We start from the raw sequence: 56,848 nt of genomic DNA, 5'->3' as shown, positions 1-56,848 counted from the left end.
CAGCTACTCGTCGTCTGATGCGAAGTCGTAGTTCATTGACTGGGTCGGCCCTTGTAGATAGTAGCCTTGAATGTAATTGACGCCGGCTTGCCAGAGGGTCGAGAGCATGGTGGCCGACTCCACAAAGGGGACGATGGTCAGCCTGGCTTGTGAGTGCAAGCTGTCCAGCAGGGTTTTCAATGCCTCCTGGTTCTCTGGGCGATTGAGATCCTGGCTGAACGAACCGTCGATCTTGACGAAGTCGATATGCAGGTGCTTGAGCGAATTGAATGGATTGAGCGCGCAGCCAAATTGACTGAGCGCCACTTTACAGTGCAGTTCGTTAAGGCCCTGGGTCAGGGCTTTGGCCTGCTTGAGGTAGGTCACTGCATCGGTTTCGCTAAGCTGGAAGGCCAGTGCGTCCGAAGGCAGACGCGCGGCCTTGAGGGCAACGCTAAGCCATGGCAGCAGTGTCTGGTCTTGCAGGCTGGCGCTCGATAAATGCACAAACAAGCGCGTGTTGTGGCCGTTGCTACGATGCTCAGTGAGTTGCTTGATCGCATTGAGAATCACCCAGCGATCAAGCTTCTCGCCCAGTCCAGCCGAAACCGCATCGGCGAGGAAGTCGGTCGGCTGGATTTCCTCACCTTTGGAGTTGAGCATGCGCAGTAGCACTTCATAGTGCTCCTGGTTATCTCCGCGCAGGCTGATAATGGGTTGGAACAATAAGCGCAGGCCGTTGTTGTCCAGGGCCTGTTTAATCATGGCCACCACATCGCCACGATTGGCTGCCGCGGCTATGACATCGGCGGGGTTGAACAGCTTGAGGTTGTTGCCCTGTTCTTGTTCATCGGCGCAGCGGTGAGCACGATCAACAACGATTTGCGCTTTGGGCGTGGTCTCATTGAGCCCGGCAACACCAATGGACAAGGTGGTCTGTGCGGTACGGCCGTTAACGTCGAACAGGTGGCCTTCAACTTTTTTCAACAGAACCTTGAGGCCGGGCTCTGCTTGTTCGGGGGTTAAGCCCAGTTGCAAGGCTGCAAATACATCGTCGCCAAAGCGTGCCAGTTGCGCTTCACCGGCAAAATGGGTGCGTAGCAGGCTGGCAAGGTCGGCCAGCAGCATATCGATACCAGCAATGCCGATATCGGCCAGCAGTGTCGCGTACTGATCAAGCCGGATATAGGCCAGGCTGGAGGGTTGCCCTGCATTCACCGCACGATCAGCGGCGGCATCAATCAGTTCCAGGAAGTGGGTGCGGTTAAACAGGCCGGTGACCAGGTCCTGGCTGCTGATTTCACGCAGCTTTTCTTCCAGTTCGCTGTTGTCGGCATCCGAGCGAATGACCACCTGGGTGCAAGGTTCGCCATCATAGGTGGCAGGCAGAAAGCTCATGCGCGCCTTGAACCGCTTGCCGCCGGCTTTTACCCCTGAGAACCTGAGTTCGGTCGTGCTTTCGCTATCTGCGTAGTTCTTCAGGAAATTCTTGAATTCACCCTGGTCGCCGCTGTCGATCAAGTCGATCATGGGCATGCCTTCAAGTTCATCGGCATCTTCGTAGTCGAAGAGCTCCAGGTAAGCGCGGTTGGCGTAGATATGCATGCCGTCGTGGACGTAGGTAATGGCGTCGACGGAGCTTTCGAGTAGCAGTTGGCAGCGCTTTTCGGCTTCACGCAGGGCAACTTCCGCGCGTCTGCGGGCCCGGCGCTCTTCAAGGTTGTGCAGCTCCCGTTTGGCAACCAGGATCAGGCGTTCGTCATCACTTTGCGGCAAGGCATCCTGCGCGCCCATGGCCAGGGCCTCGGTGATGCTGTCCGAATCATTATCGGCGAGTAACTGTATGGCCGGGACATCCTTGGCAAGTCGCCGAATGGTACTGATGGCCTCGGTTGGCGACAGCTGTTCGCTGCTGGGGGCGCAAATCAACAGGTCCCAGGTTTGTTGCAGCACTTCATTGAGATCATCGCTGGAGGTCAGACGGTGGACGCGTGTGGCGCTGCCGGAGTTGCGAAACAGGCTGACCAGGCGTTCGGCCTCATTTTGCGAGTCTTCGAGTATCAGTAGGCGGATTGTCTTTTTTTCGATGGCCATTGTTTAGTTCGATCTGCGCCAAGGTATTCGAGCTCTCGGCCAAGGGTTAATCGTCAGTGGGGTTGTTGCTGCCTGCCGCTTTGGCTCTTGTGCTGTGCGCACTCGGGGTGCGTTGGGCCAAGGGATGCAAAACAAAGCTGCCACACTGGATTAGTTACGCTGGCGGCTCACTGAATGAGTGAAGATGCACGGAATCTACAGCGACTTCCAGAGTGAGTCAAAGTCTTCCTCCGAACCGGCGCGTTGGCTTCCCGCGGGTGTGACGGGCTTCCCGGGATCTTCAGTTGCAAGGCTGCTGAGGCGGTATTCAAACTGATTGAAACTGCCAGTCGAGGCGTGTTTCTGACCCAGCACGGCGCGGTGTTCCACGCCCGCTATATTGACCATCACTTTATTGCCTTCCTGGAACGGAAGACGTGGCACCAGGACCGATGCCGGGCGCGATATCGCACTGATTTCCGGTAGCAATAATCCGCGTAGATAGCTGCTGTTTTGCTCGCTTTTACGGATCAGCTGCAAGCCGCAAGGCTGTGCGTGAGGGGCCATCAGTTCAATCCCCATCTGGGTGCCGCCACCGCGCGCCTGGCGTATCCAGCGAACCACCGCCACGCTCCAGGCCTGGCCCGGGGTGTCCTGGATGCCGAGCAGTTCCCCTGCTTGCAACTGGCTGGGGACGTCCTTTGGCCAGGTCAGGCAATAACCGCCGGGGCTGAGATTGATAATGGGCAGCTCGAACGTCGGGAAAACTTGCGAGCTGTCGGCGTCTTGCCGGGCAGGCTCATTTGGCGCGCTGGCATGGGCTGGCGCTTGCGGTTTTTCGTATTCGATCTCTTCTAAAGGCAGGCCATGGTCCCAGGATGGATTTTTCTGGGCGTCGAAGGCGTTTGACCAGATGTCCGGCCTGCCCGTTGATTCTTTGAACTCAACTTTGCTGACCTCAACGGGTAGCTTGAGGATGTCGGCAAATGTGCGCTTGTTGGCGATGAAATAGTGCAGTGCACTCATGCCAATGCACAGGTTTAGCGAGCCCTGGCCTGTGCTGCGCTGGAAAGTGCGCTCGGAAATATCGCCCCAGGCGGCGCTCAGGTGCTGCAAAAGGTCGATGCTCAAGCCTTCCGGCACCACCAAGCGTGACTTGCCTGCCGCCTCGGGTGCAAGGAGCAGGTGTTCCTTGAGTGCATCGACAAGCGGATGGGTGTCGATACCGATCGCAATCTGCAGGTCTTTGCTCTGAAACAACGAGGTGTAGCGTGGCGGGCCATCGAGCTGGGTGGCAATTGCGAACAAGCTTTCGGGGTCGTTACCGTCCTCGATATTGACCAGCGTGCTCCATTGCTCAAGCGCTTCGGCGACACGGGCAATCGAACTCTGGCGCATCTGGTTACAGCGCGAGCAGCCGATCAATGCCGCGACGATATAGTTTTGCTCGACGCTCAGGCCTTGGCTGTGCCGGGCCAATGGATCGCGCACCACGATGTTTTTCAAGCCGCGCTGCTTGGCTATCAAATACAGCTGATGCAACTCAAACCACAACCCTTCTGGAACGGGGCAGTACAGTTGGCTGGCTCGCACCAGTGGACCGCAAAGACTGTGGATCGCACGTTGCAGGGCGATTGTCAGCAGTTGCTTCGACTCTTTGGTGGTTTTGATGACGTTACGCGAGATAACCAGCTTGTAGCCGTTTGCCAGATGGTTCTGCAGGGCCTGGCAAAGGTTGGCAACCTTGCGCGGGCGCTCGTCAAGGACGATGGCCTGATTGAGAAAGTGTTTTTCCAGATGCTGACAGACATAGTGCACTTCCGGGCGCAACAACTCCAAAAGCTGCAAGCGATTGTCGGAAGGGGTCAGCAGTTGGTTGATCTCAACCAGAGCCTGGTAAAGCTGGCGAGCTGTCTCGCCAATATTGGCTTTGGGCAGGTGGGCTATCCAGCGTTTGAGGTCACGCGGCGTAGAGTCACAGAACGACAGGCTCTGGTTTTTCGGCGTCGAAACGCGAAGCAAGAGGTGAGGTGCTTGTGTCTCAGTCAAACCTGAATACTCCATGCCGGCAAAGGGCCAACATTCTAGTGGTCATACTAGAAACTCTAGCATCATCCCTGTGTGACACTGGATAAAAAGCTCGCCGTAGGTAGCTGAGTCACAAAGCTATTGCTCCAGTTCATTATGACTCAGTCCTGCCCGGAATCCCTGATCGAGCGATTTTGCAACTCTACACTATTGGGTGTCGTGCGGTGTCTATGCGTCAGCCTTCAGCGCTTTGGAACCCATGAGTTGACCCATCTGGACGCTGCTGCCTGCGGTCAGGGCCTCGCTCCATTTAACCTGCTCGGGGCCAAACAATACAACGGCGGTCGAACCTAGTTTGAAGCGGCCCATTTCGGCGCCTTTTTCAAGATGGATTGGCGCGCGTGCAGCTTCATCGTAGGCAAAGGTTTTCAGCTCGCGCTTAGGCGGTGTGACCAGGCCAGCCCAGACGGTTTCGACCGAGGCAACTATCATTGCACCAACCAGCACCACGGCCATCGGGCCACGCTCGGTGTCGAACAGGCAAACCACGCGTTCGTTACGGGCGAATAACTCAGGCACGTTCTCAGCTGTGGCCTGGTTGACCGAGAACAGGCGACCCGGCACATAGACCATCTGTTTGAGTGTGCCGGACAGCGGCATGTGCACGCGATGATAGTCTTTGGGCGAGAGATAAACCGTTGCAAACTCACCGCCCATGAACGGGCTAGCCAGCTGGGTATCGCCGCCCAGCAATTCGACCACGCTGAAACTGTGCCCCTTGGCCTGGAATATCCGGCCGTGCTCGATTTTGCCAAGTTGGCTGATGGCGCCGTCTGCCGGGCAGAGCACTGCGTCATCGCTGAGGTCGAGTGGGCGTGCGTCGTTTTTGAGGGCACGGGTGAAGAATGCATTGAAATGCTCGAAAGCTGTTGGGTCTTCGACCTGCGCCTGGCTCATGTCGACGTTGTAGCGCTTGATGAACCAGTTGATCAGGCGATTTTTGAACCAGGCCGTGCGGCACTCAGCAGCGTAGCCGATCAGCCGCGACAACAAATGATGTGGCAGCAAATATTGGCTGATGATGAATAGGCGTTGTTTCATTGCAATTCCTTAGAGGCTTTCTTGATTGTGCAGTGCGGCGATGTTGCAGGCACTGCACGGGCTAATGCGTGTGCAAGCGATTGCTCAGCATTCTACCGGGGTATCGGGGTGGTTGCCCCATTCGCCCCAGGAACCGGCGTAGGCTTTGACATTGGGATAGCCCAGGGCTTTTGCCGCCAGGTAGGTAAACCCCGAACGATGGTGCGTCTGGCAATGGGTAATCACTTCTTTGTCGGGCGTGATACCGAGATTGTGCAGCACCTCGGCCATATCCTGGCGCATGCGCAGCGAGCGGGCCGGGTCCATGCCTGCGGTCCACTCAAAGTTAATGGCCCCAGGAATATGGCCGCCTTTGGCTGCCAGCACTTTCTCGCCACTGTATTCACTCGGTCCGCGCGCATCCCAAATTGCCAGGTCGCTGGCGCCGAGCCGGCTTTGCAGGTATTCGCGGCTGGCGACCGGGCTGTCATCGAGCTGCAGTTCGACCTTGGCGCTGTGCAGGGCTGGCTGGGCGACGCTGACTTCGCGGTGTTCCGCGAGCCAGGCGAGCAAGCCGCCATCAAGGTAGTGATAGTTTTTGTGTCCAATGATGTCGAGTAACCAGATGAAGCGTCCGGCCCAGCCACCGCCCTCGTCGTCATACACCACATAAACGGCATTGGGATTATGCCCAAGCTCGGTAAACATCTGCTCCAGGTTTTCATGGGTGGGCAGTAGGCCGGGCGCTGGTGGCAGGCCTAGTTGTGTACGCTTCGGATCGACAAAGTAGGCGCCTGGAATGTGCCCGGATGCGTAGCGCGCGGCACTGGTGAGATCGACCAGTATCAGTTCGGGGGCATCAAGGCGGCTGGCCAGCTCGGCAGGCTCAATAACCAGTGGGAGTTCAGCGAAGGCGGACATGCCGGACCTCAGTAAATAGGTTGCTGATGGGTTGATGGGCGCCATTGTAGCGGAAAGGCTGGATAAGCTTCGAACAACTGCTGTACGAGAGACGGCCTGTCGCGGTACGAGCATGATCCCAAGGGCTTGTCAGGTTGTGTCCTCGGCATTTTGCTGTTTGCTCAGCGTCCGCGATTGGCAAAGTTGCTGATTGCACGCTCAATGCATTGGCTGGTTTTGGCGAAGAGCTGCAGGCGGCTTTCATCAAAGGCTGCGCCGCCGCAATCAGTGATCGCAATCATCACCACGCGGCCATTGGCGCCCAGTGACCTGAGCAACCAATGTTCGCCAGTAAACAGCTCCTTGAGCGCACCGGGCAGGCGGGCAGAGAATTGCGCCATGTTTTCAGGCGTCAGGCGAAGCTGTCCGGGTTTGCTCAGCAGGGTACGAATCACCTGGCTGTGTTGCGGGTCAAGACTCAGCCCGTTGGCTGCTTGATTGAGGCCGATGGGGTGTTGCGCGACCAGCTTGCTTTGCGTGCGATCCGCCAGGAGCAACAAGACGCGCTGCATGCCGCAGGCATGCAAGGCGCGGCTGGCGCAGGAAGTGAGTTGCAACACATTGTTAAACGCGCTTGGCTCGCTCAGCAGTTGCTGGCAAAGCTGGCGCCAGTCGTCCTTGTCGATGATCCCGGCTGGTGGCGGCTTGGCTGGCTGCAGGTGGCTGACATGCCAAGGCCAGAGCATTGCTTGCGCGGGATGCCAAAGGCCGTTGGTCACCAGTTTGCGCGCACTGATTGCGGCTTGTTGGTGGACCCACTGTTGCAGGTCTGCAACCGGAACTTGCAGGTACAAACCGGTAAGTTGCTGCCAGCGCAGGCTGTGCGGGCCATCCCAGGCGTGGTGCGCTGAAAGTGCCAGGCCGTTGGCCAGGAGAATGCAGTTGGCAGGCTGGCCAAGCCAGCGCTGCAGGTCGGGGTCGGCATCCAGGCATTGCTGTTGGTGCAACGGGTGCTCATTGTCACGAGCAATCAGCAGGGCTTTGGCCAGAAAGCGACGGTCATTGAGCAGCAGCCGGTAGCTGTAGCAGATCCATTCGGGCAGCTTCCAGCGTTCGGCCAGGGCCAGGCAAAGCTGGAGCAGGGGCACGCCGAGCATGTCGATTTCGACCTTTTGCGCGGGTTCGGCCTTGACCAGCACGCGTTGCTCCCAGGTATCGAGCAAGTCGGGGTAGGCCGATACCAGTGCCCAGGCTGGGGCAAGAAACAACAGGCTGCCCCAGTGAATCTCCTGCCACAGCCGGGCCAGGCGGCTGGAGAACAGGCCATTTGCCTGCTGCGATGCATGTTGGCTAATCAATTGAATCTGGCGCAATGCGAGCGGTATTTCTTCGCTACTCAGGGCCGGTAGGCGTTCAAGCAGGGTTTGCGTGCGCTGCAGTCCAAGCCTGTTGAGTGCGTTTTCGAGGCTTTCAGCCGGTTCGCCCAGGCTGTTTTCCGAGGCATTGGCTTCGCGCAGTACGCTGATTGCCAAGGCGGGGCTGCTTTGAATTAATTCTGCTATCTCGCGCAAGGAGCGGCGACTGTCAGTCAGCGCTGCCAGGACTTTTTGTCGGCTTTCGATCTGTACGGGCAGTGGCTGTTTATCCAACAGCTCCAGCCATGCTTTCAATGTGCGCGGTCTAGCAATTTGATTGGGCATCGGGTGGGCCAAACTGGCTTTTATTATTAACTGACTATAGTCTCGCGCAAATCTTCCGATATAGAGAAGGGCTGTTTTAATTATTCCGGGTAACAGGCTGAAAAAACCAGGCGCGCCAAGGGTTGCGTTATCGGTTGAGCCTGGCACCGTGTTTGCTCGTGGCAGGTTGGCTCTTTCGGTCGTTCCCTTACTTCAAGGTCAGATAAGTTTTTAAATTATGGCAAAAATCATCGGCATCATAGTGGTGTTCGCCAGCGTCCTGGGTGGTTTCATCATGTCTGGCGGCCATGTCATGGCATTGGTGCATCCTTTCGAGGTGCTGATTATCGGGGGCGCGGCTTTGGGGGCATTCCTCCAGGCGAACCCTGGCAGCACCTTTATGCATGTGTTCAAGAAATCGTTGAAGATGTTCAGCTCGCGCTTCACTCACGCCTACTACCTGGATGTGCTGAAGCTGATCTACGAAATTCTTAACAAGAGCCGGCGTGAAGGCATGATGGCCATTGAGGCCGATCTTGAAGACCCGGCGGCGAGTCCCATCTTCAGCAAGTACCCGGCGATCCTCAAGGACGAACGGATGACTTCGTACATCTGTGACTACCTGCGCATCATGTCGTCGGGCAACATGGCGCCCCATGAGCTTGAAGGCCTGTTCGACATGGAAATCGCCAGTCTCAAGGAAGAGCTTGAGCATCCCAGCCATGCTGTTGCGAAGATTGCCGATGGCTTGCCGGCAATGGGTATCGTCGCCGCCGTATTGGGGATCGTGATTACCATGTCGGTTCTGGCCGAAGCCAATAATGCCGAGATTGGTGAAAAGGTCGGTACCGCACTGGCAGGTACCTTCATGGGGATCTTGGCCTCCTATGGTTTTTTTGGCCCCTTGGCCAGTTCCCTTGAGCATGACGCCAAGGAAGAGGTCAATGTCTACGAGGCGATCAAGGCGGGTTTGGTCGCATCTGCCTCGGGGATGCCACCGTCACTGGCTGTCGAGTTCGCACGTAAAGTCTTGTATCCGGCGCACCGCCCAAGCTTTATCGAGCTTGAACAGGCAATGCGCGGGAACTAAAGGCTGAGTCATGGAGAATAATCAGCCAATCATTGTAAAACGCGTCAAGAAAGTCGTTGGCGGCGGGCATGGTGGTGCCTGGAAAATTGCCTTTGCCGACTTCGCAATCGCGATGATGGCGTTCTTTATGGTCATGTGGCTGATGTCGTCGGCCACGCCTGAACAGAAAAAATTGATTTCCGGCTACTTTCAGGACCCTATCGGCTTTACTGAAAGCGCCAGCCCTTATGTGATTGATCTGGGCGGTTCGCCAACCCCTTCACCCGACCGAACATTGAATCCCGAGATTCAGCCCCAGGAGTCGGAAAGTGCCACCGATGTGCAGCCGGGGGATGCCGACTCCAGCTCGGTTGATCCGCAAAAGGCCGAAAGCATTGCCGAGCAAATGGAGCGCGAGCGCCTGGAGCTTTTGCTGCAGGAACTGCAGAACAAGGTCAACGAAGATCCGCAATTGCGTAATTTCAAGGATCAGATTCTCTTCGAAATCACCCAGGATGGCTTGCGTATCCAGATCATGGATGCTGAAAATCGGCCCATGTTCGCCATCGGTAGTGCACGCCTGCAGCCTTATTTCGAGGATATCCTGCTGGCGCTGACCGACACCATCAACGCTGTGCCGAACAAAATCAGCATCAGCGGCCATACCGATGCCAAGCCCTTTGCTGGCACTGGCGGTTTTGGCAACTGGGAGTTGTCGGCCAATCGCGCCAACGCGGCGCGTCGGGTGTTGGTCGAGGGTGGTTATGACGCCGATAAAGTGGCGCGGGTGGTGGGTTATGCGTCTTCGGCGTTGTTCGACCGGGAGGACCCCTTTAATCCGGTCAACCGGCGTATCGACATAGTCGTATTGACCAAGCGGGCGCAGCGCGCCATCGATGGCGCCCAGGGTTCGGGGGAAGCGGCTGAGCCTGGGGCTTCAGCCAAGCCGGACGCCCCGGCCCCGGCGGCGCCAGATATCTTGCCATCTGAAGAGATCAAGCAGCGCTTGAATATCTTTGAAGACGGAACGCTCAAGGTCGATAAGCCCGAGCTCTAGGCGCAGGCATCAGCGCTGCCGGCCCTTTTCCTTAATACTCGTCTTCAGGCAGGCTGGCCAGGATATGCCGGTAGCTGGCCATGCGTTGTGGCTGGATACGGCCTTCTTCAAGGGCCTTGAGTAGTGCGCAGCCTGGCTCGCGATCATGCTTGCAGTCGCGAAAGCGGCAGTGGCCGAGCAGTTCGTGGAACTCGATAAACCCGGCTTCAACGTCATCACGGCTGACATGGACCAGGCCAAATTCGCGAATTCCGGGCGAGTCGATCAATTCGCCGCCACCCGGGAAGTGGAACAGGCGCGCCGTGGTTGTGGTGTGAGTGCCTTTTCCGGTCAGCTCGGACAAAGGGCCGACGCGGGTTTCCACCTCGGGCAGCAAGCTGTTGACCAGCGATGACTTGCCAACCCCTGATTGGCCAACGAACACACTGACATGGCCGTTAAGCTGCTGCATGAGCTGCTCCATGCCGTCGCCCTGATGGGCCGAGACCTCAAGCAGTGGATAACCTAGCTGGCGATAGACCGCGAGCATGGCATTGAGTGCGACAGCGTTTTGCTCATCGATCAGGTCTGCCTTGTTGAGCAATAGCAAGGGGCGGATGCCTGCATGCTCGGCGGCGACCAGGTAGCGGTCGATCAGGTTGGCATGGGGTTCCGGCAGCGGCGCAAAGACAATGACGATCAGGTCAACGTTTGCTGCCACCGGTTTAAGTTGGCCACGGGGGTCAGGACGGCACAGCTCTGTGTTGCGCGGCAGTTGCGCAACAATTACGCCAATCCCCTGATTGCCTGGGCGCCAGACTACACGATCACCGGTAACCATGGTTGGCAGGTTGGCGCGCAGGTGGCAGCGGAAGACCTGCCCAGCCATTTCCCCTTCGAGCGCTTCGACCTCGACTTGAACGCCAAAGTGGGCGATGACCAGCCCGGTTTGCTCTGGGCCAAGGTCGCCGCCTTCCAGCGTTTGCAGTGCTTGTGATTCGCGCTTGGCGGCGCGGGCAGCACGCTCGCCCTGGATTTTTTCGATGCGCCAGTTTTGCCGGCGATTGAGTTGGCGTTTGGCCATGGAGGTTCCGAAGGTGTGGTACTTAAGGGTGGCAGAGCTACAGCCGTTTATTTTGCTTGCGATTCTAGCACGCGCGGCGCCAAAGACTGCGGCTGCGACTAAACTGCGAAGCGCATCGGCCTGGACAGACAGGCAAAGAAATCCTGATGCTGCACTATTGAGGGGGCGTTTGATGGGGTGGGTTGAGGGGCTGCGCGGATTGGCTCAGCGTTATCCGGCATTGGTGGCGCTGCTTGCACAGTTGACGGCGACCGCATTGCTGACGGTCATTGTGCTGTTTGCCAATTACATTGCGCACTGGCGCTTTGCCTTGCTGACTGCGGGCCTGCTGCAAGGTTTGATGGCGGCAAGCATTGGCCGCTGGCTGGGCTTGTCGCGTTGGTGGTGGTGGCTGAACCTGGCGTTCGTTCCTGCGTTGTTGGCCTTTGGCGGCGCGCCGTTGCCGTCCTGGGTGTTCCTGCTGGTGTTTTTTATTTTGCTGTTGCTCAACTGGAACAGTTTCAGTGAGCGGGTGCCGCTGTACCTCACGGGTGCGCAGGGCACGCAGTTGCTGGCCGATATCCTCGCCCGGCAACCTGCGCCGCTGCGTTTTGTCGATTTGGGTTGCGGTCCCGCAGGGCCACTGCTGGCGCTTGCCCGGCAGTTTCCTGAAGGGCGCTTTGTGGGGGTCGAAACCGCGCCATTATCCTATTTGCTGGCCTGGCTTCGGTCATTGTTTCAGCGCAATTGCAGCATTCGCTACCAGAGCCTTTGGCGCACAGATTTGACTGAGTTCAATGTGGTGTACTGTTTCTTATCACCAGCGCCCATGCCGCAGCTCTGGCAAAAGGTATGTGCCGAGATGCAGCCCGGTGCATTGTTTGTGAGCAATACCTTCGCCGTGCCTGGCGTGCCGGCGGACCGAGAGCTGGATTTACATGACTGGCGCGACTCGAGCCTGCTGCTTTGGCGTATCCCCGGCTGATTTATTGGTTAAACTTGCGGCGCCAGGGTTTATTGATGTTTCGTCGCGAGCATCCTTAGCCATAGGGCCGGCAGCGTCAACAGACCCGCAAAGGAGCGATACATGCAAAACGCAAACAACTTGATTTGGATCGACCTGGAAATGACCGGGCTTGATCCTGAGCGTGATGTCATCATCGAGATGGCCACAATTGTCACCGACAGCGACCTGAAGATCCTGGCCGAGGGGCCGGTCATCGCTGTGCACCAGAGCGATGAAGCGTTGGCAGGCATGGATGAATGGAACACCCGCACCCATGGTGACAGCGGGCTGACTCAGCGGGTGCGCGAGAGCAAGATCAGCCAGGCTGAGGCCGAAGCACAAACCATCGCCTTCCTTGAGCAATGGGTACCGAAAGGCAAGTCACCGATTTGCGGCAACAGCATTGGCCAGGATCGTCGTTTCCTGTATCGCTACATGCCTGCGCTGGAGGCGTACTTCCACTACCGTTACCTGGATGTCTCGACCCTGAAGATCCTGGCGGACCGTTGGGCGCCGCAAATCAAGGAAGGCTTTGTCAAGAAAGGCACCCATCAGGCGCTGGATGATATTCGCGAGTCCATCGCTGAGCTGCAGTACTACCGCGAGCACTTCCTCAAGGTCTGATCAGGCTTGATTGTGGCGCTTGAGCGCCCATTCGACATGCTCGCGTACCAATGCCGAGGAATGTTCGCGGCGTGCCTTGAGCGCCTCGATCACCGGGATGCTCGAGGGGGCGTTGCCCAGGCCCACGGCCAGGTTGCGTAGCCAGCGTTCGTAACCGGCCCTGCGCAGTGGCGACCCTTCGGTGCGGCTCAGGAATTGTTCCTCGCTCCAGCCAAACAACTCGGCAAGCTCGGCATTGTCGAGTTGGTGGCGCGGCTTGAAATCTGTTTGCTCTGTGGGGCTGGCAAAACGGTTCCAGGGGCAGACCATCTGGCAGTCATCACAACCGAATACGCGGTTGCCGATGGGCGCGCGCAGCTCTTCGGGGATTGCGCCCTTGAGTTCAATCGTCAGGTAGGAAATGCAGCGCCTTGCGTCCAGCTCATAGGGGCCGACAAAGGCCTGGGTCGGGCAGATATCCATGCAAGCGGTGCAGCGTCCGCAGTGCTCGCTGCCGTGCGGGGGATCCACTGGCAGTTCGATATCGACAAAGAGTTCGCCCAAAAAGAAATAGCTGCCAGCCTTGCGGTTGAGCACCAGGGTGTTTTTGCCAATCCAGCCCAGGCCTGATTTTTCGGCGATTGCCTTTTCGAGCACTGGCGCGCTGTCGACAAAGGCGCGAAAGCCAAAGGGTCCGATTTTTTCCTGGATGCGTTCTGCCAGATGCTGCAGGCGCTTGCGAATCAGCTTGTGATAGTCGCGCCCCAGTGCATAGCGGGAGACATAGGCTTTTTCCGGCTGGGCCAGGCGCTTGGCCATTTGTGTGTCGCCGGGCAGGTAGTCCATGCGCAGCGAAATCACCCGCAGCGTACCGGGAACCAACTGTTCGGGGTGCGAGCGCTTGCTGCCGTGCGCGGCCATGTAATCCATCTCGCCGTGGTATCCGGCATCCAGCCAGCGTTGCAGGTGGGTTTCGTGTTCGCCCAGGTCGAGCCCGCTGATTCCAACCTGCTGGAAGCCCAGCTCTCGGCCCCAGTCCTTTATCGACTGTGCGAGTTGGTTGAGGTCAAGGAGTTCGATAGACATGTTCAGCGGCAAACCATGAGGTGAGGTGCGTATAATTGTGCCAGACAACGGAGGACGCACATGCCGGATTCTACAGGCTATTTTCCTTTAGCCCTCTATAGCGCTGCCCAGGTGCGGCAGCTTGACGCCAGCTTGATTGCCGCGGGAACTCCAGGCTTCGAGCTTATGGGGCGGGCCGCGCATGCAATCTGGCGCGCCTTGCGCCGGCGCTGGGATGCTGTCGGTGAGCTAAGTGTCTTGGCCGGCTGCGGCAACAATGCCGGTGATGGTTATTTGATTGCCGAGTTGGCATTGCGCGCAGGCTGGCAGGTCAAGGTGCTTGCCGTTGGCGATCCGGCAAAGCTGGCTGGCGATGCAGCACTGGCGTTCAGGCAGGCGCAGGCGGCAGGCGTGTCGATTGAGCCTTGGTCCGACCAGGCGTCGCTGCGGGGCGTGCTGGTTGATGCAATGCTCGGTACCGGTCTCAAGGGGGCAGTGCGGTCGCCGTACAGCGCGGCCATTGCCCAGATCAATGACAGTGGTCTGCCGGTGCTGGCAGTGGATATTCCTTCGGGCTTGAGTGCCGATACTGGACAGGTTCTTGGTTGCGCCGTGCGGGCCGATATTACCCTGAGCCTGATTGGCCTGAAGCTCGGCTTGTTCACCGGGCAGGCACCCGACTACGTGGGACAGTTGCAGTTCGATGCCTTGCAGGCCGACCCCGCTATTGTCGCGGCACAGGCCGCCACGGCTGAGCGTCTGGCGCCGGGTAACCTGCCACTGTTGCCTGTACGCCTGCCGACTGTGCATAAAGGCCAGTTGGGGCATGTGCTGGTTGTGGGAGGTGATCGCAATTTTGCCGGTGCCGCCTTGCTTGCTGCGCAAAGTGCGCTGCGTAGCGGTGCCGGGCTGGTTTCCCTGGCGACCCGGGCGGAGCACGTGGCAGCTGCTCAGGCGCGAATTCCAGAGGTGATGGCTGCCCCGGTGGCGTCAGCCAATCAACTGCTGGCGCTTGGGAAAGCTGCCTCGGTCTGGGTGGTTGGTCCAGGCTTGGGGCTGGGTGCATGGGGACGCAGCCTGTTATCGGCGGCAGCAGCCAGTGATGGGCCGCAGGTCTGGGATGCCGATGCGCTGAACCAGTTGGCCTCGGGTTGTGTCTCATTGCCCGCAAATTGCGTAATAACCCCGCACCTGGGTGAGGCTGCGCGCTTGTTGGGCGTCAGTACCGCCCAGGTCCAGGCCGATCGTCCGGCGGCAGCGCTCCAACTGGCCAGGCGGTTCGGCACGGTTTGCGTGTTAAAAGGGGCCGGCAGTTTGATTGCCGATCCGGGTGGTCAACTGCGACTATGCGATCGCGGTCATCCGGTGATGGCGGGGGCTGGATTGGGTGATGTGCTTGCCGGGCTGATCGGCGCCTTGTTGGCGCAAGGCCTGACGCCTTTTGCCGCTGCGAGTCTGGCGGTCTGGCTGCATGCCTGTGCCGGAGAACGCCTGGCAGGCAAGGGGATAGGGCTGGCTGCCAGTGATTTGTGTGATGCCATTCGTCAGTTATTACAGGAGCAGTCTGTTGTCTGAGTTAGAGCTGTACGCCGCTGATGAGCAGGCCATGGTCGAGCTGGGAGGGCGCCTTGCCGCAGCCACGGCTGGCGTGGGGGTAATCTACCTGCACGGTGACCTTGGTGCCGGTAAAACCACATTTTCCCGTGGGATAATCCGTGGCTTTGGTCATGTGGGGGCGGTTAAAAGCCCGACTTTCACCCTGGTTGAGCCCTACGAACTGGATGATGCCCGGGTCTATCACTTTGACCTGTATCGCCTGGTCGATCCGGAAGAGCTGGAGTTCTTGGGCATACGCGATTATTTCGAAGGTGATGCATTGTGCCTGGTTGAATGGCCGGAGCGCGGCGCAGGCGTTTTGCCAAAGGCCGATATGGACATTACCATTAGCGTGCAGGGAACAGGGCGATCGCTGCGCTTTCAGGCGCATAGTCCGCGCGGTATTGCCTGGTGTGCCGACTTGGCCATTGGGAGACGAATCAAATAATGGGGTCGGGTATGCGCATGAGCGCGCGTTTAGTTTTAATAGGGGTGGTGCTGGCGACTTTGGCGTCAGAGGTTTTTGCTGCCTCGGATGTGCGCGGGGTCCGTTTATGGCGAGCGCCGGATAACACCCGCCTGGTGTTTGATTTGTCCGGCCCGGTTAAGCACAGCGTATTTACCCTGTCCGCGCCTGATCGCATCGTAATCGATATCAGCGGCGCCAAGCTGGCGACTTCGCTCAATACCTTGTCCTTGAGCAACACGCCCATTACTGGTGTGCGCTCTGCGCAGCGCACCGCCAACGACTTGCGCGTGGTGATTGACCTTAAAGACTCGGTCACGCCAAAGAGCTTCACCTTGGCCCCCAACCAGCAATACGGCGACCGCTTGGTTGTCGATTTGTACGATAAGGGCGCCGATAGTACGCCGAACTTGCCGCCAACGACCGTGTCATCGTCAGCGCCGGTGCCGGTCACACCGACCCAGGCTCCGCCGAAGATAACGCCAATTCCGAGCGGTAAGCGTGACATTGTTATTGCCATTGATGCCGGTCACGGTGGCGAAGACCCGGGCGCGCTGTCGCCAGTCAAGGGGCGGGTGGAGAAAAACGTCACCTTGGCCATTGCCAAGGAGTTGCAGCGCCAGGTCAATGCCGAGAAAGGCTATCGCGGCGAGCTGGTGCGCACTGGCGATTACTTTATTCCGTTGCGCAAGCGCACCGAAATCGCGCGCAAGAAAGGTGCCGACCTGTTTGTTTCGATTCACGCCGATGCCGCGCCCTCGCGCGCAGCGTTTGGTGCATCGGTGTATGCCTTGTCTGATCGCGGCGCCACCTCCGAAACCGCGCGCTGGCTGGCAGACTCTGAAAACCAGTCGGACTTGATCGGTGGTGCTGGCAACGTCAGCCTCGACGACAAGGATCGTATGCTGGCAGGCGTATTGCTCGACTTGTCGATGACCGCATCCTTGTCCTCGAGCCTGAATGTTGGCCAGAAGGTGCTGGGCAATATTGGCCAGGTGACACCGCTGCACAAGCGCCGGGTTGAGCAGGCGGGCTTTATGGTGCTCAAGTCGCCGGATATTCCATCGATCCTGGTCGAAACAGGGTTTATTTCAAACCTGAATGAGTCAAACAAGCTGGTAACCGCCAGCCACCAGCGAACCCTGGCACGGTCGATCATGACTGGCGTCAAGCAGTTCTTCGAGCAGAATCCGCCGCCGGGCACCTATATTGCCTGGATGCGTGACTCCGGCAAGATCGCGCAGGGGCCGCGCGAGCATCGCGTCAGTTCTGGCGATAGCCTGGCGCTGATTGCTGCGCGTTACCAGGTCAGCATGGCATCCATCAAACGGGCTAACGCGATGTCGTCCAATGTGGTCAAGATCGGCCAAGTACTGAAAATTCCCGCTACCTCCCTGGCTGCACAACCATGACTGATGCTGCACGAATCCAGCTGCTCAGCCCGCGGCTGGCTAACCAGATTGCCGCTGGCGAGGTGGTGGAACGGCCTGCCTCGGTCATCAAGGAATTGCTGGAAAACAGCTTGGACTCCGGCGCCAGGCGCATCGAAGTGGATGTCGAGCAAGGTGGTGTAAAGCTGCTGCGGGTGCGTGATGATGGCACTGGCATCTCTGCCGACGACTTGCCTTTGGCGCTTGCCCGCCACGCTACCAGCAAGATTCGTGAGCTTGAGGATCTTGAACAGGTTCTTAGCCTTGGTTTTCGTGGTGAAGCGCTGGCATCGATCAGTTCGGTGTCGCGCCTGACCCTGACTTCCCGTACCGCCGATGCCGAGCAAGCCTGGCAAGTCGAAACCGAAGGTCGCGACATGCAGCCCCGGGTGCAGCCAGCCGCACACCCGGTTGGTACATCGGTTGAAGTGCGGGATCTGTTCTTCAATACCCCGGCGCGGCGTAAGTTCCTGCGCGCCGAGAAGACCGAGTTTGACCATTTGCAAGAGGTGATCAAACGCTTGGCGCTTGCTCGCTTCGATGTTGGTTTTCAACTGCGCCACAACGGCAAGACCATTCTGTCGCTGCACGAAGCGCATGACGAGGCCAGTCGTGCCCGGCGCGTTTCTTCCGTGTGCAGCAATGGCTTTCTCGAGCAGGCCTTGCCGATAGAAATCGAGCGTAATGGCCTGCGGCTGTGGGGCTGGGTTGGTTTGCCGACATTCTCGCGCAGCCAGGCCGATTTGCAGTATTTCTACGTCAACGGGCGCATGGTCCGCGACAAATTGGTCGCCCATGCCGTGCGCCAGGCTTATCGCGACGTGCTGTTCAATGGTCGTCATCCGACTTTTGTGCTGTTTCTTGAAATCGATCCAGGCGTGGTCGATGTCAACGTGCACCCGACCAAGCATGAAGTGCGTTTTCGTGATGGACGCATGGTCCATGATTTCCTGTATGGCACCTTGCATCGTGCCTTGGGTGATGTGCGCCCAGAGGATCAACTGGCTGCACCCGCCTCGGTCGACACCATGGTGCGTCCGACGGGCCAGGCTGCTGGCGAGTTTGGCCCGCAGGGTGAAATGGGGCTGGCGGCCAATGTGTTGGAGCGCCCGCAGGCGGATTCGGTATGGCGTTCGCCCGGGGCGGGTTTCCAGGGTGCGCGCCCGGCGTTGCCGGCTGCTGAAGCCCAGGGGGCTTATCGCGAGTATTTCAAGCCAATGCCCGAGGCGGCTGTTCCTGCCGGACTGCCGCAAGAGCAGGGCGATGTGCCGCCGCTTGGCTACGCCATCGCGCAGCTCAAGGGTATTTATATCCTCGCTGAAAACGTGCAGGGCATGGTGCTGGTTGATATGCACGCGGCCCATGAGCGCATTACCTATGAGCGCCTCAAGGTGGCAATGGCCAGTGAAGGCCTGCGTGGCCAGCCACTATTGGTGCCTGAGTCTATTGCTGTCAGCCAGCGCGAGGCCGATTGCGCCGAAGAGCATGCGGCGCTGTTCCAGACCCTGGGTTTTGAGTTGCAGCGCCTGGGGCCAGAATCCCTGGCGATTCGCCAGGTCCCGGCTTTGCTCAAGCAGGCAGAGGCCACGCGCCTGGTGCAGGATGTACTCAGCGACTTGCTGGAATATGGCACCAGTGATCGCATTCAGGCACATATCAATGAGTTGCTCGGCACCATGGCCTGCCATGGCTCGGTGCGGGCCAATCGACGCCTGACTTTGCCCGAAATGAATGCCCTGCTGCGCGACATGGAACATACCGAGCGCAGTGGGCAGTGCAACCATGGGCGTCCAACCTGGACGCAAATGGGCATGGACGACCTGGATAAATTATTTTTGCGCGGACGTTGATCGGTCGCGCAACCTCGCTGTTCTCAAGAGATGCAATCAATGTCTGAGCCTCTGCCGCCAGCAATATTCCTGATGGGACCTACGGCGGCCGGTAAAACCGACTTGGCCCTGGAGCTGGCGCGGGCGCTGCCTTGTGACTTGATCAGTGTTGATTCGGCGCTGATCTACACCGGCATGGATATAGGTACGGCCAAACCCGACAAAGCCACTTTGGCGCAATATCCACACCGTTTGATTGATATTCGTGATCCGGCGCAAAGCTATTCGGCTGCAGAGTTTCGCAGTGATGCACTGGCTGAAATGGCTGAAATCACCGCCAGGGGGCGGATCCCGCTTCTGGTGGGTGGCACCATGCTTTATTACAAGGCGCTTCAGGAAGGTTTGGCCGATATGCCGGGCGCTGATGCGCAGGTGCGTGCAGAGATCGAGGCGCGGGCCCTGGCCGAGGGCTGGGGTGTGTTGCACCAGGAGTTGGCCGCCATTGATCCCGAGTCGGCCGCGCGGATACATCCCAACGATCCACAGCGCCTAACCCGGGCGCTTGAAGTCTATAAGGTCAGTGGTTTGACCATGACTGAACATCGCCTGCGCCAGGCGCAACAAAATGTTGACGTTAACCCGGCGAGTGGCAGGCATTTACCCTATAATGTCGTTTGCATGGCCATCGCGCCGGCTGATCGAAGTGTGCTTCACGAACGAATTTCACAGCGTTTTCAGATGATGCTTGAACAAGGCTTCATCGAAGAGGTCGAACTTCTGCGTCAAAGAAGTGACTTGCATCCAGGTTTGCCGTCTATACGATCAGTAGGTTACCGCCAAGTGTGGGAATACCTCGACGGCGATGTCAGTCGTTCGAAGATGCAGGAGTTGGGGATAATTGCTACTCGCCAGTTGGCCAAGCGACAGTTTACATGGCTGCGCAGTTGGTCTGATGTGCGCTGGTTGGATAGCCTGGCTTGCGACAATACGTCACGCGCCTTGAAATACTTGGCATCGGCCTCCATATTGGAGTGAGACCATGCCGTTAGCCGTCTATTCTTGAGAAGGGCGGCGCTAAGTTGTTTATTGATTCTTAAATTATTGAAATTGATCCTTAAAGGAGTGCGGCACATGTCAAAAGGGCATTCGCTACAAGACCCTTACTTAAATACCCTGCGTAAGGAACGCGTACCGGTATCTATTTACCTGGTTAACGGGATTAAGTTGCAGGGGCAAATCGAATCTTTCGACCAGTTTGTAATTTTGCTGAAAAACACTGTCAGCCAGATGGTCTACAAACACGCAATTTCCACCGTAGTGCCGAGCCGTCCGGTTCGTCTGCCAACCGCTAGCGAAACGGAGCAGGCCGAGTCCGAGCCAGGTAACGCCTGATTTTAGGGGGCTGTATTGTTCTTCGAACGCCATGAAGGTGGTGAGCGGGCCATCCTGGTTCATTTGGATGGCCAGAACTCAGAGGCGAGTGAAGATCCGCAAGAGTTTCAGGAACTTGCTATTTCAGCGGGTGCTGACACGGTGGCCTTTCTTAGTGTGCCGAGCAATCGGCTGACTGCGAAATACCTCATCGGTAGCGGTAAGGTTGAAGAGCTGCGCGATCAGGTCAAGTCTGCAGAGGCCGACCTGGTTATCTTCAACCACGTCCTGACACCCAGTCAGGAGCGAAATCTGGAGCGTGCCTTTGAGTGTCGCGTATTGGACCGTACCGGTTTGATTCTCGATATCTTCGCCCAGCGCGCGCGTACTCACGAGGGTAAGTTGCAGGTTGAACTTGCCCAGCTTGATCACTTGAGTACTCGACTGGTGCGGGGCTGGACTCACCTTGAGCGACAAAAAGGTGGTATCGGCCTGCGCGGCCCGGGTGAAACTCAGCTCGAAACCGACCGCCGCTTGTTGCGGGTCCGTATTCGTCAAATCAAACAGAAGCTCAATAAAGTCCGCAGCCAGCGTGAGCAAGCACGTCGTGGCCGTCAGCGGGCAGATATCCCTTCGGTTTCGCTGGTCGGTTATACCAACGCCGGCAAGTCGACGCTGTTCAACGCCGTGACCGAGTCCGAGGTCTATGCGGCTGACCAGCTGTTCGCAACGCTAGATCCTACCTTGCGTCGTCTCGACTTGAACGACTTTGGTCCTATTGTGCTGGCCGACACCGTGGGCTTTATTCGCCACCTGCCGCACAAATTGGTTGAAGCCTTTCGTGCGACCCTTGAGGAGTCGAGCAACTCAGATTTATTGCTGCACGTGATTGATGCCCATGAGCCCGAGCGCATGGCGCAGATCGAACAAGTGATGGCGGTGTTGACCGAAATTGGCGCCCATGAGTTGCCGATTCTCGAGGTCTATAACAAGCTTGACCTGCTTGAGGGGGTTGAGCCACAAATTCAACGTGATGCCGATGGCAAGCCGCAACGTGTATGGTTGTCGGCACGCGATGGACGTGGTCTACCTTTACTTAAGCAGGCAATTGCGGAACTCTTGAGTGATGACCTCTTTGTCGGCACATTACAGTTGCCGCAAAAGCTCGGACGCTTGCGTGCCCAGTTTTTTGAGCTGGGCGCCGTGCAGAGCGAGGCTCACAGCGAAGATGGCAGTAGTTTGTTGGCAGTACGTTTGCCGCGTGTGGAGCTCAATCGGTTGGTGAGTCGCGCTGGCCTGCAGCCGTTGGAGTTTATTGAGCAACACACTTTGCAATAAAGCCTGTGTCAGCGGTTGTGCCGTTGAGGCTGGGCATTCGGTAGCATTGGCCGACGCGTCGTGGACGCGTCTTTGCTTTATCAGATGGAGAGCGCTATGGCTTGGAATGAGCCGGGTGGCAACTCGAATAATCAGGATCCGTGGGGTGGGCGCCGTAACAACGGTGGCGATCGCAAAGGGCCTCCGGATCTCGACGAGGCCTTCCGCAAGCTACAGGAAAGCCTTAACGGGTTGTTCGGTGGCGGTAAAAAACGTGGTAGTGGCGACGGTGACAGTGGTGGCAGCAAGGGTGGCTACGGCATGCTCTTGGTCGGCTTCCTGGTGATCGTGGCTTTTTGGCTTTACAGCGCGATCTACGTTGTCGATGAGCAGGAGCAAGCCGTTGTCCTGCGTTTCGGTAAATATTACGAGACTGTAGGGCCGGGCCTGAATATCTACTTCCCGCCGATTGATCGTAAATTCCAGGAAAACGTCACCCGCGAGCGTGCTTACAGCAAGCAGGGCCAGATGTTGACCGAAGATGAAAACATCATCGAAGTTCCACTGACCGTGCAGTACAAGATCAGCAATTTGCAGGATTTCGTACTTAACGTGGACTCGCCTGAAACCAGCTTGCAGCAAGCAACTGACAGCGCGATACGTCACGTGGTCGGCTCGACCGAAATGGATCAGGTGCTGACTGAAGGTCGTGAACTGTTGGCCAGCGAGGTCAAGGAGCGTTTGCAGCGTTTCATGGACAACTACAAGACCGGCATCGTCGTGACCCAGGTGAACTTGCAAAGCGCTGCTGCGCCGCGTGAAGTTCAAGAGGCATTCGATGACGTGATTCGTGCCCGTGAAGACGAGCAGCGCGAGAAGAACAAGGCTGAAACCTACGCCAATGGTGTGGTTCCAGAAGCACGTGGTCAGGCCCAGCGCCTGGTCGAGGATGCAATGGGTTACCGCGATGAAGTGGTTTCTCGTGCCCAGGGTGAGGCTGACCGCTTCACTGCGTTGGTCGCCGAGTACCGCAAGGCGCCGGAGATTACCCGTGAGCGCTTGTATCTCGACACCATGCAAGAGCTTATGAGCAACACCAGCAAGGTTTTGGTCACTGGTGACAAGGGGCAGAACAACCTGCTTTACCTGCCGTTGGATAAAATGATTGATGGTCGCAAGGGCAATGGCTCAAGCGCAATTTCCGGTGCTGCTTCGGCCAGCGACCCGGATGCCGGTTCCCTGCGCACGCCGCAACCGGTTGACCTACGTTCAAGGGAGAGCCGCTGATGAGTAGTAAATCACTGGTTGCTCTGATCGTTGCCGTGGTGCTGGCAATCGTTGCCTGGAACAGCTTCTATATCGTCGCTCAGACTGAGCGTGCGGTGTTGCTGCAGTTCGGTCGTATTGTCAATCCGGACGTCAAGCCGGGCCTGCATGTGAAGATTCCATACGTCAACCAGGTGCGTCTGTTCGACGGTCGCTTGATGACGCTGGATGCAAGCAGCTCACGTTTCCTCACCCTGGAAAAGAAAGCGTTGATGGTTGATGCCTACGCCAAGTGGCGTGTGCGTGATGCCGAGCGGTACTACACCGCAACCTCCGGTATCAAGCAGACGGCTGATGAGCGTCTGTCGCGTCGTCTCGAAGCTTCGCTGCGTGACCAGTTCGGTAAGCGCACCCTGCACGAGTCGGTATCGGGTGAGCGTGATGCGCTGATGGCTGACGTGACCGCATCGCTGAACAAGGCGGCGCAAAGCGAGCTGGGCATCGAGGTCGTCGACGTGCGGGTCAAGGGCATCGACTTGCCTAAGGAAGTAAACCGCAGTGTGTTCGACCGTATGGGATCGGAGCGTGAGCGTGAAGCACGCGAGCACCGGGCCAAGGGTAAAGAGCTGGCAGAAGGTATCCGTGCCGATGCCGATCGTCAGCGCCGTGTTCTGTTGGCAGAAGCCTACCGTCAAGCTGAAGAGCTGCGCGGTGAGGGTGATGCCAAGGCGGCAGCCATCTACGCCAAGGCTTATGGCCAGGATCAGGAGTTCTACTCCTTCTACCGTAGTCTGAAGGCTTACCGTGAGAGTTTTGCGGACAAGCGTGACGTGTTGGTGCTTGATCCAAGTAGCGAGTTCTTCCGCTATCTGGAGAAATCCAAGCAGCCATGATGCTTGCCCCGACGGACGCATGTCGTCCGTCGGGGTGACCGTTCAAGAAAACGTGGTATGATGCGGCAGCCGGGAAAATCCCGGCTTTTTTGCGTCTGTGGGAATCATGTGGCAGGAATTAGGCATAGCAGTTTGTTTGGTCTTGGTGCTCGAAGGTGTCCTGCCCTTCCTCTATCCGCGTCGTTGGCGCGGTGCGGTCGAGCAACTGGCTCAGTTGTCGGATCGCGGACTGCGTCTTATGGGGCTGACCAGCATGTTGCTGGGCACAGCGCTTCTTTATTGGCTTCACTGATGGCTTGTGCCGCCCGGATCAAGAGGGGAATGGCGAAATGGCGACGGTAGACCGCTGGCTGCTGCCAGATGGCATCGAAGAAGTATTACCTCCAGAGGCTGCGCGCATCGAAGTGGCGCGCCGCCAAGTGCTGGATCTATTCCAGCGTTGGGGCTATGAATTCGTAGTAACGCCGCATATCGAATACCTTGAGTCGCTGCTGACTGGCGCGGGTCAGGATCTCGATCTGCGGACGTTCAAGGTGATCGATCCTTTATCGGGTCGGCAGATGGGGTTCCGCGCGGACATTACGCCGCAGGTTGCCCGTATCGACGCACATACGCTGCGGCGGGAAGGGCCGAGCCGGCTGTGCTATGCCGGCAGTGTGCTGCATGCCCAGCCGCGTGCGCTGACCACCTCGCGTAGCCCGATCCAGTTGGGTGCCGAGTTGTATGGCGATGCGAGCCCTGCAAGCGATGTCGAGGTTATCAGCCTGCTGGTCAACACGCTTGAGCTGGCGGCTGTGCCGGATGTGCACATGGATCTCGGTCATGTCGGCATCTATCGCGGTCTGGCGCGGGCAGCTGGCTTGTCGGGTGCGGCCGAGCAGCAGTTGTTCGATGCCCTGCAGCGCAAGGCCATTGATGAAATCGCCGAGTTGACCGCCGCATTGCCCGCCGAGCTGGGCAAGATGCTGCGTGCGCTGGCTGAGCTGTGCGGTGGCCGTGAGGTGCTTGACCTGGCGCAGGCATGCCTGGTCGAGGCGCCGGATGATGTGCATGCCGCACTGGATGACCTGCTGGCGATTGCCGATGAGCTGAGCCTGCGCTATCCAGAATTACCGCTGTACTTTGATCTTGGCGAGTTGCGCGGCTATCACTATCACACTGGCGTGGTGTTTGCTGCGTTTGTACCGGGTGTCGGCCAGTCGATTGCCCAGGGTGGTCGTTACGATGATATCGGCGCAGACTTCGGTCGCGCGCGCCCGGCAACAGGCTTCTCGACGGATTTAAAAACCCTGGTGAGCTTGGGCAACATGCAACTGGCGGATGCGCCGGCGGGCATTTGGGCGCCTGATCACCACGATGTTTACCTGTGGCAAGCGGTACAAAAGCTGCGTGGCGAAGGCGCGCGGGTGGTACAGGCTCTGCCAGAACAGGGTTTGGCTGATGCGCATGAGGCTGGCTGTGACCGTCAGTTGCAGTTGCGTGATGGTCGTTGGCAAGTGACGCCCCTGGCGTCCTGATATGTTTCCGTCGGTTATCGCCGACATCTAGCTTGCGCGAATGAGGACAAGTGTTATGGGTAAGAATGTCGTAGTCCTGGGCACCCAGTGGGGCGACGAGGGCAAGGGTAAGATCGTCGATCTGCTGACCGAACAGGCTGCTGCCGTGGTTCGTTATCAGGGCGGTCACAACGCTGGCCATACGCTGGTAATCGACGGCGAGAAAACCGTTCTGCACCTGATCCCGTCAGGCATTCTGCGCGATGGCGTGCAGTGCTTGATCGGTAATGGCGTGGTGGTTGCCCCGGATGCGCTGATGCGTGAAATCATCAAGCTCGAAGAAAAAGGCGTACCGGTGCGTGAGCGCCTGCGTATCAGCCCTTCCTGCCCGTTGATTCTGTCTTATCACGTGGCGCTGGATCAGGCCCGCGAAAAAGCCCGAGGCGACGCCAAGATCGGTACGACCGGTCGCGGTATTGGCCCGGCCTACGAAGACAAGGTAGCGCGCCGTGGCCTGCGCATCGGTGATTTGTTCCATCGCGAGCGCTTTGCGGCCAAGCTGGGCGAGTTGCTCGACTACCATAACTTCGTATTGCAGAACTTCTACAAGGAGCCTGCGATCGACTTCCAGAAAACCCTGGATGAGTGCATGGAATACGCCGAGTTGCTCAAGCCAATGATGGCTGACGTGACTGCGATTCTTCACGAAATGCGCCGCGACGCCAAAGACATCATGTTTGAGGGTGCGCAGGGCTCATTGCTGGATATCGACCACGGCACCTACCCATACGTGACCAGCTCCAACACCACTGCGGGCGGCATCGCCACTGGTTCTGGTTTTGGTCCCATGTATCTCGACTACATCCTGGGCATCACCAAGGCCTACACCACGCGCGTGGGTTCGGGTCCGTTCCCGACCGAGTTGTTTGACGAGACCGGTGCGTTCCTGGCCAAGCGTGGTCACGAGTTCGGTGCAACTACCGGTCGTGCTCGTCGTTGTGGCTGGTTTGATGCGGTTATCCTGCGTCGCGCTATCGAAATCAACAGCATCTCGGGCCTGTGCCTGACCAAGCTGGATGTGCTCGACGGCCTGGAAGCCATCAACATCTGCGTAGGCTACAAAGATCAGAACGGTGAGGTTCTGGTTGATGCGCCGACTGATGCGGACAGCTATATCGGCCTGCAGCCAGTGTACGAAGAAGTGCCAGGCTGGAGTGAGTCGACGCTGGGCGTCAAGACCCTCGAAGAGTTGCCAGTCAATGCGCGCAACTACATCAAGCGTGTTGAGGAATTGGTGGGTGCGCCTATCGATATCATCTCGACCGGTCCTGATCGCAACGAAACTATCGTGCTGCGTCACCCGTTCGGCTAAGCATTACCTGTTGTTGAAAAAAGGGTCGCCTGGTGCGGCCCTTTTTGCATTCTGCTTGGCTTGCATGTGATCAAGGATAGTTAGGCATAAGGCTTGCTTGGGCTCAACTAATTCCGGAAGTCGCCGTTATAGAAGTACGGTTGTTGAGGAGTCGTCCCGTGTTTGCCATTGCTTCGTTGTTACGCAGTCGTTTGTTGCGCCCGGTATTTATTGCCTTGGGGCTGGCGTTGTTGGTGCAAGTGCTGGTTGCTGTGATGCTTACGCGCACAACGGTGAGCACGCTGGTTGAGGATCTGTCTGCGCGTCTGGGCAGCGACACCCGGCAACTGTCGACTGATCTCGAGGCGGCCAGCGCCGAGGTGCGTGGCGGGCTTGAGGGGCTATCCAGTCGAACCCAGGCAAGCCTTGGGGCTGGGCTGAAGGAGCGCCTGAGCGCGGAGCAGGTGCAGCTGCGCGGCATACTGGAGAGCAATCTCAAGCAGTCGGCGGATGACTTGGCGCAGCTTCTGGCGGCGGTCGCCCCAAAAGCCATTTGGGACAATGACGTGCCAGCCCTGACCGAGCTGGTGCGCATGGCCCATCGCAACTCAAATGTGCTTTTTGCCGTCTATGTTGATGCCGGTGGCGAGCGCCTGACGCGTCATGTCAATCGTACGGATGAGCGAGTCAAGGCCCTGATCGCCAAGGGGCAGGGGCGCGGTTCTCTGGATAAATTGCTCAATGCGGCGGCAAGTGATCCCGGGGTTTATGTGGTTGAAGCATCAATCAATCCAATGGGGTCGGAGATTGGCAAGGTAATCCTTGGTGTATCGACCGTTGATGTCGATAAGGTCGTTGCCCAGCTTGACCAACGCTTTGCTGCACTGATCCAGAGCAGCGGCCAGCTGGTTTCGGATGGTTTGAGTGCGGCGGCCAGTGACAGTGCGGCGGCATTGGCGTCACGGCTCAAAGGTGCCCAGCAAACCGCGCAAGCCATGGCTGAAAACAGTCGGCAGGCGATTGAGTCGGCCGCGCAGAGCCTGCGCTGGAATATCAGTATTGGCTTGGCGCTGGTCGGTCTGGTCATTTTGCTGGTACTGGCCCTGGTTTTGGGGCGTCGCGTGGTGAGCAAGCTGCACACCCTGATTGCGGTGATGGATGACTGGGCCGCCGGCGAGGGCGATCTGACACGTCGGGTGCAGATGAACAGTCGGGATGAAATCGGTGACATGGCCGCGGTGGTCAATCGCTTTGTCGGCAAGCTACAGCCTATTGTCCGCGAGGCCGGTGATATCGCCGTGCGCACAGGGGTCGAAATCGAAAGTCTGGCTGTGCGTAGCGCGGCGGCTGAGGTTTCTGCGGCGCGCCAGCGTGATGAGGTGGCGGGCAGCTTGCACGCGCTGGCGCAGATGGCCGACGAAGCGCAGGCCGAAAGCCAGTCCATGCAGGAGGCGTTGCAGCGTGTTGGCTCTATTCGCCAGGCCACCGAGGATAATTCGGCGATCGCCAGGCGTGTCGGTGGTTCCATTGCCGAGCTGGTTGACAGTGTCGATACCGGTGCGGCGGTAATTCAGCGCCTGGCGCGGCAAAGTGAGCAGATCGAAGTGGTGCTGACGGTCATACATGGTATCGCCGAGCAAACTAACCTGCTGGCGCTCAATGCCGCAATTGAGGCTGCACGGGCGGGCGAAAGCGGCCGTGGTTTTGCGGTGGTTGCGGACGAGGTACGGGCCTTGGCCAGTAAAACCCAGCAATCGACTGGTGACATTCAGGCGCATATAGGTGCCTTGCAGCAGGGAGCGCGCGAGGCTGTGAGTGCAATTGAGCAAGCGAGCCGACAGGCGGCACAAGGATTGGCGGCGCTGAATGAGAGTGAGCGGCTGCAGGGTTCGGTGCAGGTCTCGGTGGAAGAGGTGCACGGAGCGATCAATGCCGCGGCGGGTGCTGCCCGGCACCAGGCTGAGGGGGCAGCGGCTGTTCGTCGGCGAGTGGAGGTCATTCATGCTGAATCGCAGCGTGCGGCTGAGGCTGTAGCGGCGACCGCCAAGAGTGGCCGGGTGCTGGATGGGCTGGCTTCCCAGTTAAGCCTGAGCTTGGGGCAGTTCAAGGTCTAGCGCGCTGAATGCAAGGCCGCCAGGGTTTCTTGGTGGCTTTTGCCGGGCAGCTGCTAAGCTGAAACGCAGGCATAAAAAAACCGAGCTGTTTGGCTCGGTTTTTTTGAATTTGGTGCCCAGGAGAAGACTCGAACTTCCACGACCGTAAGGTCACCAGCACCTGAAGCTGGCGTGTCTACCAATTTCACCACCTGGGCATTGATTGCAAAGATTGCTCTTTTGCTATCAACTACAACAACGTTTGCCGTCGTTGTGGCGCGCATAATACGGATCGGTTTTTTACTTGTAAACCCCTGTCGTTAAAAAAAATATTATGTGTTGCGGGCTGACCCGGACACCTGTTTCGCGCTTCAATAGGCGTATGACAAACCGAATTTATATAGAAAAGGTGAATCCTCTCTAATGGCCGATTGGCAATCCCTCGATCCCGAGGCCGCCCGTGAAGCGGAAAAGTATGAAAATCCCATCCCTAGTCGTGAGCTTATTCTCAAGCATCTCGATGAGCGTGGCTCCCCGGCAAACCGCGAACAGCTGCTGGAAGAGTTCGGACTGACAACTGACGAGCAGGTGGAAGCACTGCGTCGTCGACTGCGTGCAATGGAGCGCGACGGTCAGCTTATTTACACGCGTCGCGGCACCTATGCTCCGGTCGATAAGCTGGATTTGGTGCTGGGGCGGATCAGTGGTCACCGCGACGGCTTTGGCTTCCTGGTGCCCGATGATGGCAGCGACGACCTGTTTCTGAGCCCGGCGCAGATGCGCCTGGTTTTCGATGGCGATCGTGCATTGGCGCGGGTTGCCGGTCTTGATCGGCGTGGCCGCCGCGAAGGCGCCGTGGTTGAAGTGATCTCCCGCGGTCATGAATCCATCGTCGGCCGCTATTACGAAGAAAGCGGCATTGGCTTCGTCATTCCTGATAATCCGAAAATCCAGCAGGAAGTGCTGGTTACCCAGGGTCGCAATGCGGGGGCCAAGCAGGGCCAGTTCGTTGAGGTGAAAATCACCCACTGGCCAACCCAGCGCTTCCAGCCGCAAGGTGATGTGGTCGAGGTCGTGGGCAATTACATGGCCCCTGGCATGGAAATCGATGTTGCCTTGCGCAGCTACGACATCCCCCATGTCTGGCCAGATGCTGTCGTTAAAGAAGCCAGCAAGCTCAAGCCTGAAGTCGAAGAAAAGGACAAGGAAAAGCGGGTTGATTTGCGTCATCTGCCGTTCGTCACCATCGACGGCGAAGATGCGCGTGACTTCGATGACGCGGTGTATTGCGAAAAAGGTGGCGGTAACTGGCGACTGTTCGGTGGCGGCTGGAAGCTGTATGTCGCTATCGCTGACGTTTCCCATTACGTCAAAATCGGCTCGGCGCTGGATGCCGAGGCGCAAGTGCGCGGCAACTCGGTGTATTTCCCGGAGCGGGTGATCCCGATGCTGCCGGAGGAACTGTCCAACGGCCTGTGTTCGCTGAATCCGCATGTTGATCGCCTGGCCATGGTTTGCGAGATGACTATCTCTAAGACCGGCAAGATGACTGACTACCAGTTCTATGAAGCGGTTATTCATTCCCATGCGCGCCTGACCTACAACAAGGTCAGCACCATGCTTGAGCAGCCGAAGACTGCCGATGGCAAGGCCCTGTGTAGCGAATACAAAGAAGTGTTGCCGCATCTCAAGCAGCTCTATTCCCTGTATCACGTGCTTTTGGCTGCGCGTCATGAGCGCGGTGCGATTGACTTCGAGACTCAGGAAACCCGCATCATCTTCGGCGCTGGGCGCAAGATTGCCGAGATTCGCCCGACCCAGCGCAACGATGCACACAAGCTGATCGAAGAATGCATGCTGGCCGCCAACGTTGCCACAGCCGCGTTTATGCAAAAGCATGAAATTCCGGCTTTGTATCGCGTGCATGACGGGCCGCCGCCTGAACGCCTGGAAAAACTCAAGGCGTTTTTGGGTGAGCTGGGCTTGAGCCTGCACCGTGGCAAGGCCAAGGACGGCCCGTCGCCGAAGGATTACCAGGCGCTGCTTGAAACCATCAAGGATCGCCCTGACTACCACCTGATTCAGACCGTGATGCTGCGTTCATTGAGCCAGGCTGTGTACAGCGCCGACAACCATGGCCACTTTGGCCTCAATTACGATGCTTATGCGCATTTCACCTCGCCGATTCGCCGTTACCCGGATCTGTTGATCCATAGGGCCATCCGCAGTGTGATTCGCTCCAAGCTGGATACCCCGCACGTTCAGCGTGCCGGCGCCACCAGCATGCCCAAGGCGCGGATCTATCCGTACGACGAGGCAATGCTCGAGGAACTGGGCGAGCAGTGCTCTATGTCTGAGCGCCGCGCCGACGAGGCTACGCGCGATGTGGTCAACTGGCTCAAATGCGAGTTTATGAAAGACCGCGTTGGCGAGACCTTTCCGGGTGTAATCACCGCGGTGACCGGTTTTGGCCTGTTCGTCGAGCTGAGTGATATCTACGTGGAAGGTTTGGTGCATGTCACCGCGCTACCGGCGGATTATTACCACTTCGACCCGGTTCATCATCGCTTGGCCGGTGAGCGCAGTGGCCGTAACTTCCGCCTGGGTGACAGTGTTGAAGTGAAGGTGATGCGGGTTGATCTCGACGAGCGCAAGATCGACTTCGAGATGGCGCAAAGCGGTATCGATGCCGCCGTCGGACGCAAGCGTGGCGATACCGGGCGGGGGCGCACCGAGCGTCCAGCCAAAGGCGAGCGCAGCAGCAAGACGGAGCGTCAGGGTAAACCGGCCAATAAGGATGCGCCGAGCGCCGACGTGCAGAAAAGCCGTGACGTCAAGCGTGCGCTGCTGGCTGGCTCCAAGGCGAAGCCGAAGGCGGCTGGGGCTAAATCCAAGTCCGGCGCCAAGGCAGATGGCAAGGCTGCTGCGCCTTCTAAACACCGTAAAGGCCCGCCAAAGTCTGGTGGAGCCACGAGCAGTGCACCGCGTAAACGTAAGGCGAAACCATGAGTCAGTTGGAAAAAATCTACGGCGTGCACGCCGTAGAAGCATTGCTGCGACACCACCCCAAGCGCGTAAAGCAGGTGTGGTTGGCCGAAGGGCGCAGTGATCCGCGAGTGCAAACCCTGATCGCTTTGGCGGCCGAGGCTCGCGTGGCGGTTGGTCAGTGTGAGCGACGTGAGATGGATGCCTGGGTTGAAGGCGTGCATCAGGGTGTTGTTGCTGATGTGAGTCCGAGCCAGGTGTGGGGCGAGGCCATGCTTGATGAGTTGCTCGACCGTACCGAGGGCGCGCCGCTGATCCTGGTGCTCGATGGCGTAACCGATCCGCACAATCTTGGCGCCTGCCTGCGCACCGCTGATGCTGCGGGCGCGCTGGCGGTACTGATCCCGAAGGACAAGTCGGCCACGCTCAATGCAACGGTGCGTAAAGTCGCCTGTGGCGCTGCTGAAGTGATCCCGCTGGTGGCGGTGACCAACCTGGCGCGCAGCCTGGAAAAACTACAGCAGCGCGGTTTGTGGGTCGTCGGAACTGCCGGTGAAGCCGAGCAAGAGATCTATGATCAAGACCTGACTGGCCCGACCATTCTGGTCATGGGCGCGGAGGGGCGTGGTATGCGCCGTCTCACTCGTGAACACTGCGATTACCTGGTCAAGCTGCCCATGGCGGGCAGTGTCAGCAGCCTCAACGTCTCGGTAGCCACCGGTGTTTGCCTGTTTGAAGCCATGCGTCAAAGGCGCAGCATCAAAAAATAGTATGGTGTGGCGCTGTCAGGCTCGCTATTTCATGGCCTGACGCACAGGGCAGCGCGAGGTGCCGGATCTTGTCCGGCATCTCGCGGCATTGATTCACACCCAGTCTGCAATTGTTCAAATAATCACCAGTTTACCTTGCTTGTCGCCGGGGGCTTCTCTAGAATGTCGCCCCTTGCCGTGACGGCAGGCGCTTTTGTGCCCTCTGTTCAGCAAGACTAAACAAGTGATATTCACTCCTTGCCTGACTGCATTAAGCGGCAGGCTACAACCCGTAAGGAGCATTTATGCGTCATTACGAAATCATCTTTCTGGTTCACCCGGACCAGAGCGAGCAAGTCGGCGGCATGGTTGAGCGTTACACCAAGCTGATCGAAGAAGACGGCGGCAAAATCCACCGTCTGGAAGATTGGGGCCGTCGCCAGCTGGCGTACGCTATCAACAACGTTCACAAGGCTCACTACGTGATGCTGAACGTTGAGTGCACCGGCAAAGCCTTGGCTGAGCTGGAAGACAACTTCCGTTACAACGACGCTGTGATCCGTAACATGGTCATCCGTCGCGATGAAGCAGTCGTTGAACAGTCGGAGATGCTCAAGGCCGAAGAAAACCGCAGTGAGCGCCGTGAGCGTCGTGACCGTCCTGAAAACGCTGAGTCTGATGACTCGAACAGCGATGACAGCGACAACAACGACAGCGACAACGCTGACGAGTAATCCACGGATCTATTGAGGAGCCTATCAAATGGCACGTTTCTTCCGTCGTCGTAAATTCTGCCGTTTCACCGCTGAAGACGTGAAAGAGATCGATTTCAAAGATCTCAACACGCTGAAAGCTTACATCTCGGAAACCGGCAAAATCGTTCCTAGCCGTATCACCGGTACTAAGGCTCGTTATCAGCGTCAGCTGGCTACCGCTATCAAGCGCGCTCGCTTCCTGGCCCTGCTGCCTTACACCGACAGCCACGGCCGCTAAGACCGGATGTTCGACAAGTAGTAAGGGATTAACGCATGCGCGCCATAGCTGAATTCATTATGCGCGGCCGTATGCAGGCCACTCTCGTGGTGGTCGGATCGGCGGCATTGCCGCTGCTGTTCTGGTTGAGTGCTGCTGCAGGCTGTCTGGTACTCCTGCGGCGCGGTTTGAGTGATGCCCTGGGCATCCTCGCATGGGCATTGCTACCGGCGATTGGCTGGTGGTACTTCGGCGAACCGCGCACCTTGTTGGTGTTGCTGGGGGCGCTGGGCCTGGGGTTGTTGTTGCGCTCCAGTATGTCCTGGAACCGTGTGCTGCTTTGCAGCGTGGCATTAGGCCTGGTGTACGGGTTGGTTTTGGGTGCGGTGTTCCGCGAACCTATCGATGCCATGGCGGGTGAGTTGAAACAGCTCATGCCGCAAATGCTCGATGGGGTCTACCAGCAAATGTCGGTAGATGAGCGAGCGCGTCTGGACAGCCTGATTGCACCGGTCTTGACTGGATTGCTGGCAGCTTTGTTGCAGATTGTCAGCCTGTTGAGCCTGATGCTTGGGCGTTATTGGCAGGCGCTGTTGTATAACCCGGGTGGTTTCGGGCGCGAATTTCGCACCTTGAAGCTGCCGCCGCCGTTAGCGATGTTGCTGCTGGTGGGCATGCTGTTAGGGCCGAATCTCGGTCCACAAATGGCCATGCTGACACCGTTGTGTAGCGTACCGTTGGCGTTTGCAGGCATCGCCCTGATTCATGGGCTGGTGGCGCAAGGGCGGATGTCCAAGTTTTGGCTTGTGGGGCTATACATCACGCTGCTGCTGTTTATGCAGCTGACTTATCCGTTACTGGTGGTAATCGCCATTGTCGACAGTCTGTTTGATTTTCGTGGGCGTCATGAGCGTAAAAAAGGCTCTGGCTCCGCGAACGGTGAAGGTTAAAAGTTAAGAGGTTATTACCAAATGGAACTGATCCTGCTGGAAAAAATCGCCAACCTGGGCAACCTGGGCGATAAAGTGAACGTTAAGGCTGGTTACGGCCGTAACTTCCTGCTGCCGAAAGGCAAGGCCACCGCAGCTACCGCTGCAAACGTTGCTGCTTTTGAAGCACGTCGCGCCGAGCTGGAAAAAATTGCCGCCGAGAAGAAAGCTTCTGCTGAATCTCGCGCTGCTCAGCTGGCTGAACTCGAAGTCACCATCACCGCTACTGCGGGCGATGAGGGCAAACTGTTCGGCTCGATCGGTACTCACGACATCGCTGATGCCCTGACCGCCTCTGGCGTTGAAGTGGCTAAAGCTGAAGTTCGTCTGCCGAACGGCACTATTCGTCAAATTGGCGAATACGACGTAGCCGTGCACCTGCACAGCGACGTTGAAGCAACCGTCAAGGTTGTTGTTGTAGCTGCTTAAGCAGTATGCGACATAGTAGGCCTTGCACTTCGGTGCGGGTCTGCTGACAATCAGGCACGGCATTGCGCAAGCGATGTCGTGCCTTTTGTTTTTATGCACCCAAAGAATTATTCTCAGAGCTTATGAACGACATCAGCATTCCTGAACAATACGACTTGCAGACTTCGGCTCTAAAAGTGCCGCCGCACTCGATCGAGGCGGAGCAAGCGGTACTCGGCGGCTTGATGCTCGACAACAATGCCTGGGAGCGCGTGCTTGACCAGGTCTCCGATGGTGACTTCTATCGTCACGATCATCGCCTTATCTTTCGCGCCATCTACAAGCTGGCGGAACGTAACCACCCATTTGACGTGGTGACGCTGTCCGAGCAGCTGGACAAAGAAGGCCAGCTGCCTGCCGCCGGTGGCTTGGCTTATCTGGGGGAACTGGCCAAGAACACGCCGTCGGTCGCCAACATCAAGGCCTACGCGCAGATCATTCGCGAGCGTGCGACGTTACGCCAGCTTATCGGTATCAGCAGCGAGATCGCCGACAGTGCCTACGCCCCTGAGGGCCGAACGGGCGAAGAGATCCTCGATGAGGCCGAGCGCCTGATCTTCCAGATCGCCGAGGCACGGCCCAAGACTGGCGGGCCGTTGGCGATCAACGACATTCTGGTCAAGGCCATCGACCGTATCGATACCCTGTTCAACAGTGGCGATGATATTACCGGGCTTTCGACCGGCTTTACCGACCTTGATGCCCAAACCAGTGGCTTGCAACCGGCCGACCTGATAATCGTCGCGGGTCGTCCCTCGATGGGTAAAACCACTTTCGCCATGAACCTGGTCGAGAATGCGGTGTTGCGCAGTGACAAGGCGATTGTCGTCTACTCGCTGGAGATGCCGGCTGACTCCATCGTTATGCGTATGCTCGCATCCCTGGGGCGCATTGATCAGACCAAGGTACGTGCCGGCCGCCTGGATGATGACGATTGGCCGCGCCTGACCTCAGCGGTCAACCTGCTTAACGACCGTAAACTGTTTATTGACGATACCGCCGGTATTTCGCCTTCTGAGATGCGCGCCCGCACGCGGCGTCTGGCTCGTGAGCACGGTGAGATCGGCTTGATCATGGTCGACTACCTGCAGCTTATGCAGATTCCGGGCTCCAGCAGTGAAAGCCGGGTAAACGAAATTTCCGAGATCTCGCGCTCGTTGAAAGCCCTGGCTAAGGAGTTCAATTGCCCGGTGGTTGCCCTGTCGCAGCTTAACCGGGGCCTTGAACAGCGCCCGAACAAACGCCCAATCAACTCCGACTTGCGTGAGTCGGGAGCGATCGAGCAGGACGCCGATATCATCATGTTCGTCTATCGGGACGAGGTCTATCACCCTGAAACCGAATACAAGGGCGTTGCCGAAATCATCATCGGTAAGCAACGGAACGGCCCTATTGGCACCACGCGTCTGGCGTTCCTGGGCAAGTATTCGCGTTTCGAAAACCTGGCGCCAGGCAGCTACCAGTTCGACGAGGACTGATTGGCGTGCCTTGGGCTGTCATTAGCTCTTGTACAACGGTGCGGTCGCCTGTTCGCCTAGAAAGGGTTTGAGGTAGTCCCCCAGGCGTTGGCCTTCTACCGCTTCGAAGGTTTCAGCTCGATCGTGCAATTGCTCGACTCGGTCGATACGAAAGTTGCGAAAATCGTTGCGCAGCTCGCACCAACTGCACAATGTCCAGGTTTGCCCCCAGAAGAACAACCCCAGCGGCCAGATACACCGCTCGCTGGTTTCCCCGCGCTCATCCCGATAGCTGATCAGTAATTTGTGGCGTTGGCGTATAGCCCCGCGTAGCTGACCGAGCCAGTGAACAGGATATGGGTTGGTTCTGGGGGCAAACAATTGGTTGCGATTGAACTCCTCGCGCATCTCGTTGGGCAGTACGTTGTGGATCTTCGCCAATGCTGATTCGGCGGCTCGCTGAAGTTGAGGGTCCGCCCAGGCTTGGACCATGCTTGCGCCTACCAGCAGCGCCTCGATTTCCTCGCTTTCGAACATCAAAGGGGGAAGGTCCATAGGTTGGCGCAGCACGTAGCCAACGCCAGCCTCACCCTCCAGCGGAACACCAGAGAGTGAGAGGTCTTGGATATCTCGGTAGATCGTGCGCACAGATACCTGTAGCCGTTCAGCCAGCCATTGGGCAGTGGTCAAACGGCGGCTACGCAGGAACTGAACGATTTGAAACAGACGGTCGGCGCGCCTCATGTTTCCTCTGCTGTTTGGGTGGCCAGGCATGCTGCTGCGCGCCTGGCGTGGCGCATTCAGGTCATGCTGTGCAGGCCCACTTCGTTGCCTTCGCTATCTTTTATCACAGCAATGTAGCCGTGGGGTGCGATGGACATCTTGCTATGAATAATGACCCCGCCTGCCGAGGGAACTCGGCTCACCACTTCATCCAGGTTGCCTTCGACATTCAGGTACACCCGAGTGCCGCCAATACCACTTTGTTGCTCGGCAGATTCGCTCAGGCAGCCACCAACACCGCTGTCCTGTGCATAGGGGAACACGGCCATGCGCCCGCCGTCGCTCTCCATTTCTTGCAGAGGCATTGCCAGTGCGCGTTCATAAAAGTCTCGTGCGCGCTCGAAGTTGCCGACAAAAAGTTCAAACCAGTTGATCGCATTCATGTGCTCTTTCCTTGAAGGTCAGTGGGCAGGCGACGGCTGTCTCTGATAGCGCGTGTTAGCCTGTAAAGCTGACTCTAGGGCAGTGCTACTGACAGCTTAGTGTCAGTAGTTTTCGCCGCTGAGCGATAAAGGCTGATTCGCCAACCATTGCGTGCAACGTGGAGCCGTACAGGCGAGTTGGTTACCCAGGGCTTGCAGGTTGAGGGCTGAGGTTTAAGATGCTCGGCTTTGATCTGCTGTGGAGCCTTGCCATGCGCCCCCTTGTTGCCACCATCGATTTGTCTGCCGTCTGCCACAACTACGCTGTTGCCAAGCGCTGTGGTCCGGGGCGTGAGGCATTTGCCGTGGTCAAGGCCAATGCCTATGGCCATGGCGTGCGCGAGGTGGTCACGGCGCTGCATGATCTGGCCGATGGTTTTGCGGTCGCCTGTCTGGAGGAGGCTGCTCAAGTCCGGGCGATGCATGCTGACGCGCGGATACTGTTGCTCGAGGGCTGTTTCGAGGCTGTCGAAGTACAGTTGGCCCAGCAATTACGCCTGGACCTTGTCGTGCAGAGCCAGCAGCAGCTTGATGCGGTCTTGGCTGCGCATGCAGGGCCGCCATTGAATATCTGGCTAAAGCTCGACAGCGGCATGCATCGCCTGGGTTTTGACGCTGATGGCGTTCGTGCCGCGCATGGGGCATTGCGAAACAGCGCGCAATGCAATGAGCTGAACCTGATCAGCCATTTTGCCTGTGCTGATGAGCGTGGCCATGAGCTCACCGAGCACCAGCTAGCGTGTTTCCTGGATATGCTCGACCTCGACTTTGATCAGCGCTCGTTGGCCAATTCGGCGGCTATCCTGACTATCCCTGCTGCGCATATGGATTGGCTGCGTCCAGGCATCATGCTCTACGGCGCCACGCCTTTCGCAGATTTGAGCGTTGCCCAGCTTGGTCTAAAGCCAGTGATGACGCTTTCTGCGCAATTGATTGCCGTGCGTCATGTCGCACAGGGTGAGTCCGTGGGTTACGGTGCCAGTTGGGTTGCCTCGCGTGCGTCAGTGATAGGTACCGTGAGCTGCGGCTACGCCGATGGTTATCCGCGCCATGCGCCTGCTGGCACGCCGGTTATGGTCAATGGCCAGCGTGTGCCTTTGGTCGGCCGGGTTTCGATGGATATGCTCACGGTCGACCTGACTGACCTGGCTCAGCCTGCCGTGGGTGATGCTGTTGAGTTGTGGGGCAATCAGTTAGCCGTCGATGAAGTGGCCCAGGCTGCTGGAACCATTGGTTATGAACTTTTGACCAAGGTGACTGAGAGAGTGCCGCGCCGTTACTTGAATAATCATTGATCGGCTCAGAACGGCCGGGCGCAGCTGTTTCAGCCCGGGAGTGTTCGGGCTGGACGCCAGATGCGGTGGGTTCGGATCTAGTGCACCGCGCCTAGCTTTGACCCCGCGGGGAGACGCCGGGTAAGAAGGATGGCCAGTACACTGATGATCAGGGCCGCGCCCATGATATGGAAGGCTTCGTTATAGGCCAGTATGGAGGCCTGTTCGCGTGCCTGCTCGGCGATAAGGGCGAGGGCGCGTTCTGAGTTGCCGAGCTTGTCGGTCAGAAAATCCAGACGCCTCAATGCCTGCGGGTTGAGGCTGCTGACTGACTCGCGCAAGTACTCATAATTGCGTCGGGTTTCGCTCTGCAGCATGGTGACCAATAGGGCAATGAAAATCGCCCCGGTGAGATTACGGATGATGTTGAACAGCGCCGATGCCGCGCCAGCGTCCCTGGTTTCGATATAGCTTGTCGCAATCAGTGATGAGGTAATGAGGATCAACGGCTGGCCTGCGGCGCGAATCAATTGAATATGCAGCAATTGCTCTGCGCCCATATCCGGGTTTAGCGAACCGCTGATAAAGCTCGCATAGCCGAACAGGCCAAAACCAAAGGCGCAGAGTATGCGCGGATCAATAAAGCGCATCAGTAGTGGCACGCAAGGAATAATCGCCAATTGGGGCAGCCCCATCCACATGATCAACCGGCCAATCTGTAGTGGGCTGTTGTCCTGGACTTGTGACAAATACAGCGGCAGCGCATAGATCGAACCATACAAGCCAATACCCAGGCCAACGGTTGCGATACAACTCAGGAAGAAATTGCGGTTTTTGAGTATGCGCAGATTGAGCAATGGGTTGTCGCGGGACAGCTCGATGATAATGAATGCGCCGAGGCTGATGAACGCGACAATGGCCAGGGCCAGGATCATGGGTGAGCTGAACCAGTCATTGCGATAGCCTTCCTCGAGAAACACCTGCAGAGATGCCAAGCCAATCGCCATGGTGCAGATCCCCGCGTAATCGGCCTGGTCCAGCAGTTTCCAGTTGATGGGGTGCTGCTTGAGGCCGTACATCAGCCCCGCGATCATCAGCAGCCCAGGTGGTATGTTGATGTAGAACAAGTACTGCCAACCCAGGGTTTCTGTCAGCCAGCCGCCAATGGTCGGACCTATCGCCGGTGCAAAAGTAGCGGTTACGGCAAACAGGGCCATGCCGGTTGGGCGCCGATGCTCGGGCAAGTGGGTGAGTACCATGCTGAACGCCAACGGAATAAATGCCCCGCCGCACAGGCCCTGGAACGCGCGAAATACAATCATGCTGTTGAGCGACCAGGCTAAAGAGCAGAGTAGTGATGAGCCAATAAAACCAAGGGTCAGCCATATCGTCAGGCGGCGCTTGCCCAATAAATCATTGAGCCAAACGGTAAGCGGGATAATGATGATTTCTGCAACCAGGTAGGCCGTTGAAATCCATGACCCTTCGTTGAGGGTCGCGCCCAGTGCGGACTGAATTTCCTTGAGCGAAGCATTGGTAATCAATATATCGATAACCGCCATAAACGCCCCCAGCATGGTGCTTAGTACGGCGATCCAGTCCTGCAGGCTGGGCTCGGGGGCTAGATTTGTGGCGTGCTTATTGGCGTCGGTCAAGGACCACCTCCGCAGAAAGCCCAGGGCGTATTTGCTCCAGTGCAGTGATCTTGTCCGGAAGCAATATTTTTACCGGAACACGTTGGATCACCTTGGTGAAGTTGCCGGTTGCGTTGTCAGGTGGCAGCAAGCTGAAGCGGGAACCGGTGGCGGGTTGCATGCTCTCGATCACGCCTTCGATTACCAGGTCGGGCAAGGCATCAAAGCGGACTTGGGCCTTGTACCCTTTGCGCATCGCCGCAATTTGCGTTTCCTTGAAGTTGGCCTGAACCCACTTGGCTTGCGACACCAGTGATAACAAGGCTTCGCCAGGGCGTACATATTCCCCCTGGTTGATAGAGCGATTGCCAACCCAGCCTGCGACTGGCGCCTTGATTGTGGTACGCGACAAGTTGAGCTTGGCCAGGTGCAGCTCGTTTTCGCGGCCCGCGATTTGCGTTTTGAGTTGTAGGCCACGGTTATCCAGTTGTGCCAAGGCGATCTGCAGGGCTTTAAGTGCTGATTTCGACTGGTCAAGCTGGGCGGTTGCCACGCTGACATTCGCCGCAAGCGACGAGAAGGCTTGCTCAGATGCAAAGCCGTTATTGCGCATCATGCGGATGCGCTCAAGGTCCTGCTGATGACGCTTCAACTCGGCTTCATGTGCGCGGATTACCGCTTTTTGCGCTTCAATATTTGCCAGCTGCTGGTCGCGTTGATTGCCTATGTCATCGAGCTGTACCGCCAAATGTGCAATTTGTGTTTCGCTGCGCGCCACATTGAACCTGAAGTCTGCATCTTCGATGTGCGCGAGGGGCTCGCCTGCTGCAACCCACTGGTTGTCATCGACCATGACTTGGTCGACACGTCCTGCAAGCTGGCTTGAAATCACCAGGGTATCGGCTCGCACATAGGCATTGTCGGTGCTTTCGATAAAGCGCAAATGTACTAGCCAGTATCCTGCATAGGTCACAGCCACCAGTGCCAGCAGGCAGGCAAAGACAATGAGTCGCCGCTGTGTCGTGCGATTGCCTTGATAAGCATCAGGCCACGGTTCTGCGACATCTGCCGAATCGACATACGAGCGGCTTGGACCGGCGTTCACAGGCGGGCTATCTCTATGTGGCGGTTGGTCGAGCCCTGCGTCTGGCGAGGATCCTGGTGATAGCTGATCAGGAAGTGACGGCTGTGAAGTCGCTTGCGCCGATAAGCGCCTAGCGCAGCCTCCAGCGGATGGTCGTCAAAGAAGCCACAGGCGAGGCATTGCTGTGGTTGCAGGTGATGTTCAAGTACGTAGTCGAGCAGGGCCTTGAATACCGTCGGATTTTCCTGATCGATTACCAGGCTGTGCAGGGTCAAGTAGTTGAAGCAATCACCGGGCGAGGGGAGATGTATTCCGCCGAAGAGCCTTGCGTAGAGGTTGTATGGGATGCGCAAGGCAGCGATCCATGGCGCGTAGCCACTGACACGGGTCTGCTTGAAGTTCTTCTGGTTCCACAGGCCCATGCAAGCAACGGGTCTTCCCTCGATGAAGGCCATGAGGTAGTCACTGATGGTTATGCCATGGAAGTAGGCCGTGGCGGCCAGTAGGTCATTGACGTGATAGACCGGGAATCCCTGGCGCTGGCTAGCCCTATCCCACAGCTGTTGCAGCTGGGGCGCGTCGGCACTTGTTGCAGGGCGGATTGTCAGGCTCCTATCCGGGGTGGTCTTGCGCGACTGGGCTGGCAGCAGGCTGGTGATGACACGCCCGCCAGGGTAGAAATCAGGCAACCAGGTTCGACCGCGATCAATAATCCCCAGTGGAATCAGGTTTTCTTCGAGAATGACCGCTTCCATCCAGTCATTTTCGCTGCCCATGTGTTCGGCAATCGCCATAAACAATGCTTTCAAGACCTTGCCGCCCCGGCATTCGGGGGCTATACGCAAGTCATGCAGGTACCTGACGGATTCAGATTTGCCATTGATGTATTGCCGGCGTTCACCAATATCAACCATGGCGATAAGTACGCCAGGGGCATCCAGTTCTTCGCAAACCAGCACAAGCTCTTGCTCGCAGCTCACTCGCGCCCCGGTAAAAAAATCAGGCTCTCGTTCAAATATCAGGGTAACGCTACCCATTTGTGGCACCCGCCTGAGCAGTGCCCGCAGGGCGCTTTCGTCCTTGGCCGTAGCAGGGCGCGTGCGGAATTCTTTATTCACGGGGTTGCCTCCAGTGCCAGGCGAAGCTCCAACGGCAGCGGGCCGGACCAGTGCCGCAGTGCTTCTAGCTTTATGTTGCCTTCAAGCATCCCTCGGGCGCGTGATTGCTCCAGGTAGATCTGGCGCATGTTCGGCAGGCAAATGCAGCGTGCCCTGGCCAGTTGACCGAGGTCGCGTGCCAGGCGGTAGTGAAAGTTCTTTAGAAGTGCATGCTCAAGTTGAGCGGCAAGGGTCGTGATGGACACCGAGTTTGAGTCGCCCGGGCCTTCAATCAGTAGCACATAACCGGGTTTGTCCGGTGTGCTGGCGCTGAGGGCGAGCAAGGTCACGGGGAGCAGGTCGCTGTAGGTCAGGCCGGCGATTATTGTTTGTGCGAGCGTCGCGCTGATCTTTTCGCCAACCAGGTCAGTACCATCATTGCGGCCGAGAAAGGTAAAGCAAGGCAGGGTTCGCCAATGGTCGCTAACCTGCAGGACATCGTTCATTCGGTAGCGGGCAAATCCACTCCCTGTCGTGAGCAAGGGCATGACCTGCTGGCCCTTGCGCAATTGCCATGGCGCCAGGACCTGCCCATTGTCGAGGTCTTCAAACTCATACACATGGCTGCGGTAGGCCAGTGGGCAGTGGTTTCGCAAAGGAATACTCACCACGCCCTCCGTTGCCCATAAGCCTTTACCCTGGAACTGCGCGTGTGCCAGCAACTTTTGCAGTTGTCGTGCCCAGGGCAAAGCCGCAGCGGTATCCCAGGCGCTCAGCAGGGTCAGGCGCGGCCACAGCTCTGCAAAGAAGGCAGGATCAGCAACCCCATCCCATGCCTTCAGGCGTTGTGCGGCTTTATGGGACCCTGGACACTCAAGCCCGGCCATGGCTGCGGCGCGCTTACCCCAGGCGCCTTGTTGAAGCACCTCTATCAGCTCTTCACGGCAGTTGCCGAGTTGTTCGAGAAGGCCAAGCCCGAACGTCGGGCTCCAGATTGATATAACACTCAACTGCTCGTCGGCGACCAGGTAGGCCAAGGTTGCAAAGAGTGAATCTTCAGCTGTTTTGGCCAGGGCAATTGAGGCGGGAGCTGTCTGGGTCAGTCCTGCGACCAGGCGCTTGCCGAGGGACATAAGCTGCATGTCATCATTGAGCTCAGTGCTGCTTGCATCCCGCATTGAGGTCGGGATCCAGGAAAGCGACCAGTAATGGCTGCCCTGGGCAATCTTTGGAAATTGCCGATACAGATCGCCAATCCAGGGCGTAATCGCCTGATCAAGTTCGCCCAGGAAAGCCTGGGTATAGGGAATCCACTTTATCGCCGAGGTCGAGCCGCTAGTGGGTTGGTAGCGGCTTATCGGGCTGTCGAAAAGCGATTTGTCTTGCTGGTGGCGCTGCCGCTCTATCAGTCCCCGATAGTTGTCATAGGTTGTGCAGGGCTGCTTGCTGGCGAATTGCTCCCAGCTGTCGCTGGCCTTGAGGTTGGAATGCACAGTCGATGCTGCGCGCGCGTGGCCATGCAACCACTTTTGCAACAGGCTCCGTTGGATCAACTCCAGTTTTGGCGCTTCTTGCTCGAAGCGTTGCAAGCCACGACGCATGAAGGCTTTAAGCAGCCCGTGACCAAATTGGCTCGCCAGTGATCGAGTCATATTTCAGGCCCGGCGGCGTCGCCTTTGAGAGCATCAGGGACGGACTGGGTTTTGGCTATTGCACGTTGCTTGAGCTTGAGCCGGATGACCTTGAGGCTGAGGTGGTAGCAATACTTTGTCAGCGCCGAGAACGAGATTTCCCCGGCGCAAGGCAGTTCAGTTCCTTGTCGCCAACTTGGATTGCAGTCCTCGAAATAGGCGATGTCAGGTTCCTGGGCACGGATTTCCGGGGTTATTTGGGCGACATTCTCATCAAGGCAGGCAGCACCTTCGCCAAAATCGAGCAGCATGCGTTCAGGGTCGAAGGCATTGGGGTATTGCTGTTTGCTGAAGGCTCGGACTATGTCGCCAAGCTTGCTGTCTGGCTGGTTGCGGTCCGGGTAGTAATCGTAAAAGTTGCGTGTCAGTAGCAGGTAGGTTTTGTAGCCCTTGGATATCAGGAACCAATATAGCGGTGTAAAGGGGTGGCGCAGGCGGGCCAGCAGGATTTGCCGATAGAACGCGACATGCAGGCAGCGGCTACCCCAGAACTCAGGCTCGACAATTGTGTCGCCGCTGAAAATGCCGCGAATTTTCTTGCCGTCTATGTCGCAGTCAAAAACGGTCAGCGTAGAAAACCCGATTATCCGTTTTGTGCTGCGTGTGCGGGCAACGATAGCGCCGGTTTTATTCTGGAGGTCGTCCAGAAAGGTAGCGTGCGTGGTGTTCTGGTAAAACCTCGAATAAATCCTGTACATCGCATTTGTATCGGCTGTTTTTAGATTCTTTAACGCGATAAAACGGCTGTAAATTCGTTCGTTCAGACCTTTCACTATTAAGCCCTCAGTGACCAATTCAATGATGTTCACTCGCCGGGAGTGCTCGATTGGCCAAGCGGTATATCTGGTTGAGACGAGCAGGCTCATGCCTGTAATCGCTCGGTTTAGAGGGCTTTAGTCTTAGGTTTCCGGCAAGAGGCCAGTAGTGGCCTAAAGTTGTGTTGGGCTTTTGGGCGGTAACACTTGGCGCTGGCCGGGGATGATGTGGTGGCAATTTGGTTGCGCGAATGTAACTGATTGTTGCGTATTTTCAGGTGCGTATTGGCTCGGCTTGGCAGGCCGATACAAAAGTTTGATTGTGTCTTGTCGCGTTCACTGCGCAGGAGGCAGCCAGGCTATGCCCATTCATCTTTGCCGTACTGGCGATTCTTATAGCGTTAAAGCCTGAGCGTGGGCGTCGGGTTTGGTTAAAAAATGTGCTATTATCCGCGCCCGTGAAAATCCATGAACCATTCGGTTACCGTCATGCAAGCAGCCAAGCCTCTTTTCGATTATCCAAAATACTGGGCCGAATGTTTCGGACCAGCGCCTTTCCTGCCGATGAGCAGGGAGGAGATGGATCAGCTTGGCTGGGATTCCTGTGACATCATCATCGTCACCGGCGATGCCTATGTTGATCACCCATCGTTCGGCATGGCGATTATTGGCCGTCTGCTCGAAGCCCAGGGTTTCCGTGTCGGGATCATCGCCCAGCCCAACTGGCAGTCCAAAGACGACTTCATGAAGCTCGGCGAGCCGAACCTGTTCTTCGGCGTCGCGGCTGGCAACATGGACTCGATGATCAACCGCTACACCGCGGATAAAAAGATCCGCTCGGACGATGCCTACACCCCCGGCGGCCAGGCGGGCAGCCGTCCAGACCGCGCCAGCCTGGTGTATAGCCAGCGCTGCAAGGAAGCCTACAAGCACGTGCCGATTGTGCTTGGAGGCATTGAAGCCTCGCTGCGTCGTATTGCCCATTACGATTACTGGCAGGACAAGGTTCGCCACTCGATCCTGATTGATGCCTGCGCCGATATCCTGCTGTACGGCAACGCCGAGCGCGCCGTGGTCGAGATCGCCCAGCGTCTGTCCTACGGGCAGAAGATCGAAGATATCAATGACATCCGCGGCACAGCCTTTATTCGCCGTGACACGCCTGAAGGCTGGATGGAGATCGACTCCACACGTATCGACCGACCGGGCAAGATCGACAAGATCATCAACCCTTACGTCAATACCCAGGATACGGCGGCCTGCGCCATCGAGCAGGAAAAAGGCCCGGTTGAAGACCCCAATGAAGCCAAGGTGGTCCAACTGCTGCCGCACCCGCGCCTTGAGCGTGACAAAACCGTGATCCGCTTGCCGTCGTTCGAGAAGGTTCGCGGTGACAGCGTACTCTACGCCCACGCCAATCGCGTGCTGCACCTGGAAACCAACCCGGGCAATGCCCGTGCGCTGGTGCAGCGCCATGGCGATGTTGATGTCTGGTTCAATCCACCACCGATCCCGATGACCACCGAAGAGATGGATTACGTTTTCGGCATGCCCTACGCCCGTGTTCCGCACCCGGCTTACGGCAAGGCAAAGATTCCGGCTTACGAGATGATTCGCTTCTCGGTGAACATCATGCGTGGCTGCTTTGGTGGCTGCACCTTCTGCTCGATCACGGAGCACGAAGGCCGGATCATCCAGAACCGCTCCGAAGAGTCGATTATTCGCGAGATCGAAGAGATCCGCGACAAGGTTCCAGGCTTCACCGGGGTTATTTCTGACCTCGGCGGCCCGACCGCCAATATGTATCGCATTGCCTGCAAGAGCCCGGAAATCGAAGCCGCATGCCGCAAGCCATCGTGCGTGTTTCCCGGCATCTGCGAGAACCTCAATACCGATCACTCATCGCTGATTCAGCTGTACCGTTCTGCCCGCGCCTTGCCGGGCGTGAAGAAGATCCTGATCGCATCCGGCTTGCGTTATGACCTGGCGGTCGAGTCGCCGGAGTACGTTAAGGAACTGGTCACCCATCACGTCGGTGGTTACCTGAAGATCGCGCCGGAGCACACCGAGGAAGGCCCGCTCAATCAGATGATGAAGCCGGGTATCGGCAGCTATGACAAGTTCAAGCGCATGTTCGAGAAGTACTCGAAAGAGGCGGGTAAGGAGCAGTACCTGATTCCTTACTTTATCGCTGCGCACCCGGGCACCACCGATGAAGACATGATGAACCTGGCGCTCTGGCTCAAGGGCAACGGCTTCCGTGCCGACCAGGTTCAGGCCTTCTATCCATCGCCAATGGCGACAGCGACTGCCATGTATCACTCGGGTAAAAACCCGCTGCGCAAGGTGACCTACAAGAGCAATGGCGTAAGCATTGTCAAGAGCGAAGCCCAACGCCGCTTGCACAAGGCCTTCTTGCGTTACCACGATCCGCGTGGCTGGCCGATGCTCAGAGAAGCGCTCGAACGTATGGGCCGCAGCGACCTGATTGGCAATGGCAAGAACCAGCTGATTCCGGCATTCCAGCCAGCGGTTGATGGTTACCAAAGTGCGCGTCGCAAGAACTCGACACCTGCCGGCAGCAAGAAAATCGGCAAGCCGATGTTGACGCAGCACACAGGCTTGCCACCGCGTGCGAGCGACGGTAGCAAACCTTGGGACAAGCGCGAGCAAGCCAAGGCCGCAGCCTTTGCCAAGAATCAGGAAGCCGCCAGAGAGCGCGCCAATGCCAAAAAGGGCAAGGGCAAGAAACCAGTCAAGGCGCCTGCGGTTCCGCGTTGATTGACGCGCAGACCCGAGGGGCACTGCAAGCCAGGCAACAACTGCCTGGCTCTTGGGCTAACCGTGCAAGGCGTTAGTTGCTAGAGGTCGTCATGATCAGATTGGCTGTGGCCAGTGACCTGCCGAGCATTCAAGACTGTGCTGAGCAAGCCTATGCGCGCTATGTGCCGGTGATCGGGCGCAAGCCCGCACCCATGCTCGCCGATTACGCCGCGCAGATTGCCGCGGGTGTCGTCTACGTCGCGACAGATGCAAGCGACAATTTGCTTGGCTTTATTGTGTTCTATGCCAGCGCCGGGCGGCTACTTCTGGAGAACGTAGCCGTCTTGCCCAGTGCTGCGGGGCGTGGCGCGGGCAAGTTGCTGATTGGCTTTTGTGAACAGGCCGGCCGCAAGCTCGCAATTGGTAGCGTGCAGCTTTATACCCATGAGCTTATGGGCGATAACCTGTCAATCTACCCCAGGCTCGGCTATGTACAAGTAGGGCGTCGCACAGAAGACGGCTACAAGCGCGTCTATTTTGAAAAGCGGCTCTGAATAGCTATCCGAGGCCTCTATCAAATCCAGCGAAGCCCGCATTTGCATGCTCAGGCCTGCCTCGCACAATACATCAGCCGTAACGCTTCTGTGCCTCAATTGCCAGTCCATTGCCGATACTGCCGAAGTTATTGCCTTCGACATGGCGTGCGTTGGGCAGCATGGCCGCAACACTCTGGCGCAGCGCCGGAATGCTGCTGGAGCCGCCAGTGAAGAACACAGTATCGACATCGGCAACACCGACGCCAGCGCTGCTCAGCAACTCACTGACGCTGGCGCGAATACGTTCAAGCAGCGGCTCGATAGAGCTGTCAAACAGCTCGCGGCTCAGCTCTGCAACCAAGCCAGGCTCGACGCGCTTGAGGTCAATTGGCCGCACATCTTTTTCGGTCAGCTCGATCTTGCTGTCTTCAACCTGCATGGCTAGCCAATGGCCGGCGCGTTGTTCGATCAGCTTGAACAGGCGATCGATACCCGTTGGATCGACGATGTCGTAACGCATGCTTTTCAGCGAAAGCTGGGATTTTTGCGCGTACACCGCGTTGATCGTGTGCCAGGTCGCCAGGTTGAGGTGAAAGCTGGTTGGCATCAAGGCATCGCTTTTCATGCGGCTGCCGTAACCGAACAGGGGCATGACGCCTTGCAGGCTCAGTTGTTTGTCGAAGTCGGTGCCGCCGATGTGTACGCCGCCGGTGGCCAGAATATCCTCATGGCGTTCGGCAACGGCACGGCGCTCGGGAGACAGGCGTACCAGTGAGAAGTCGGAAGTACCACCGCCGATGTCGACGATCAAGACGAGCTCTTCCTTGCCAATGGTGCTTTCGTAGTCGAACGCGGCGGCAATGGGTTCGTACTGGAAGGAAACGTCCTTGAATCCCAGCTTGTGGGCAACGGCGACCAGGGTATTTTGTGCTTCCTGGTCGGCAACAGGGTCATCGTCGACAAAAAATACCGGGCGACCGAGCACCACTTCTTCAAAGGGGCGATCAGCAACGGTTTCGGCGCGACTTTTCAGTTCGCCAATAAAGAAACCCAGCAAGTCCTTGAAGGGCAACGCACTGCCGAGCACCGTGGTTTCACTCTTCAGGAGCTTTGAGCCCAGCAGGCTTTTCAGGGAGCGCATCAAGCGTCCCTCGTAACCTTCCAGGTATTCGTGCAAGGCCAGTCGGCCGTAAACCGGGCGACGTTCCTCGAAGTTAAAGAAAATAACCGAGGGCAGGGTGATCTTGCCATCTTCGAGCTCAATCAAGGCGTCAACGCCTGGGCGCTGCCAGCCGACGGTTGAGTTGGATGTGCCGAAGTCGATGCCGCAGGCGCGGGCTGGAGTAGAAAAAGACATGCTGCGCGCTGTTCCTGAAAAACGGCCGCGCATTCTATGCGAGCTGGCGCACGAATGCTCCCCATGTGTTGCGCTTTGCGACAAATGAAGGGAAGTGGGCTAGCCGAGGTTCAGGGTAATTACGGCCAAAATGCCGTAGCGCGCGACTTTGGCGAGGGTGACCAGCAATAGAAAGCGCCACAACGGCTCACGCATGATCCCGGCGACCAGGGTCAGTGGGTCGCCAATAACCGGCGCCCAGCTGAGCAGCAGGCTCCAGCGGCCGTAGCGTGCATAAAAGTCCTGGGCGCGCTCAAGCTGCTGTGGCTTGACCGGAAACCAGCGACGCCTGCTGAAGTGTTCAATGTAGCAGCCGAGCCACCAGTTGATCAGCGAACCGAGAACATTGCCCACGCTGGCTGCCAGTAGCAGCAGTCCTGTCGAGTAGTCATGGCTGAGCAACAGGCCAACCAACAGGGCTTCAGACTGCAGCGGCAGCAAGGTCGCCGCCCCCAGGGCCGAGAGAAATAACCCCAGGTAAACCGAAAGTGTCAGCACGCAGGCGCGACTCGTCGCTTTACTGGCACGGGCTCAGCCATGCCAGGGCGCAAGCCGTCATGCTCGTTGTTGGGGCTCAGGGCTGCTTGTCTTGCTCAGCCTGGTGCATGATTTCTTCCAGTTTCAGGCCGGTCAGGCCATGGATAGTGCGCCACAGGTAATAGAAGATCGCCATCATCATGATCATCGACGGGATCGCGATCATTGGATAGCTCAGCAGCGTCAGACGGCCCAGTTCATCGTTGAAGGCTTCGCTGCCTGCCGGGCTGACAACGATCCAGCGCGCCAGGATGTAGTTCATCACCGATGAGAAAAAGAAGGTGGCGCTGAGCAAGTAGGTGGCCTTGAGCAGGCGGGCTTCAAACTGCTGGGTGTTGCCGCCTTCATCGAGCCGCTGCTGAATCTTGTCGACATTGAGTATGGTCTTGTTGAACAGCATGGTACGAATCAGGGGGTAGCGTGTGCGTGTCGACACGAGTACGGCGATACCAATTACGCCGGGTACCGCGGCTTCCTTGATCGCCAGCCACTGGTTGTTCAGGTGCAACAGGCCAATGCCGCCAGTCAGCAAGACACTGACCAGCCCCAGCAGCGCAATGAAATTGAATTTGCGGTACTTGATCAGCTCGAACGCGCCCCAGCCAATGGGGAATGCCAATGCCAGCATCAAGGCACCGTCCGGGCCGAGACGTGTTTCACCGCTGAGCTTCATCAGTACCAATGACGGTATGACGATGCTGACAAGCAAATCGATGAGCGGGCGAGGTTTGTGTTTAGGCGTTGTGGCTTCTGTAGTGTCGATCATATCTGTCATGGTGCTGGGTTGAAGGGCGATCATCGCCTGCTTGAGCCTTCGAGGCTAGTCCGATTGTCGGTTCAAGTGTGTGATTTTTGTTCCGCCTGTTAGCAAAGCGTGCGATTTGCGCTGAAAGTTGTGCCCAATTGAGTCGTGTTAGGGTCTATAGATCGTTTTTTGCACGCATTGATAAACTGCGCTGTGTGAGGCATTTGCTAAGCAAACACCAAGCGTTGGCCGATAACATTGCGATCAATGTAATGTACGGGCCTGTTTGGGCGTCTACTGGACGAGGCTTTGAGCGTTGGGGGTCAATGACCGCCATCATAATTGTGAGTACAGGGGGCGGGCTTGATGCGTTCATTGCAGCAGAAATGTGTCGCCGTGCTGCTGAGTCTGTTAACGACCAGCGCCGGTGCGGCCATACGCCTGTATACCGAAGAGGCTGCACCGCTGGCTTTTACCGAAGACAATCAGCTACGCGGAATGTCGGTAGAGATTGCGCGCGAGTTGATTTCACGTACTGGCAGCCATGATGCGGTGATAAAGATCAGGCCCTGGGCACGCGGCTACTATAAAGCCTTGCATGAGCCCAATACCGCGATTTTCTCAACGGTGCGTACCCCTGAGCGCGAAAAACTGTTCCAATGGGTGGGGCCGATCCTGGTCGGCACAACCAGCTTCTACTCGCTGAAATCGCGCCACTTGACGTTCAATAGCCTGCTTGATGCCAAGGCGAGCGGGCCGTTGGCTGTACCCAAGAAGTGGTACACCTATGATGCGCTGAGTGAGTTGGGCTTTGAAAATCTATACGGCGTCAGCACCCCAAAGAATATGGTGACCATGTTGAAACATGGCCGGGTTAAGCTGATTGCCACTCAGGATGTCACGCTCAAGGACGAACTGGCCACGGGTGGTCTGAAAGTTGCTGAGGTGCAGAGCCATGTGCCTTTTATGCAATCGGCCTATTACATTGCCTTTTCGTTAAAGACAGACCCGAAAATTGTCGCGACCTGGCAACGGGCCTTTGATGATATGCGCCATGACGGCAGTTTCTCAGCCATTTTGAAGCACTGGTTACCCGATGCCGATCCTCGGCAAAGTGCGCCACCTGTGCAGCCCTGATCCTGCCCAGTACGGAACGTGGCGAAAGCGAGCGTCGTTTCACTATCAGTTTTTGGAAAATTCAGTCTATGCCAATCATGCAACGTGCTTCCCACCATGAGTTGCGCAGCGCTTTTCGCGCTTTGCTCGCCACAGAGAGTTGTTTTCATACTGCTTCGGTTTTTGATCCGATGTCAGCCCGCATCGCAGCCGACCTGGGTTTTGAAGTGGGTATCCTCGGCGGTTCGGTTGCCTCATTGCAGGTCATCGCCGCACCAGATTTTGCCTTGATTACCCTCAGCGAATTTGTCGAGCAGGCCACCCGTATTGGCCGTGTCAGTCGCTTGCCGGTCATAGCCGATGCCGACCACGGTTATGGCAACGCGCTCAATGTCATGCGTACCGTGGTTGAACTGGAACGAGCCGGCATAGCCGCGCTGACCATCGAGGATACCTTGTTGCCTGCTCAGTTCGGGCGTAAGTCAACGGACTTGATCAGTGTCGCCGAAGGCGTCGGCAAGATTCGTGCGGCGCTTGAGGCGCGGGTTGACCCCGACCTGGCGATCATCGCCCGGACCCATGCTGGCGTGCTCAGCATTGACGAAGTGATCAGCCGCACCCTGGCCTATCAACAAGCTGGAGCTGACGGCATCTGCATCGTGGGTATCGAGGATTTCGAGCACCTTGAGAAAATTGCCGAGCACCTGAGCGTGCCATTGATGCTGGTGACTTACGGCAACCCGAAGCTGCGTGATGATGCACGCCTGGCCAAGCTGGGCGTGCGTATCGTGGTGAATGGCCACGCCGCCTATTTTGCTGCGATCAAGGCTACCTACGATTGCCTGCGTGAACAGCGTGGGGCCGTTGCCTCTGAGCTGAGCGCCTCGGAGCTGGCGCTCAAGTACACCCTGCCCGAAGAGTACATTGTCTGGGCTGAAGAGTTCATGGACGTCAAGGAGTAACCCGGGCGACGACCTGCCCTTGCCAATTACTCGGGATTGGTATCCTAATGAACCAGGGGTATTTATCCGGAGGTTCCCATGGCGGGCGGCTGGGCAAGTGATGGTGCGGTACAGGAGCAGATCGACAGCAGTATCGAGGATGCCGTCGCGCGGGCGCGCAGCCAGTTACCGCGGGGCGAAAGCCTGCACCACTGCGAAGAGTGCGATGCACCTATCCCGCAAGCGAGGCGTGAGGCCATCAAGGGGGTGCGCCTGTGCGTGGCCTGCCAGGCGGCCGAAGACAAAGCCAACGCAGCCGGCGCGGGCTACAACCGCCGCGCCAGCAAGGACAGCCAGTTGCGCTAGCACGCCTGTTGATGACCTGGAACAAGGCCCGCAATTGCGGGCCTTGTTGTTTTTGTCGCGTCAAACAAGCCGCAGCGCTTCCTAGAACAGAAAGTACCGTTGGGCCATTGGCAGGGTTTGCGCAGGCTCACACCAGAGCAGCTGGCCGTCGGCCTTTACTTGGTAGTTCTGCGCATCGACCTCGATATCTGGCAGGTAGTCATTGTGGATCAGGTCGGTTTTCTTGACCTCGCGACAGCCTTTTACCACCGCGATCTGTTTCTTTAAGCCCAACTGCTCGGGGACCCCGGCCGCCATCGCGGCCTGGCTGATAAAGGTCAGGCAGGTTGCATGGCGAGAACCGCCGTAACTGGCGAACATGGGGCGGTAATGAACGGGTTGCGGCGTTGGGATCGAGGCGTTTGCGTCGCCCATCAAGCTGGCGGCAATTGCCCCGCCCTTGAGAATCAAGCTGGGTTTGACGCCGAAGAACGCCGGGCGCCAAAGCACCAGGTCTGCCCATTTGCCGACTTCGATCGAGCCGACTTCATGGCTGATGCCGTGGGTGATCGCCGGGTTGATGGTGTACTTGGCGATATAGCGCTTGATACGGAAGTTGTCGTTGCCCTCGCCGTCACCCGGCAAGGCGCCGCGCTGTTGTTTCATCTTGTCGGCCGTCTGCCAGGTGCGGGTGATGACCTCGCCGACGCGGCCCATGGCCTGGCTGTCCGAGCTGATCATCGAGAAGGCGCCCAGGTCATGCAGGATATCTTCGGCGGCGATGGTTTCACGGCGAATGCGGCTTTCCGCGAACGCTACGTCCTCGGCAATGCTTGGGTCCAGGTGATGGCAAACCATAAGCATATCGAGGTGTTCATCGATGGTGTTCATGGTGAAGGGCCGGGTCGGGTTGGTCGAGCTGGGCAGCACGTTGGGGAAGCCGCAGGCCTTGATAATGTCCGGTGCATGGCCGCCACCGGCGCCTTCGGTGTGGTAGGTGTGAATGGTGCGGTCCTTGAAAGCGCCAAGGGTGGTTTCGACGAAGCCCGACTCATTCAGTGTGTCGGTATGGATGGCTACCTGCACGTCGTACTGGTCGGCAACGCTCAGGCAATTGTCGATAGCCGCTGGCGTGGTGCCCCAGTCTTCATGCAGCTTGAGGCCAATGGCCCCGGCTTTGACTTGCTCGACCAGCGGCTCCGGCAGGCTGGCGTTGCCTTTGCCGGTGAAACCCATGTTCATCGGGAAGGCATCGGCCGCCTGCAGCATGCGCGCCATGTGCCAGGGGCCAGAAGTGCAGGTCGTGGCGTTGGTGCCGGTTGCCGGGCCGGTGCCGCCACCAATCATGGTGGTCACGCCGCTCATCAAGGCTTCTTCAATCTGCTGTGGGCAGATGAAGTGAATATGGGTGTCGATGCCGCCGGCGGTGAGGATCATGCCTTCGCCCGCAATGACTTCAGTGCCCGCGCCGACGGCGATGGTTACATCCGGCTGGATATCGGCGTTGCCACCTTTACCGATGGCCGCGATCCGTCCGTCCTTGATGCCGACATCGGCCTTGACCACGCCCCAGTGGTCGATGATCAATGCGTTGGTGATCAGGGTATCGACGACATCCCTGGCGCAGAGTTGACCCTGGCCCATGCCGTCGCGAATGACCTTGCCGCCGCCGAACTTTACTTCCTCACCGTAATGGGTGAAATCCTTCTCGACCTCGACCCAGAGTTCGGTATCGGCCAGGCGTACCTTGTCGCCAACGGTCGGGCCATACATGTCTGCGTAGGCTTGTCTGCTGATTTTCATTGAATATGTCCTGTGTCAGGCTGGCGTATCAAAGGTCACCCATAATTCGTCCGGCAAAACCGAACACGCGGCGCTCTCCAGCCAGGTCAACCAACTCCACCTGGCGCGACTGGCCCGGTTCGAAGCGCACAGCGGTGCCAGCCGGAATATTCAGGCGCATGCCTCGGGCTGCCGTGCGGTCGAAGGTCAGAGCATCGTTGGCTTCGAAGAAGTGATAGTGCGAACCCACCTGAATCGGGCGGTCGCCGCTGTTGGCTACGTCAAGGGTGATGGTGCGCCGGCCTACGTTGAGTTCGATGTCGCCGGGCAGGACCTGGTATTCACCTGGAATCATGCGGGTTGTCCCATGGTTTTGAAATAAATGGCCGTCGGTGAATAACTACCGTCGGGGCTTTGGCAATAGTTGGGCAGCTCACCGACCCGCTGGTAGCCCTGGCTGCGGTAGAAAGCTTCGGCGGTCGAGCCTGCCTCGGTATCGAGATAGAGCAGGCCGCGCCTTTGCTTGATGGCTTCTTGTTCAACCGCACGCATCAGTTGCTGGCCCAGGCCATGGCGGCGGACCTGGTGCAAAACCAATAGCTTTTGCACTTCGGCGCGATTGCGACCATTGGCCTTTTGGCATAACTCGAGCTGTACGCTGGCCAGCACCTGTTCGTTGTCTACGACCACCCAAAGCAGCAGGTTGCCAGCATTGACGCCAGCTTGGACAAGGCTCATGTAGTCGCATGCCTGGTCTTCGCTCAGGTCCGCCAGGAAACCGACCGATGCGCCGTGCCTGACGGCATCGAACAGCAGTTCAACCAGGCCCGGGCGATAGTGGGCAAAGCTTTCGGGGTGTACGCGACGTAGTTGGGCCCTGCTCATTCGGCGTTACTCCTTGTCGTCGTCCTGTTCGTCCGCGTTCAGGTTGAGCTGCATGAATGTCAGGTCTAGCCAGCGGTCGAACTTGCGTCCCACCTGGGGCATCTGCCCGGTGGTGATGAATCCCAGCTGTTTGTGCAGGCGAATCGAAGCGCGGTTTTCGCTCTCGATCGCCGCGACCATCACATGCAGGTTGGCGCTGCGTGCGCGCTCAATCAGCGCTTTCATCAGCGCCGGACCTATGCCCAGGCCGCGTTGGTCGGCGCAAACGTACACCGAGTGCTCAACGGTGTGTTTGAACCCCTCGATACTGCGCCAGGTGCCATAGGTGGCGTAGCCAACCAGGCGTCCCGTGCTGTTGCGGGCAGCAAGCACGGGGAAACCCGCAGCCAGGCGCTCGCGTAGCCAGAGGCGCCGGTTTTCCAAGTCCACCATCGTTTCATTCCAGATGGCGGTGCTGTTGAGCACGGCATCGTTATAAATCGCCAGCAACTCGGGCAGGTCTTGTTCAGTGGCGTTGTCGATATTCACGGCAAACTCCTCGATGCAGCGTCCAGTCAGGCAATGGGCTGGTGCACGGTGACCAGTTTGGTCCCATCTGGAAAAGTCGCCTCGACCTGAATCTCCGGGATCATTTCCGGTATGCCTTCCATGACCTGGTCGCGGCTGAGCAGGGTGGTGCCGAAGTGCATCAACTCAGCGACTGTCTGACCGTCGCGCGCGCCTTCGAGCAGCGCTGCGGAAATCAAGGCAATG

General features: G+C 57.8%; 52 protein-coding genes and 1 tRNA gene (1 of these 53 cut by a window edge). 30 read left to right on the top strand and 23 right to left on the bottom strand.

Annotation, left to right across the window (positions count from 1 at the left end):
- Positions 1–3 precede the first annotated feature (3 nt).
- From CHB79_RS10465 to CHB79_RS10445, 5 genes are all read right to left on the bottom strand, one after another.
- Positions 4–2,073 (bottom strand): EAL domain-containing response regulator, encoded by a 2,070-nt coding sequence (locus CHB79_RS10465; RefSeq protein WP_089359802.1) that lies wholly within the window; start codon positions 2,071–2,073, stop codon positions 4–6.
- A gap of 195 nt (positions 2,074–2,268) precedes the next feature.
- Entirely contained in the window at positions 2,269–4,116 is a 1,848-nt protein-coding gene (locus tag CHB79_RS10460) for a molecular chaperone (RefSeq protein WP_089359801.1), read from the bottom strand.
- Between the two features lie 192 nt (positions 4,117–4,308).
- Complete coding sequence (gene asd, locus CHB79_RS10455) at positions 4,309–5,187, bottom strand: archaetidylserine decarboxylase (RefSeq protein ID WP_176443180.1); 879 nt, start codon at positions 5,185–5,187, stop codon at positions 4,309–4,311.
- 78 nt (positions 5,188–5,265) lie between these two features.
- Positions 5,266–6,081, bottom strand: a complete 816-nt coding sequence (locus CHB79_RS10450) for a rhodanese-like domain-containing protein (protein WP_089359799.1) — start codon at positions 6,079–6,081, stop codon at positions 5,266–5,268.
- Positions 6,082–6,242: 161 nt separating this feature from the next.
- Complete coding sequence (locus CHB79_RS10445; protein WP_089359798.1) at positions 6,243–7,760, bottom strand: HDOD domain-containing protein; 1,518 nt, start codon at positions 7,758–7,760, stop codon at positions 6,243–6,245.
- A gap of 217 nt (positions 7,761–7,977) precedes the next feature.
- Here CHB79_RS10445 and motA point away from each other — a divergent pair, with 217 nt between their 5' ends.
- A complete protein-coding gene (motA, locus tag CHB79_RS10440) occupies positions 7,978–8,829 on the top strand; it encodes a flagellar motor stator protein MotA (RefSeq protein WP_089359797.1) in 852 nt (283 codons plus the stop codon).
- 10 nt (positions 8,830–8,839) lie between these two features.
- A complete protein-coding gene (gene motB / locus CHB79_RS10435; RefSeq protein WP_089359796.1) occupies positions 8,840–9,865 on the top strand; it encodes a flagellar motor protein MotB in 1,026 nt (341 codons plus the stop codon).
- Positions 9,866–9,896: 31 nt separating this feature from the next.
- On the opposite strand, the gene rsgA is transcribed toward motB, so the two are convergent.
- Positions 9,897–10,928, bottom strand: a complete 1,032-nt coding sequence (gene rsgA, locus CHB79_RS10430; RefSeq protein ID WP_089359795.1) for a small ribosomal subunit biogenesis GTPase RsgA — start codon at positions 10,926–10,928, stop codon at positions 9,897–9,899.
- Between the two features lie 172 nt (positions 10,929–11,100).
- On the opposite strand from rsgA, the gene CHB79_RS10425 reads away from it, so the two are divergent.
- Together CHB79_RS10425 and orn are read left to right on the top strand one after the other, a co-directional pair.
- Entirely contained in the window at positions 11,101–11,892 is a 792-nt protein-coding gene (locus CHB79_RS10425) for a class I SAM-dependent methyltransferase (RefSeq protein WP_089359794.1), read from the top strand.
- Positions 11,893–11,994: 102 nt separating this feature from the next.
- Complete coding sequence (orn, locus tag CHB79_RS10420; protein WP_010488396.1) at positions 11,995–12,537, top strand: oligoribonuclease; 543 nt, start codon at positions 11,995–11,997, stop codon at positions 12,535–12,537.
- Here orn and queG read toward each other — a convergent pair whose 3' ends face one another.
- A complete protein-coding gene (gene queG, locus CHB79_RS10415) occupies positions 12,538–13,602 on the bottom strand; it encodes a tRNA epoxyqueuosine(34) reductase QueG (RefSeq protein WP_089359793.1) in 1,065 nt (354 codons plus the stop codon).
- Positions 13,603–13,662: 60 nt separating this feature from the next.
- Between queG and CHB79_RS10410 the strand changes: the two genes are divergently transcribed.
- From CHB79_RS10410 to CHB79_RS10350, 13 genes are all read left to right on the top strand, one after another.
- Complete coding sequence (locus tag CHB79_RS10410) at positions 13,663–15,156, top strand: NAD(P)H-hydrate dehydratase (RefSeq protein WP_089359792.1); 1,494 nt, start codon at positions 13,663–13,665, stop codon at positions 15,154–15,156.
- Positions 15,149–15,625 (top strand): tRNA (adenosine(37)-N6)-threonylcarbamoyltransferase complex ATPase subunit type 1 TsaE, encoded by a 477-nt coding sequence (tsaE, locus tag CHB79_RS10405; RefSeq protein WP_089359791.1) that lies wholly within the window; start codon positions 15,149–15,151, stop codon positions 15,623–15,625. The genes CHB79_RS10410 and tsaE overlap by 8 nt, the downstream gene beginning before the upstream one ends.
- An 11-nt stretch (positions 15,626–15,636) precedes the next feature.
- Entirely contained in the window at positions 15,637–17,055 is a 1,419-nt protein-coding gene (locus CHB79_RS10400; RefSeq protein WP_089359790.1) for an N-acetylmuramoyl-L-alanine amidase, read from the top strand.
- Positions 17,052–18,923 (top strand): DNA mismatch repair endonuclease MutL, encoded by a 1,872-nt coding sequence (gene mutL / locus CHB79_RS10395; RefSeq protein ID WP_089359789.1) that lies wholly within the window; start codon positions 17,052–17,054, stop codon positions 18,921–18,923. The genes CHB79_RS10400 and mutL overlap by 4 nt, the downstream gene beginning before the upstream one ends.
- Positions 18,924–18,962: 39 nt before the next feature.
- Positions 18,963–19,937: a tRNA (adenosine(37)-N6)-dimethylallyltransferase MiaA gene (gene miaA / locus CHB79_RS10390; RefSeq protein WP_089359788.1), complete on the top strand. Its 975-nt coding sequence runs from the start codon at positions 18,963–18,965 to the stop codon at positions 19,935–19,937.
- Positions 19,938–20,033: 96 nt separating this feature from the next.
- Positions 20,034–20,294 carry an RNA chaperone Hfq gene (gene hfq, locus CHB79_RS10385; RefSeq protein ID WP_010488369.1) on the top strand — a complete coding sequence of 87 codons (261 nt, stop codon included), beginning with the start codon at positions 20,034–20,036 and terminating at the stop codon, positions 20,292–20,294.
- Between the two features lie 15 nt (positions 20,295–20,309).
- Positions 20,310–21,611 carry a ribosome rescue GTPase HflX gene (gene hflX / locus CHB79_RS10380; RefSeq protein ID WP_010488367.1) on the top strand — a complete coding sequence of 434 codons (1,302 nt, stop codon included), beginning with the start codon at positions 20,310–20,312 and terminating at the stop codon, positions 21,609–21,611.
- A gap of 96 nt (positions 21,612–21,707) precedes the next feature.
- Positions 21,708–22,877, top strand: coding sequence for an FtsH protease activity modulator HflK (gene hflK, locus CHB79_RS10375; protein ID WP_010488366.1), 1,170 nt, complete (start codon positions 21,708–21,710; stop codon positions 22,875–22,877).
- Positions 22,877–23,749: a protease modulator HflC gene (hflC, locus tag CHB79_RS10370; protein ID WP_010488365.1), complete on the top strand. Its 873-nt coding sequence runs from the start codon at positions 22,877–22,879 to the stop codon at positions 23,747–23,749. The genes hflK and hflC overlap by 1 nt, the downstream gene beginning before the upstream one ends.
- A 106-nt stretch (positions 23,750–23,855) precedes the next feature.
- Entirely contained in the window at positions 23,856–24,041 is a 186-nt protein-coding gene (locus CHB79_RS10365) for a DUF2065 domain-containing protein (protein ID WP_029529584.1), read from the top strand.
- A gap of 37 nt (positions 24,042–24,078) precedes the next feature.
- Entirely contained in the window at positions 24,079–25,266 is a 1,188-nt protein-coding gene (locus CHB79_RS10360) for an ATP phosphoribosyltransferase regulatory subunit (protein WP_010488363.1), read from the top strand.
- A gap of 55 nt (positions 25,267–25,321) precedes the next feature.
- Positions 25,322–26,617 (top strand): adenylosuccinate synthase, encoded by a 1,296-nt coding sequence (locus CHB79_RS10355; protein ID WP_089359787.1) that lies wholly within the window; start codon positions 25,322–25,324, stop codon positions 26,615–26,617.
- A gap of 158 nt (positions 26,618–26,775) precedes the next feature.
- Positions 26,776–28,710, top strand: coding sequence for a methyl-accepting chemotaxis protein (locus CHB79_RS10350; protein WP_089359786.1), 1,935 nt, complete (start codon positions 26,776–26,778; stop codon positions 28,708–28,710).
- 110 nt (positions 28,711–28,820) lie between these two features.
- Here the strand turns inward: CHB79_RS10350 and CHB79_RS10345 are convergent.
- Positions 28,821–28,907: transfer RNA gene (locus tag CHB79_RS10345), tRNA-Leu, on the bottom strand.
- Positions 28,908–29,112: 205 nt separating this feature from the next.
- Between CHB79_RS10345 and rnr the strand changes: the two genes are divergently transcribed.
- The 7 genes from rnr (at position 29,113) to dnaB (ending at position 36,330) form a co-directional block, all read left to right on the top strand.
- Positions 29,113–31,698: a ribonuclease R gene (rnr, locus tag CHB79_RS10340; RefSeq protein ID WP_089359785.1), complete on the top strand. Its 2,586-nt coding sequence runs from the start codon at positions 29,113–29,115 to the stop codon at positions 31,696–31,698.
- Entirely contained in the window at positions 31,695–32,444 is a 750-nt protein-coding gene (rlmB, locus tag CHB79_RS10335) for a 23S rRNA (guanosine(2251)-2'-O)-methyltransferase RlmB (protein WP_010488359.1), read from the top strand. Before rnr ends, rlmB begins: the two co-directional genes overlap by 4 nt.
- 284 nt (positions 32,445–32,728) lie before the next feature.
- Positions 32,729–33,157 (top strand): 30S ribosomal protein S6, encoded by a 429-nt coding sequence (gene rpsF, locus CHB79_RS10330; protein ID WP_010488358.1) that lies wholly within the window; start codon positions 32,729–32,731, stop codon positions 33,155–33,157.
- 28 nt (positions 33,158–33,185) lie between these two features.
- Positions 33,186–33,416: a 30S ribosomal protein S18 gene (rpsR, locus tag CHB79_RS10325; RefSeq protein ID WP_003246847.1), complete on the top strand. Its 231-nt coding sequence runs from the start codon at positions 33,186–33,188 to the stop codon at positions 33,414–33,416.
- A 35-nt stretch (positions 33,417–33,451) separates the two neighbouring features.
- Positions 33,452–34,345, top strand: a complete 894-nt coding sequence (locus CHB79_RS10320; RefSeq protein ID WP_089359784.1) for a YybS family protein — start codon at positions 33,452–33,454, stop codon at positions 34,343–34,345.
- A 21-nt stretch (positions 34,346–34,366) separates the two neighbouring features.
- Entirely contained in the window at positions 34,367–34,813 is a 447-nt protein-coding gene (rplI, locus tag CHB79_RS10315) for a 50S ribosomal protein L9 (protein WP_089359783.1), read from the top strand.
- Positions 34,814–34,935: 122 nt separating this feature from the next.
- Positions 34,936–36,330, top strand: a complete 1,395-nt coding sequence (dnaB, locus tag CHB79_RS10310) for a replicative DNA helicase (protein WP_010488346.1) — start codon at positions 34,936–34,938, stop codon at positions 36,328–36,330.
- A 21-nt stretch (positions 36,331–36,351) separates the two neighbouring features.
- Here dnaB and CHB79_RS10305 read toward each other — a convergent pair whose 3' ends face one another.
- Positions 36,352–37,053, bottom strand: coding sequence for a helix-turn-helix transcriptional regulator (locus tag CHB79_RS10305; protein WP_010488344.1), 702 nt, complete (start codon positions 37,051–37,053; stop codon positions 36,352–36,354).
- 56 nt (positions 37,054–37,109) lie between these two features.
- Positions 37,110–37,475: a VOC family protein gene (locus CHB79_RS10300; protein WP_010488342.1), complete on the bottom strand. Its 366-nt coding sequence runs from the start codon at positions 37,473–37,475 to the stop codon at positions 37,110–37,112.
- Positions 37,476–37,726: 251 nt separating this feature from the next.
- Between CHB79_RS10300 and alr the strand changes: the two genes are divergently transcribed.
- Positions 37,727–38,809 carry an alanine racemase gene (gene alr, locus CHB79_RS10295; RefSeq protein ID WP_089359976.1) on the top strand — a complete coding sequence of 361 codons (1,083 nt, stop codon included), beginning with the start codon at positions 37,727–37,729 and terminating at the stop codon, positions 38,807–38,809.
- 77 nt (positions 38,810–38,886) lie between these two features.
- Here alr and CHB79_RS10290 read toward each other — a convergent pair whose 3' ends face one another.
- From CHB79_RS10290 to CHB79_RS10270, 5 genes are read right to left on the bottom strand one after another with little or no spacing between them, the layout of a single operon-like run.
- Positions 38,887–40,443: a DHA2 family efflux MFS transporter permease subunit gene (locus tag CHB79_RS10290; protein WP_089359782.1), complete on the bottom strand. Its 1,557-nt coding sequence runs from the start codon at positions 40,441–40,443 to the stop codon at positions 38,887–38,889.
- Positions 40,427–41,527, bottom strand: a complete 1,101-nt coding sequence (locus CHB79_RS10285) for an HlyD family secretion protein (RefSeq protein ID WP_089359781.1) — start codon at positions 41,525–41,527, stop codon at positions 40,427–40,429. The genes CHB79_RS10290 and CHB79_RS10285 overlap by 17 nt, the downstream gene beginning before the upstream one ends.
- Entirely contained in the window at positions 41,524–42,624 is a 1,101-nt protein-coding gene (locus tag CHB79_RS10280; protein ID WP_089359780.1) for a hypothetical protein, read from the bottom strand. The genes CHB79_RS10285 and CHB79_RS10280 overlap by 4 nt, the downstream gene beginning before the upstream one ends.
- Positions 42,621–44,255 carry a GH3 family acyl-acid amido synthetase gene (locus CHB79_RS10275; RefSeq protein ID WP_245851425.1) on the bottom strand — a complete coding sequence of 545 codons (1,635 nt, stop codon included), beginning with the start codon at positions 44,253–44,255 and terminating at the stop codon, positions 42,621–42,623. Before CHB79_RS10275 ends, CHB79_RS10280 begins: the two co-directional genes overlap by 4 nt.
- Entirely contained in the window at positions 44,252–44,992 is a 741-nt protein-coding gene (locus CHB79_RS10270) for a hypothetical protein (protein WP_089359779.1), read from the bottom strand. Before CHB79_RS10270 ends, CHB79_RS10275 begins: the two co-directional genes overlap by 4 nt.
- A gap of 546 nt (positions 44,993–45,538) precedes the next feature.
- Here CHB79_RS10270 and CHB79_RS10265 point away from each other — a divergent pair.
- Both CHB79_RS10265 and CHB79_RS10260 read left to right on the top strand, forming a co-directional pair.
- Positions 45,539–47,830, top strand: coding sequence for a YgiQ family radical SAM protein (locus tag CHB79_RS10265; protein ID WP_089359974.1), 2,292 nt, complete (start codon positions 45,539–45,541; stop codon positions 47,828–47,830).
- Positions 47,831–47,922: 92 nt separating this feature from the next.
- Positions 47,923–48,366: a GNAT family N-acetyltransferase gene (locus tag CHB79_RS10260; RefSeq protein ID WP_089359778.1), complete on the top strand. Its 444-nt coding sequence runs from the start codon at positions 47,923–47,925 to the stop codon at positions 48,364–48,366.
- Between the two features lie 73 nt (positions 48,367–48,439).
- Here the strand turns inward: CHB79_RS10260 and CHB79_RS10255 are convergent, their stop codons facing one another.
- The 3 genes from CHB79_RS10255 to CHB79_RS10245 all read right to left on the bottom strand — a co-directional run bounded on the left by CHB79_RS10255 (position 48,440) and on the right by CHB79_RS10245 (position 51,047).
- Positions 48,440–49,705, bottom strand: coding sequence for an Hsp70 family protein (locus CHB79_RS10255; RefSeq protein WP_089359777.1), 1,266 nt, complete (start codon positions 49,703–49,705; stop codon positions 48,440–48,442).
- A gap of 99 nt (positions 49,706–49,804) precedes the next feature.
- Positions 49,805–50,242 carry a YqaA family protein gene (locus CHB79_RS10250; RefSeq protein ID WP_089359776.1) on the bottom strand — a complete coding sequence of 146 codons (438 nt, stop codon included), beginning with the start codon at positions 50,240–50,242 and terminating at the stop codon, positions 49,805–49,807.
- A gap of 76 nt (positions 50,243–50,318) precedes the next feature.
- Positions 50,319–51,047, bottom strand: a complete 729-nt coding sequence (locus tag CHB79_RS10245) for a VC0807 family protein (RefSeq protein WP_089359973.1) — start codon at positions 51,045–51,047, stop codon at positions 50,319–50,321.
- Between the two features lie 345 nt (positions 51,048–51,392).
- Here CHB79_RS10245 and CHB79_RS10240 point away from each other — a divergent pair, with 345 nt between their 5' ends.
- The 3 genes from CHB79_RS10240 (at position 51,393) to CHB79_RS10230 (ending at position 53,449) form a co-directional block, all read left to right on the top strand.
- Positions 51,393–52,163: a substrate-binding periplasmic protein gene (locus CHB79_RS10240; RefSeq protein ID WP_089359775.1), complete on the top strand. Its 771-nt coding sequence runs from the start codon at positions 51,393–51,395 to the stop codon at positions 52,161–52,163.
- Positions 52,164–52,240: 77 nt separating this feature from the next.
- Entirely contained in the window at positions 52,241–53,104 is an 864-nt protein-coding gene (locus CHB79_RS10235; RefSeq protein WP_010488314.1) for an isocitrate lyase/PEP mutase family protein, read from the top strand.
- Positions 53,105–53,182: 78 nt separating this feature from the next.
- Positions 53,183–53,449: a DksA/TraR family C4-type zinc finger protein gene (locus CHB79_RS10230; RefSeq protein WP_010488312.1), complete on the top strand. Its 267-nt coding sequence runs from the start codon at positions 53,183–53,185 to the stop codon at positions 53,447–53,449.
- A gap of 81 nt (positions 53,450–53,530) precedes the next feature.
- Here CHB79_RS10230 and ureC read toward each other — a convergent pair whose 3' ends face one another.
- The 5 genes in view from ureC to ureA are tightly spaced (at most 28 nt apart) and all read right to left on the bottom strand, a layout consistent with a single transcriptional unit that may run on beyond the window.
- Positions 53,531–55,231: an urease subunit alpha gene (ureC, locus tag CHB79_RS10225; RefSeq protein WP_089359774.1), complete on the bottom strand. Its 1,701-nt coding sequence runs from the start codon at positions 55,229–55,231 to the stop codon at positions 53,531–53,533.
- Positions 55,232–55,259: 28 nt separating this feature from the next.
- Entirely contained in the window at positions 55,260–55,565 is a 306-nt protein-coding gene (locus tag CHB79_RS10220; protein ID WP_089359773.1) for an urease subunit beta, read from the bottom strand.
- Positions 55,562–56,095 carry a GNAT family N-acetyltransferase gene (locus CHB79_RS10215; RefSeq protein WP_089359772.1) on the bottom strand — a complete coding sequence of 178 codons (534 nt, stop codon included), beginning with the start codon at positions 56,093–56,095 and terminating at the stop codon, positions 55,562–55,564. The genes CHB79_RS10220 and CHB79_RS10215 overlap by 4 nt, the downstream gene beginning before the upstream one ends.
- Positions 56,096–56,101: 6 nt before the next feature.
- A complete protein-coding gene (locus CHB79_RS10210) occupies positions 56,102–56,623 on the bottom strand; it encodes a GNAT family N-acetyltransferase (RefSeq protein ID WP_089359771.1) in 522 nt (173 codons plus the stop codon).
- Between the two features lie 26 nt (positions 56,624–56,649).
- Positions 56,650–56,848 carry the 3' portion of an urease subunit gamma gene (gene ureA, locus CHB79_RS10205; protein ID WP_010488306.1) on the bottom strand. Its footprint extends 104 nt past the window's final position, so the window shows 199 of its 303 coding nt (coding positions 105–303); its start codon lies beyond the right edge, outside the window; the stop codon is at positions 56,650–56,652.

Source organism: Pseudomonas segetis, assembly GCF_900188155.1.
Lineage (GTDB): Bacteria > Pseudomonadota > Gammaproteobacteria > Pseudomonadales > Pseudomonadaceae > Aquipseudomonas > Aquipseudomonas segetis.
Note: the sequence above shows the minus strand (reverse complement) of the source record. Positions and strands in the feature narration are given on the sequence as shown.

Excerpts from the sequence above, each read along its gene's own strand:
- CHB79_RS10465 (WP_089359802.1), bottom strand. The coding sequence starts at position 2,073 with ATGGCCATCGAAAAAAAGACAATCCGCCTACTGATACTCGAAGACTCG.
- CHB79_RS10460 (WP_089359801.1), bottom strand. The coding sequence starts at position 4,116 with ATGGAGTATTCAGGTTTGACTGAGACACAAGCACCTCACCTCTTGCTT.
- rlmB (WP_010488359.1), top strand. The coding sequence starts at position 31,695 with ATGAGTCAGTTGGAAAAAATCTACGGCGTGCACGCCGTAGAAGCATTG.
- CHB79_RS10425 (WP_089359794.1), top strand. The coding sequence starts at position 11,101 with ATGGGGTGGGTTGAGGGGCTGCGCGGATTGGCTCAGCGTTATCCGGCA.
- CHB79_RS10275 (WP_245851425.1), bottom strand. The coding sequence starts at position 44,255 with ATGACTCGATCACTGGCGAGCCAATTTGGTCACGGGCTGCTTAAAGCC.
- CHB79_RS10365 (WP_029529584.1), top strand. The coding sequence starts at position 23,856 with ATGTGGCAGGAATTAGGCATAGCAGTTTGTTTGGTCTTGGTGCTCGAA.
- CHB79_RS10270 (WP_089359779.1), bottom strand. The coding sequence starts at position 44,992 with ATGTACAGGATTTATTCGAGGTTTTACCAGAACACCACGCACGCTACC.
- motB (WP_089359796.1), top strand. The coding sequence starts at position 8,840 with ATGGAGAATAATCAGCCAATCATTGTAAAACGCGTCAAGAAAGTCGTT.
- CHB79_RS10400 (WP_089359790.1), top strand. The coding sequence starts at position 15,637 with ATGCGCATGAGCGCGCGTTTAGTTTTAATAGGGGTGGTGCTGGCGACT.
- CHB79_RS10260 (WP_089359778.1), top strand. The coding sequence starts at position 47,923 with ATGATCAGATTGGCTGTGGCCAGTGACCTGCCGAGCATTCAAGACTGT.
- CHB79_RS10255 (WP_089359777.1), bottom strand. The coding sequence starts at position 49,705 with ATGTCTTTTTCTACTCCAGCCCGCGCCTGCGGCATCGACTTCGGCACA.
- hflC (WP_010488365.1), top strand. The coding sequence starts at position 22,877 with ATGAGTAGTAAATCACTGGTTGCTCTGATCGTTGCCGTGGTGCTGGCA.
- CHB79_RS10300 (WP_010488342.1), bottom strand. The coding sequence starts at position 37,475 with ATGAATGCGATCAACTGGTTTGAACTTTTTGTCGGCAACTTCGAGCGC.
- dnaB (WP_010488346.1), top strand. The coding sequence starts at position 34,936 with ATGAACGACATCAGCATTCCTGAACAATACGACTTGCAGACTTCGGCT.
- CHB79_RS10240 (WP_089359775.1), top strand. The coding sequence starts at position 51,393 with ATGCGTTCATTGCAGCAGAAATGTGTCGCCGTGCTGCTGAGTCTGTTA.
- rnr (WP_089359785.1), top strand. The coding sequence starts at position 29,113 with ATGGCCGATTGGCAATCCCTCGATCCCGAGGCCGCCCGTGAAGCGGAA.
- CHB79_RS10320 (WP_089359784.1), top strand. The coding sequence starts at position 33,452 with ATGCGCGCCATAGCTGAATTCATTATGCGCGGCCGTATGCAGGCCACT.
- CHB79_RS10220 (WP_089359773.1), bottom strand. The coding sequence starts at position 55,565 with ATGATTCCAGGTGAATACCAGGTCCTGCCCGGCGACATCGAACTCAAC.
- CHB79_RS10445 (WP_089359798.1), bottom strand. The coding sequence starts at position 7,760 with ATGCCCAATCAAATTGCTAGACCGCGCACATTGAAAGCATGGCTGGAG.
- hfq (WP_010488369.1), top strand. The coding sequence starts at position 20,034 with ATGTCAAAAGGGCATTCGCTACAAGACCCTTACTTAAATACCCTGCGT.
- rsgA (WP_089359795.1), bottom strand. The coding sequence starts at position 10,928 with ATGGCCAAACGCCAACTCAATCGCCGGCAAAACTGGCGCATCGAAAAA.
- CHB79_RS10410 (WP_089359792.1), top strand. The coding sequence starts at position 13,663 with ATGCCGGATTCTACAGGCTATTTTCCTTTAGCCCTCTATAGCGCTGCC.
- ureC (WP_089359774.1), bottom strand. The coding sequence starts at position 55,231 with ATGAAAATCAGCAGACAAGCCTACGCAGACATGTATGGCCCGACCGTT.
- CHB79_RS10305 (WP_010488344.1), bottom strand. The coding sequence starts at position 37,053 with ATGAGGCGCGCCGACCGTCTGTTTCAAATCGTTCAGTTCCTGCGTAGC.
- CHB79_RS10230 (WP_010488312.1), top strand. The coding sequence starts at position 53,183 with ATGGCGGGCGGCTGGGCAAGTGATGGTGCGGTACAGGAGCAGATCGAC.
- CHB79_RS10360 (WP_010488363.1), top strand. The coding sequence starts at position 24,079 with ATGGCGACGGTAGACCGCTGGCTGCTGCCAGATGGCATCGAAGAAGTA.
- alr (WP_089359976.1), top strand. The coding sequence starts at position 37,727 with ATGCGCCCCCTTGTTGCCACCATCGATTTGTCTGCCGTCTGCCACAAC.
- CHB79_RS10265 (WP_089359974.1), top strand. The coding sequence starts at position 45,539 with ATGCAAGCAGCCAAGCCTCTTTTCGATTATCCAAAATACTGGGCCGAA.
- CHB79_RS10355 (WP_089359787.1), top strand. The coding sequence starts at position 25,322 with ATGGGTAAGAATGTCGTAGTCCTGGGCACCCAGTGGGGCGACGAGGGC.
- queG (WP_089359793.1), bottom strand. The coding sequence starts at position 13,602 with ATGTCTATCGAACTCCTTGACCTCAACCAACTCGCACAGTCGATAAAG.
- rpsF (WP_010488358.1), top strand. The coding sequence starts at position 32,729 with ATGCGTCATTACGAAATCATCTTTCTGGTTCACCCGGACCAGAGCGAG.
- CHB79_RS10215 (WP_089359772.1), bottom strand. The coding sequence starts at position 56,095 with ATGAGCAGGGCCCAACTACGTCGCGTACACCCCGAAAGCTTTGCCCAC.
- CHB79_RS10450 (WP_089359799.1), bottom strand. The coding sequence starts at position 6,081 with ATGTCCGCCTTCGCTGAACTCCCACTGGTTATTGAGCCTGCCGAGCTG.
- CHB79_RS10235 (WP_010488314.1), top strand. The coding sequence starts at position 52,241 with ATGCAACGTGCTTCCCACCATGAGTTGCGCAGCGCTTTTCGCGCTTTG.
- mutL (WP_089359789.1), top strand. The coding sequence starts at position 17,052 with ATGACTGATGCTGCACGAATCCAGCTGCTCAGCCCGCGGCTGGCTAAC.
- CHB79_RS10245 (WP_089359973.1), bottom strand. The coding sequence starts at position 51,047 with ATGATCGACACTACAGAAGCCACAACGCCTAAACACAAACCTCGCCCG.
- motA (WP_089359797.1), top strand. The coding sequence starts at position 7,978 with ATGGCAAAAATCATCGGCATCATAGTGGTGTTCGCCAGCGTCCTGGGT.
- hflK (WP_010488366.1), top strand. The coding sequence starts at position 21,708 with ATGGCTTGGAATGAGCCGGGTGGCAACTCGAATAATCAGGATCCGTGG.
- miaA (WP_089359788.1), top strand. The coding sequence starts at position 18,963 with ATGTCTGAGCCTCTGCCGCCAGCAATATTCCTGATGGGACCTACGGCG.
- rplI (WP_089359783.1), top strand. The coding sequence starts at position 34,367 with ATGGAACTGATCCTGCTGGAAAAAATCGCCAACCTGGGCAACCTGGGC.
- orn (WP_010488396.1), top strand. The coding sequence starts at position 11,995 with ATGCAAAACGCAAACAACTTGATTTGGATCGACCTGGAAATGACCGGG.
- rpsR (WP_003246847.1), top strand. The coding sequence starts at position 33,186 with ATGGCACGTTTCTTCCGTCGTCGTAAATTCTGCCGTTTCACCGCTGAA.